The sequence below is a fragment of the Synechococcus sp. A10-1-5-1 genome (assembly GCF_023115425.1).
Lineage (GTDB): Bacteria > Cyanobacteriota > Cyanobacteriia > PCC-6307 > Cyanobiaceae > Vulcanococcus.
The window spans coordinates 2,266,851-2,320,758 of record NZ_CP096032.1 but is presented as its reverse complement, the minus strand read 5'-3'; the positions used below and the strand labels follow the sequence as shown (position 1 = coordinate 2,320,758).

Genomic DNA, 53,908 nt, shown 5'->3' with positions numbered 1-53,908 from the left:
GGAGGGCATTGCGCCCGAGGCACCCATTGCAATGCTGTATGACGATAGACGCATTATGCCTGGCCTCGTCAATGGATCAGGAGTTCTGGGATCAGCGCTTCCGCGAGAGCCACTACGCCTACGGAACCCAGCCCAACGACTTCCTCAGAGCCAAGGCGGCAGCTCTCCCCCCTGGGGATGCCCTCTGCCTGGCTGAAGGGGGTGGTCGCAACGCGGTTCATCTGGCCCAACAGGGGCATCGCGTGACCGCCCAAGACCTCAGCCCGATCGGCCTCGAGAAAGCCCAACAGCTTGCACAGAAAAAAGGGGTAACGCTCCTCTGCAGCTGCGGAGATCTGCGGGACTTCACCCCCGAAGCCGAAAGCGTCGATCTCGTTGTCGCCATCTGGATGCACCTCGAGCCGGAACTGCGCGCCCTGGTTCACAGGCGCGCCGTTGACGCCCTGAAGCCCGGCGGGCACCTGATCCTCGAGGCCTACAACCCAGGCCAGCTTCAGCACGGAACCGGCGGACCACCCAACCCGGAGCTGCTCATCACAGCGGCGCAACTCCAAGAGGAACTCCAAGGGCTGACCTGGCTCGCACTGCAGGAAACCGAACGCTGGATCGAGGAAGGCCCCCTCCACCAAGGCCAGAGCGCCGTCGTCCAAGCCTTCGGCCAGAAGAAGACAACGTGACCACAAAGGCTTTATGCGCTTATAGTCATACAAGACTGAAGAGGGGCCCATGGTCTCCACCGCGCCATCCCCGATCGTGCTCCTGGATGCAGCAGGCGGGCACCCCCTGCTGCATCGCCAACTGTTCGATGCGACGACAGGGACCTACACCTACTTACTGGCCGATGTCGCCTCCGGCCAGGGCGTGCTCATCGACTCCGTGTTTGAACAACACGACCGGGATCTCTCCTTGATTCGAGAGCTGGGCATCGAGCTGGTCGCCACCCTGGATACCCATGCCCACGCGGATCACGTCACCGGCAGCTGGCTCATGCAGCAAGCCACCGGCTGCGCCATCGGCCTGGCCAAGGCCACACGAGCCAAGAACGTCACCCTCCCCCTTCAGCACGGGGATCAGGTGAGCTTTGGCGGTCGGCACCTGCACGTGCGCAGTACCCCTGGCCACACCGATGGCTACATCACCTACGTCCTCGACGACCAGTCGGCGGCGTTCACCGGCGACGCCCTGCTGGTTCGAGGCTGCGGTCGCTGCGACTTCCAGCAGGGAGACCCCCATACCCTCTGGCGTTCGATCACCGAGCAGATCTTCAGCCTGCCCAACAGCTGCCTGCTCTACCCCGGCCACGACTACACCGGCCGCACGCTCTCCTCGGTCGCCGAGGAGAAAGCCTTCAACGCACGCCTGGGTGGGGGAGCCGATGAACGGGACTTCGTTGGCCACATGACCAACATGAAGCTCCCCCACCCGGGCCAGATCGCCATCGCCCTCCCCGGGAATATGCGCTCGGGCCAGCCGCCAGAGGAGCAGCCCGTTCAGCACTGGGCCCCGATTCAGCGCAGCTTTGCTGGGTTACCCGAGCTCCTCCCCAGCTGGCTGGCTGAACACAGCAGCGACGTCACCGTTCTCGATGTCCGCTCTGAGGACGAGGTGGACGGGCCGGATGGCCGGATCGAAACCAGCCTCAACATCCCGCTGCCGGAGCTGGAGCAGCGCCAGGGGGAACTGCCCGGCGAGCGCCCCCTCGTCGTGGTCTGCCATGCGGGGAGTCGCTCAGCCCTGGCGACCCAACAGCTCCTGAAGGCCGGCTTTGAGCGGGTCGCCAATCTCCGCGGCGGCCTCCTGCGCTGGAGCGACGAGGGCTACCCGCTCATTGGCTCCGTAAACCACTGAATCGCCATTCGCACCACAGCACCCGATCCCATGACCCACGCCCAAGCCATCAACGCCCAGGACCTGGCCGATCAACTCACCGCCAAACGCGTCAGCGTGATTGATGTCCGCGAACCAATGGAGTACGCCAGCGGTCACATCAGCGGCAGCCTGAACGTCCCACTCCATCGACTCCTGCAGGCGGATCTTCCCCAGGGCCCTCTGGTGCTCGTCTGCCAAAGCGGCAAACGCAGCAATCGCGGCCTGAGCCAATTGATGGCCCAAGGCCATCCCCACCCCCTGAGCGAATTGCAGGGGGGACTGCCCAGCTGGCAAGGGGCCGGCTTCCCCGTACGCAAACTCAAAAATGCACCCCTGCCGCTGATGCGTCAGGTGCAAATCGCCGCTGGATCGCTGATCCTGCTGGGCCTGATCCTCAGCAACACCGTTGCCCCCGGCTGGATTGCCCTCACCTGGTTCGTGGGTGCAGGCCTGACCTTCGCCGGTGTCAGCGGCTTCTGCGGCATGGCCAGGCTGCTGGCCGTGATGCCCTGGAACCGGGTGTCCCTGTGATCAGCCTGAGCGCCGCTGTCCTACTGGGACTAGGGGGAGGTCTGATTGGCTTTTTGCTCTCCGTCCTGGGGGCCGGGGGCTCAATCCTGCTGTTGCCTCTGTTGGTCACTGGGGCCGCCCTGCCCACCCGGGAGGCCGTTCCGCTCTCCTTAATCGTCGTGATGATCCTGGCCCTCGCGAATCTGGGGCCTTACCTGCGCCGCGGCCAGTTCGCCCCCAGGCAGGCCCTACTCCTGGGGCTCCCGGCCCTCGCCGGGAGCTGGATCGGTGGGAGCTGGGTCAAAGCTGGCCTGATCCCAGAAGCCGTTCAACTCAGCGTTTTTGCCATTGCGGCGGTCCTGGCCTCATGGCTTCTCCTCCGGAGCCAAGCCCAACCCCATCGAGGCCGAGGTCCAGCGGCCGAACCACTTCTGTTGCTGCAGGGTCTCTTAATCGGCCTTCTCACGGGCATCGCCGGCGTCGGCGGGGGCTTCGCGATCGTTCCAGCGCTCGTTCTGCTGGCGGGCCTACCGATGGCACTGGCCAGCGGCACCAGCTTGTTGCTGATCGCCGTCAACGCGCTGGTAGCCCTGGCCGCTCTCGGCCATTGGCCACAGGCCAGCCTGCCTCTACTGATCCCTCTACTGCTGGGGGGGGCAGCGGGGGCTGTGGTCGGTCAACGGCTTGCCCCCCATCTGAGCGATCGCCATCTGCGGCGCGGCTTCTCTTTTTTGCTGATGGCCTCAGCCCTTCTCAGCGGGGTCGAAGCCTGGAAACGCCAGTCCCCTGAGGCACTCGCCAGGGAAGAACTGATCAGCCCCCAGCGCAAGAGGCACCTAACGGCCTAGTCCCTTCCGCAGCGGCACTTGCCGCCCTTCCATTTCGAGCACTTCTTTTGCTTGCAGCCTTTTTTCTTGGCGCAGGCCTCAACCCTGCGCTGGGGCTGAGGAGGCAGATCCGAAGAAGGGCCAATGGATTGGGCCATCAGGTCGAAACGAGCTGGATCTCAATGGACCCATCTTATTGCAATCGATTCTCTTTTGCGCAAGCAGTGGCCATTGTCAGGGCCGATTTGCATGACCCCAATGGAGCCCGTAGCTTGCAGCTAGCTCCGCCCGTTAAGGCATGACCCAATCCATCGTTCGCGGAGATAGCAATCAAGCGATTGCTCGTGGGCCAGCTGGGCGGGCCATGGCTCAGCCGATGGCCGCCGATCTTCTCGGCGCCCTCCAAGAGCACCTCACCATGGAGCGCCAAGCCAGCACCGCCTACTGGGCGCTCTCGATCTGGTTTGCTGAGCGCGGCCTACGGGGCTTCAGCGCCTTCTTGAAACAAGAATCCACCGAAGAACAGCACCACGCCGGCCTGTTTGCGGACTATCTCATTGCCCGCGGCCAGTCAGTCGCCCTTGAACCCCTCAGCGCTCCACGCCAGAGCTGGAGCTGCGTCGAAGAGGTCTTCTGCGGCATCTTCCAAATGGAAGCCGAGGTCACCACCTCCTTGCATCAGCTTTACGCCATGGCTGAGCGGAGTGGCGATGTCCGCACCACCGTCTTCCTCGATCCCATGGTTCAGGGGCAAATCGATGCGGAAAATCGCGCGGCCCACCTGCTGGATCGCATTGCCTTCACGCACTCCGACGCCGCGGCGCTCCTGGTCATCGATGGAGAACTGGCCGCCGGCCAGAGCACACCAGCCTCGGTGGCCTAACGACGGGGCAACGGCCGCCAGCACAACTCCTGAAACAGAGCCAGGCTCAATTCATCAACAGCCACGGGCGCAGATTGCAACCAAGTGGCGATCCGGCCCAGCTCGGCCAAACGCGAGAGCAAGTGCTCGGACTCCCGCTGCAACCGAAGGCAGAGCGCCCGGGTTTGGCACCGCTCCTGGTCCTCGTCGATCCGGACCAAACGCAACCTCAAGCCCTGTGCTTCGCGGCACAGCGATCCCAGCGCGCTAATTGAGATCCGAGGGTCAAGGATGTGCTGCATGAGTCAGAACCCTCCTGAAAGAGGGGCAGAGTCGACCAGAGCAGGAGCCAGACGAAGGCCGCCCTCCCCCACTGGCGCCTCCAGCAGCTCGGCCTGACGAAACCTGGAGATCATCCGGGTCGTGGTGACCCGGGTGGCGCCAATCAGCTCGCCAATCCGGTCATGGGTCAAGCGGAAGGGAAGGTCGCACCAGTCGCCGCAGCGGCGACCCAGACGATGAACCAAGAGGCTCAAGAGCGCATGCAAGCGCTGCTCAGCCGTACCCAGGTGGCGAATGCGCAGCAGCTGCAGGGTCCACTCATTGACGGGATCAAAACCGCTACCACCCGCGGCCTGGGCGTCACTGCTGAAGACCAACGGGGTCAAGGCCTCCACACAGACACCCTCACTGCAGAGCCGATCGGTGCGGAGCTGATCGCCAGGCTGCAAGAAGGCCAAGGTCATCCCTTCGGTCTCCTCACAGGGGCAATAGACACGGGCCATGCCCTCCAGGACCTCAATGCAGCTCCCGCCGGCGTGAAGCGCGGGGTCCAGCAAGACGGTTTGACCCACCGGCATCCGCACGGCACTGGCAGGGGCATCAGGGAGGAAGCGGAAGGACATGACCCCCGAAAACGGGCTAGTTGCGAATGCGTCGCAAGATAAACAAGAAGCGCCCCCTTTTGCAAGCGATTCTCAATAGCAGCTACCAACTGCAAATGCTTTGTGTTCGTAGCAACAAAAAAGCCAGCCGCGGGAACGACTGGCTAATGAGATTCAGACTTTCGTGTTGCCGCTTCAGCGCCAACCGCCGGCCTGCATCAAGGCCACGGCAGCCTTGTTCTTCGCTCCCATCTGCTGCGCCGAAACGCCATCGGCCTTGAACGTCCCCAGGCGCTTCAGGACCGCGTTGTTGCCAAAGCCCCGCAGGGGGTATTCGTTGTTGGCCTCCGCGTAACCGCGACCACCGCTCGGCGACGCCAAAAACTCGATCAAGCGCAATGCCGCTTCCGGGTTTTTGGAGGTTTTGACCACCCCGGCGCCGGTGATGTTCACGTGGGCGGGATCCGGGAAGCGAACCGTCACCCGATTCGCCAACTGCTGATCGGACGACCCGTTGCCCCCAGCCAACATCCGAGCGACGTAATAGGAATTGACCAGGCCGACGCCGCACTGGCCATTAGCGACCGCTCGAATCAAGGGAGTATCCGAACTGAAGTAAGGCTGCGTCACGTTGGCGGTCATGGCCTTGACCCAGGCCGATGCAGCCTTGTCACCCCGCAGGATCATCTGATCAGCCACCAGGGACTGGTTGTAGACGCTCTTGCGATTGCGCAGGCAGAGCTGACCTTTCAAGGCCGGGTTAGCCAGGTCGGCGTAGCTGCGGATGCTGCCTGGGTTCACGGCCTTGGGGTTCACCACCACCACCCGGACCCGGCGGGTCAAACCGAACCAAAGCCCCTTGGCATCCCGCAAGTTGGCGGGGACGTCCCGATTGAGGGACACGGAACGGCTGGGACGGAACAGCCCGGCATCGGCAGCCTTATCCAGGCGGGCCGCATCGGCGAGGACCAGCACATCAGCAGGACTGTTGCCACCTTCCCGCTTGATCCGCTCAATCAAGGCGTCATCCTTCGCCTCCAGCAACTTCACCTTGATCCCCGTCTTCTGGGTGAACTGCTTGTAGAGCGCCTTATCGGTGTTGTAGTGCCGGCCGGAGTAGACCCCGATTTCCTGGCTGTTGGCCTTCGCCAGGGAGGTGAGCACCGCAGCCCCTGCCGTGGCCCCAAGCAAGGTGGCCAAAGCCAGGCGCTCAGGCGAGATGGAGGAACGAAGACGCTGAAACGCCAAGGCCAGAAGGGGTAGCAATTCTGGAACTATGCCCAGCCTCAACGCCCTCTGGAGAGGGGCCCATCATTCGCCACCTCGTGCTGTGACATTGGTTACATCCCTGCCCCGTAGGCTTTGCCCCGCAGCCTCAGGCAAAGCATTGGCACGGGGACAACTGCCGCAGCGGAGCCTGCTCAGCGTGGGGGTCCTGCTGGTTTGTGCAGCGGCGCTGGCCCCTGTGGTCGGACTGACTTGGTTTGCCCTCAGCGGCGCTGGCATCGAGAGCTTGGGCCTTGGGGAGGAAGGTCCGCTTCAGGTGAGCAACACCCTGGGATTGGTGGTCCTGGTGGGGGCGCTGGCCGCTGGACTGGGAACAGGGACGGGCTGGCTGACCGCCCGATGCGAGTTTCCCGGACGCCGCCTGCTGCGGGTGGCGCAGCTGCTGCCCCTGGCCACTCCTAGCTATTTGCTGGCGGCCACCTTGATTGACCTGGGCAGTCGCTTCGGCTACCGCATCTATGGCTTCAGCCCAACGCTGGCGGTGATGGTGCTGAGCACCTACAGCTATGTCTTCCTGCTCTCCACCGAAAGCTTTTCTGTCAGTGGCAAACGGCAGCTGGAGGCCTGCCGAAGTCTCGGGGTGGGCCCCTGGGGAAGCTTCTGGCGGGTCGCCCTGCCGATGGCCTTGCCCTCCATCGGAGCGGGAGTTTCCCTGACCGGGATGGAAGTGGTGAACGAACTCGGAGCAGTGCAGCTGCTCGGGGTACCGACTCTCTCCTCCGGGATCTTGATGCGCTGGCAGCAAGAGGGGGATCCCCAAGCAGCGGTCGCCCTGGCCCTGATGGCCCTGGTGATCGTCGGCCTGCTGGTGGGTGCAGAGCGGACCCTGAGACGCCGCAGCCGCTGCTGGACCATCAGCGCAGGCCGTGAACCGGAACAGCGCTGGACTCTTCAAGGGCATCAGCGCTGGCTGAGCCAACTCTTTTGCCTGACTCCACCACTCTTGAGCCTGGGGCTTCCCTTGGTCTGGGCGGCCTTCAGTTGGGACCAACTCCAAGGCGAGGACAGCGCCGAACTGCTGGAGCTCGGGCTGCGCTCCTTTGGCCTGGCCCTGGTCGCGGCCGTCTTGACGGTGATCGTCAGCCTGGTGCTGTCCATTGCCAAACGTTGGATTCCAAACGCCGGCATCCGCCGACTGAGCTTCGCAGCGGGGCTGGGTTACGCCATCCCCGGAACTGTTCTGGCCCTGGCTCTGATGCTGATTGGTGGTCCCTTGGCCCTGGCGCCTCTGCTGCTGCTGGCCTGGGGCTACGTCGATCGCTTCCTCGCGGTCTCCAAAGGCGGCCTCGACGCTGCCCTCGAGCGGATCCCGCCCAGCGTCGATGAAGCCGCCACCTCCCTCGGCCAGGGTTGGGGGGGCGTGCTTCAGCGCATCCATCTGCCGCTGTTGCGGGGCCCCTTGCTGATGGGCAGCCTGCTGGTCTTTGTCGACACGGTGAAGGAGCTCCCCCTCACCTTTGCCCTACGGCCGTTTGACTTCGACACCCTGGCGGTGCGGGTCTACCAGTACGCCAGTGATGAACGGGTGGGCGCCGCCCTGATCCCGGCCCTGCTGATCTTGAGCCTGGGGCTCATCGCTGCTGCCGCATTGATCCCCAGCCTGGAGCGACTGGAGCAGCGTTAACGCCGGGCAATCACGCCCTGGTCGATCAGCTTGCCGTCGCGGTCCCAGCCCCGGATGGTCAAGCTGTCGGGCCCCGCCTCCAACTCCGCGAAGCTGTAGACACTGACCGCCTTGGCAGATTGGGGTGTGGCAATCACCGGGCGGAGATAAGCGCCGCCACCGCCGACGATCAAATAGGTGATGCCCTCGATCGGCTTGCTGCGCTCGTAGTGGTGTTCATGGCCATTGATGTAGAGCTGCACCCCATGGCGCTGCATCAAGGAGCTCAACTTGCCCCGCAGTCCCGGGTTGTTGCCGTAGAGACCCGAGGAGTAAATCGGGTGATGCCCCACCACCACTTTCCAGGGGGCGTTGCTCTTGGCTAGGGCCGAACGCAGCCAGGACAACTGGGACGTCCAGGGGGCATTGCCGTTGGTGTCCAGCATGAAAAATTCGACCTCGCCGCGGCGGACGCTGTAGAAGCGCCCCTTCATGCCGTAGGGCTTGTAGGCCACCTGGGGATTGCCGTTAGCAGTGCGGATGTCGTGGTTCCCCAAGACCGCATGGAAGGGCACCTGGGCCTCCAGCAACGCGGCGTACGGGCGCAAGAAGGTGGACTGAACCTTGCGAATGTCTCCTGAGGGGTAGATGTTGTCCCCCGCCAGCAGCACCAGGTCGACGGGCTTGCGGCGATGAACCGCAGCCATCTGAGTGCCCACGGCCCGCTGGTGGACATTGCCACTGCCGACATCACCCACCGCTAAGAAGCGGGTCGTACTCAGGGGGGGCGGGGTCGCCACCTGGGCCCAACTGTGTCCAACCGCAACGGTGGTCGTGGCCGCTCCAGCCAAGAGCAGCAGCAGCGCGCGACGGTGCATCGCTTCGATCGGGCAAGGTCCACCCAGGTTGACGCAATCAGGCCGCCGGCCGCTACCGCTACCGCTAGCTGTGCTTTTTGGCGCACCCGGTCGCATCCTTTGCCGCAGCGCCTTCCTCAGCTGGGCCCAGCCTTGGCGGAGCGACGCAACGAACATGCTCCGGATCTTTGGAGATCGCCAAAGCCTCTTGGCCGCCCTCAGTTGTCATTGGTCCTATGAATTGATCCAGCTGGATCAACCCCTCCACCAGCGCTCCACCACCTCTGGAGTGCCGTACCACCGCGGTCCAAAGGCTCCGCCATGGGCCACTCCCGGCAAGACCAGCTGTTGAGATCCGTCCAAGCAAGCTGAACCGACCGGAACCAAGCCGTCCCCAGGGGCCTCCGGTTTGCCACTGATGGCGGTGTACGAGCGCTTGGCCACCCGACGGCTCAAGTCGAAGCCCTCCTCCAAGGCCAACTCCCCCGCCACGGCGACGTAGTCAACGGCCGGAGCAAAGAAGGCTCCCGGCCAGCGCTGATCCACAAAGGCGCGCATCGCCGTGGCCCGAAGCGCCGTGTGGGGACTGCCCAAGGTGTAAAGGCGATCGACCCAACGCTGGGCGCCATAGCAGCGTCCCATCCAGGGATCTGAGCTAAGCAGCAGGCGCAACATCACCCCGCCCGAGCTATGGCCAATCAAAGTCACCTTGCCCGTGGTGGATTGCCCAGCCGCGGTCTCCACCAGGGCAGCCGTGCGATCCAGCAGACGACGCCAACCCCAGCTTGTTGCCGTCAACAACCAATCCAGCCGCGTCGCAGGAACGACAACAACAGGCTGCTGTAGGGAATCCTCAAGCCAACAGCGCATCGGCTCATAGGCCTCAACACCAATCAAAAATCCGCCCAGGATGACGACAGGCTGGGTTGTCATCAGCAGCTGGTCCAGTCAAACAATCCGAACTATCTTGCGGCCACAGCAACTGCTGCGTGAATTGATATCCCATTCCGGTTTGATTCCATGCCCCAACTCAAAGAACAAACAACCGCACCTAAACAGGCCAACCAACCACACCAAAACGGCGAGCGCGCTCTTCATCAGAAGAGACCCCTCTCACCTCCATCCAGCAGCAGTGCACCCAGTTGGGATGACTTATTGGGACGACGTTGAGCACTAATCCTTCAGAGCGCGCTTGACTGACGCGATGGACAAGCGTTTGTTGGATCTGCGTTGGCCTGTCACCGTGCTCCTGCTTGGAGCCATGGTTTTTGTCCTGCTCGCTCGGAGCAGCAAGCATCCGATTCAGCTGCGGCTGCAGGTGAACTTTGACAATCCCTTAGCGGTGGGCGGGACGATGCAACACGAGCTGCTGATGCAGCAACCGGTGCAGGTTCGGATGACAGAAGCCGCACCGATTCAGCTGAAGATGAGCCACCCCAAACCCATCCGGGTTGAGGTCAGTGAGAAGAAACCCATGCAGGTCAGGGTGGGCGAAGACCAACCGATGGAGGTTCAGGTCAAACCGGAAGGCTCCGTGAAAGTGCGGCTGGGGCTCTAGGCCAGCTTTGAAAACCGTGGATAGCTTGAAATCAGCACCCGCTGGCCGATGGCTCCCGAACGTTTCTTTCTCGAGCTAACCCCACCGTCTGAACTGCTGCGAACAGCACCCCATGTGGTGATCGTCGGAGGCGGATTCGCCGGTCTACGGGCGGCCCACGTGCTGGCGGGAAAGACCGTTCGCGTCACCCTGATCGACAGGCGCAACTTCAACCTCTTCCAGCCGCTGCTCTATCAAGTGGCCTCCGGGTTGGTCTCCCAGACCGATGTCGCCTCCCCCCTGCGCGTGATGTTGGGCGAGTCCGAAAACATCCAAATCCTGATGGGGGAAGTGGAGGACATCAATACCGATGAGAAGGAGGTGGTCTTCAACAACCGCCGCTACAGGTACGACCACCTCGTGCTCGCGGCCGGGGCCACCAGCAGCTACTTCGGCCATGACGAATGGCGCAGTGAAGCCATTCCCATGAAGACCCTGGAGGATGCCTACGCCATCCGGCGCCAGGTCCTCAAGTCCCTGGAGGAAGCCGAGCAAACCCCTGACCTGGAACGGCGCAAGTGGCTGCAGTCCGTCGTCGTCATCGGCGGTGGGCCGACCGGCTGTGAGCTGGCGGCATCCCTCAACGATCTGATGCGGCACACCCTCGAGCGGGACTTCATGCAGATCGATCCCACCCACTGCAAGGTGACCCTGGTGGATCCCGGTGATCGCGTCCTGCGGGCGATGGATCCCCAGCTCTCACAATCGGCTGGAGACCACCTCAAAGCCAAAGGCGTGGAGCTCCTGCTGGGGGGCCGTGTCAAGGACATCAGCGACGGCAAGGTCGTGGTCACAACGCCCAATGGCGAAGTCAGCCTGGAGGCCAGCACGATCTGTTGGACCGCCGGTGTCGCCGCCTCCCCCCTCGGGAAGCTGCTGGCCGAACGCACTGGCTGCGAGGTGGACCGGGGCGGCCGCGTGGTGGTGGAGCCCGATTTTTCAATCAAGGGCCACGGCGAGATCCGCGTCATTGGGGACCTCTGCAGCTACAGCCACACCCGCGATGGCAAACCCCTCCCCGGCATGGCTGGTCCGGCGGTGCAGATGGGGGGCTGGGTGGCCAAGGACATCCTGGCCCAGTGCCAAAGCCAAGCCAATCCTGCCTTCCAATTCACTGACTTCGGCAGCATGGCGGTGGTCGGTCCGCTCTTTGCCGTGGCCAACCTGAGGGGCCTGAAGCTCAGCGGCACCCTGGGCTGGATCCTCTGGGGCTTCGCCCATTTGGCCTTCATGCCTGCGAACGAAAGCCGGTTGACGTTGCTGACGAAATGGCTCTGGATGATTGCCACCCGGGAGCGCTCAGCCCTGGTGATTACGGAGACGTCTTCGTAGCGTCCCCGGAGAGAGCATGCAGCGCGTGGTAGATCGGCTTGGTGACGAACTGACGGCTCACATAGGCCGCCAAGACGCAAGCCACCAGCAGACCCGGCAGCAATTGCTGATCGCCCGCCAAGCGAATACCAAAGAGGACCGACATCACCGGTAGCTGGGTCGCACCGGAAAGCCCAGCGACCATGCCCAAGGCCAAAAAGAGCTGGGGCAAACCGGCGAGATCTGCAATCACCTGGCCCATCACCGCACCAAAGGTGAATGAGGGGTCAATCAATCCGCCGGGAATCCCTGTGGAGAGGGCCAAAACCGGTCCAATCACTCGGAAGAGGAGTGTCATCAGATCGGTCCACAACCCGTGGGGCAGCTCAACGCCATTGGATGAACCAAACAGCAGGCGGCCCATCAGCAACTCCCCGTCTCCGCCGCCGGTTCCGCCACTCACCAACAGGAAGACACTGAGGCAGGCACCGACCCCAAGGCCCAGACGAATCGGATAACGGCGAGCCAACCCCACACCGCGGCGCGTACCAGCCAAGAGCAAGCGGGCAAAGGCTGCTCCCACCAGACCACCCAGCAGGCCGACGGGAAGAGCCCAAAGCACCTGGGCCAATTCCATCGGCTCCACCCCGACGGTGCCCAGGGCAAACATCGGCTGACCGGCCAGGTTGCTGAAGGAGGCGGCCATGCCACTAACGACCATGGCCGGCCAGATCAAGGTGGAGGAGAACGCACTGATGAACTCCTCGACGACAAACACCACCCCCAAGAGCGGCGTATCGAAACCACCGGCCAAACCAGCGCCACCGGCCACAGCTAAAAGCTCGGCCTGCCCCAAGCCATAGAACCAATTGGGGAAACGCTTACGCAGAAAATGAGCCGCGGAGGCGCCAACCTGCACCACCGGTCCCTCCCGGCCAATCGGCAACAAGGCCAAGCTGGCGATCCCCCAAAGCGCCAAGCGCTGCAGGCTGGGCGCCCAACCGAGCAGGGCGGACGCCTGAGCGGGATGCTCAATGCTGGTCATGGTTTGCGGAATGCCAGAGCCGGCTCCCCGCGACCAAATCCCCCGTTGCAAGAGCAGCAGCACGGGCACGACCACGAGCGGTGAGCAGGCCAATGCCAACGCCGCGGGCGTCCACTCCTCGCCGCTAAAGGCTGGCAGCAGGTTGAGCAGCTGGTCCTGCCAGCGGTCGAGCATGTTGAACGGCCAGCAGGCCACACCCACCAGCACACCCAACAGGGACAACTGCAACAGGTTGCGGATCAACTCGCGGGTGCGCAGAACCACTGCCGTGCTCTCAAACCGAGCCCATGATGCCGCTGAAATCGAATCAGATCACGGCAAGGCAATGCACCGGCTCAAAAATCAAACCAATCCAAATCGCGACATAGCGCTGAGCGTTGATGATGAACAGGTTGGCTCACACCTGAATGGTGAGATCACTTCAAAAGCAACCACCGCTTACAGACCAGGGCTGCTCTGCATGATTCCGCCATCGGCAAAAATGCTGGTGGCCGTGATGTAACTGGCGGCATCACTCGCCAAGAAGGCCACCACCTTGGCAATTTCATCGGGCTGGGCCATCCGCCCCATCGGGATCGCGGCATTGAGCTTCGCGAGCAACTCCGGGTTGTTCATCGTCGAGTCGTTGATCGGCGTCGCCACAGCGCCCGGACCCACATTCACGATCGTGACACCTTTGGAGGCCAGCTCCACGCCAGCGGTTCGGGTCAACATCCGCACACCACCCTTGGCCACGCAATAGGGGGTGTTGTTGGGCATCGGCCAGTCCTCATGCACCGAGGAGATGTTGATCACTCGCCCGCCGCTGCCCTGAGCAATCATCTGCTTGGCGGCGTACTGCGTGGCGAAGAACACCCCACGCAGATTGACATTGAGGACCTTGTCGAAATCCTCTGGAGTGGTGTCCAGGATCGATGTACGGGTCTCGATCCCAGCGTTGTTGACCATGACATCGATGCGGCCATAGCGCTCCACAGCCGCTTGGATCAAGCGCTGCAGATCCTCCAACTTGCCCACATCAGCTTGAACCCCATAGGAACAGCCACCCAGCTCGCCAATTTCCGCCTCCAACTCTTCCGTAGCCTCAGGATGGGAGCGGTAATCGATGACGACCTTGGCGCCAAGCCGGGCCACCGTTTCGACAATCGATTTACCAATTCCGCTATTTCCGCCCGTCACAATAATCACCTTTCCTTGAAGGAAATTGGAAAGGGTTTCAAGTGCCCGTGGGTTTGCGTTGGCCATGACACTCAAAGGAACTACCGGACTACGAAAAAGCTAGTGATCGAGCTTGATTCGCGCCGCAGACTGCAACAGTCCTGTGAGGTGATGACAAAGGACGCAGCGTTACTAGTTTTGAAATGAGCACAACCCGGCGGCACGGTGCAGCAACCATCCATTCCCTACTGGCATGTCTGGACTGATTCGCAGGGCATGAGCCACCAAAGCCAAGGTCTCGTTCAAGGCCTTGAGATGAATGTGATCAGCAGGGGTGCAAGTCCCCAATGGATCGGCGAACGCACCAGCGGTGCGATGACACAGCTGTTCACAGTGCTTCCTCCTGGCTGGGAGGGGGATTGGCATGAAAATCCAGCACCGCAGTGGATCGTCCCCCTTCAAGGACGCTGGGGAGTCGAGACCATGGACGGTCAAAAGGTTGAGATGGGTCCTGGGATGGTCTCCTTCGGAGCAGATCAACACACCAAGGAGCGGAATGGCCAACGGGGCCACCGCTCCTGGACTGTTGGCGACTCTCCAGCGGTGCTGCTACTCATCCAGTTAGGGCCTGGCGTCCCCTTGCCGCCGATCCCAGCGCAGTAACCCCCCAGAGGCATGCCGACCTCAAAACCCAGTCACTGGACTGAGGCCTATGACCCTCGATTTGAGGAGCTGGTGCTCTTCAACGCTGAACTGGAGCAGCTCGCGGCTGGCTTCCGCTGGGTTGAGGGCCCGGTGTGGTTTGGAGATCAGCGCTGCCTTCTGTTCAATGACATTCCCAATAACCGCACCCTGCGCTGGAGCGAAGAGCATGGGGTCAGCACGTTTTTGGAGCCTTCGGACTTCGCCAACGGCCAGACCCGCGATCTCCAGGGTCGGCTCATCCAATGCCATCACCGCAGCCGCTCGCTGACCCGACTTGAGCACAACGGCAGCACCACAACCCTGATCCAAGAAGCCCAGGGCCGTCGCCTCAATGCACCCAACGACCTTGTGGTGAAAAACGACGGCTCCATCTGGTTCAGCGATCCGCTCTATGGCTTACTCAATGACTACGAGGGGGGACGTCAAGACTCCGAGCAGCCCCCAGCCCTCTACCGCCTTGATCCAGAGAGTGGCGTTGCAGCCGTGGTGGCCACCGACTTCGATGGACCCAACGGGCTGGCCTTCTCTCCCAATGAGCAGCTGCTCTATGTCGCGGAATCAGGAGCACCTGGTGCCAGCAAGCCACGCCGATACATCCGCCGCTTCGCCGTCAATGGCGATGGCCAAACACTGCGCGGCGGAGAGGTCTTTCACAAAATCAGCTCTGGCTGGGCTGATGGGTTCCGCGTCGATGAAGCGGGGAACCTCTGGTGCGGTGCAGCTGATGGAGTACACGTCATCGCCCCCGACGGAGCACTGATCGGCAAGGTACTGGTCCCCCAGCGGGTCTCCAACCTCTGCTTTGGCGATCGCTTCGGTAGTCGCCTCTTCATCTGCGCCTCAACGGCGATCTACAGCCTGTTCACGGGAACGCGCGGTGCCACCTGGCAACGCTGAAGACCCACTGTTCCAACGCAACCAATGGCCAATCCCCAACTTGAGACCTTCCTCCAAACAGCGAAAGGCGATCCCGCCTTGCTGGAGCGCTTGAGCAGCTGCCAGAACCTCGATGCCATCGCCGAACTCGGGGCCCAGCAGGGGTTCCAATTCAGCGGCGTGGATCTGGTGAAGCACCAGGCCGAAGCCACCCTGCGTCTGAGCCGGGATGATCTCGAAGCAGCGGCAGCTGGGGTGGAACTCGAAGGACACCTCTGGCTCATGAGGATTGTCTGGAGGTAAGGAGCCATGCGTATTGTCCCCACCCTGGAGCTTGCTGACTGCCGCCGCATCGCCGCGGTAGCCGAGACGATGGCCATCCAACATCAGGCCACGGTGAGCCTGGCGATCTGCGATGCCGGCGGCCACCCTCTCCTCCTGATCCGCCTCGATGGAGCCAGTCCCTCCAGCGCCTCGGTCGCCATGGCCAAAGCACGCATGGCCGCCCTCAACGGCAAACCAACAGCCGATCAAGAAGCAGCCATCAACGGCCATCGGCCTGCACTCCTGCAGCTGGCGGGAGTCTTCAAAGAGTCAGCCGTCGCCATGGGCGGTGGTCTTCCCCTGCTGGTTCAAGGGCTCTGCATCGGTGCCATCGGGGTCTCAGGCATGACGCCCGATCTCGATGCAGCGATTGCTGCATCGGCGGCCTCGGCCCTTGGGGAGACAGCATGAGCACTCTCCCCCAGGTCGCCAACGTCGGCTTCAGCTGCAGCGATGCTGAAACCCTGGCTCACTTTTACGAACAGCATCTGGGCTGCCGCCGAGTGGAGTCGGTTGAGATCCATGGCGGTCCCTATGCAGAACTGATCGGCTTAGCCGGCAGCCGCTTGCGTCTGCATCGCCTGCAACTGGGCGAGGAGCAACTTGAATTAACTGAGGTACTGAAACTGGGACCAGAGCTACGGCCAGGACGGCCGATTCCACAGGACTCAAGAAGTTGTGACCTTTGGTTCCAACACATCTGCGTCGTGGTCGCCGACATGGCTCAAGCGGCCGCCCCGATCAGCGCCAAGGTCCAAGCCGGCGTGCTGCAGGCCATCTCCAAGGCCCCGCAAACCCTGCCCGCATGGAACCAGGCAGCGGCCGGAATTCAGGCCTACAAATTCCATGACCCGGAAGGGCACTGCCTCGAGCTGCTGCAGTTCCCCAAGGGCAAAGGGGATGCCCGCTGGCATCCAGACCACCCGGGGAGAACCTTCCTGGGCATTGATCACAGCGCCATCGCCAACGCCAATACCGACCGCAGTGCGGCGTTCTACGGGGAACTGCTCGGACTGCGCTTCGGGGGCGATGGAGTCAACCATGGTCTGGAGCAGGACCAGCTCGATGGCCTGGAGGGAACGCAGGTCCACATCAGTGCCCACCGCTGCCCAAGGGGAGCGGGCATCGAATGCCTGAACTACATCGAGCCCACCGGGGGCCGGCCCATCCCGGCGGATCAATCAGCAGCGGACATCGCCCACTGGCAAATCCGCCTGCAAGTCTCTGATCTGAATTCAATCAGCCAAGGCCTCGAAGCTTTCGGCGGGTCTCTCGTTTCCGGCGGTATCCACACCCTGAGCAGCGATCAGGCATCTGTTTTGGGGTTTCGGAGGGGCCTGCAGGTGCGTGATCCAGACGGCCACCAACTGCAACTGGTGAGTACGGACTAGACGCGGCCTGTTTCGAGAGGGATGACTAGTTTTCAGGAAGACACAGAAGTGCTGTGGACCTCACCCTGGTGAATTTGCTGGTGCCAGATGCACCCGCGGGTCTTGCCCCATCACCCATCGCGGAAGCCTCCTTGCTGGTGCTGCGGGTCTTCACGGGGATCTGCTTCATCCGCCATGGCTGGCCGAAGCTGAAGAACCTGCAGACCTGGTCGCAAATGCTGGGCACCCCAGCCTGGCTCTGCTTTCTCTCGGCCGGATCGATGTGGGCCGGCGGCATCGCACTGGTGGCGGGACTCCTGACCCCCATTGCGGCCTTTGGAATTCTGGTCTCGATGGCCTACGCCATGGTGCTGGAGATGAGAAGTGGGATCCCCTTTGTCGCGGTTGACCCCTATCTGATTCCTGAAGGTGACTATGCCGGCCCCCTGGGTGTTGGCGAGCCCCCCAGCTGGGAGAAAGCAGCGATGTACGTCGTGATGTGTGGCGTCCTGATCGGGTGCGGCGGCGGCTTTTTCTCGCTGGACCACGCCATTACCGAGCAGGTGCTCCAAACCGGCCTCACCCTCTAGGTCTTCAGGCGAGCCTGGAGGTGCTCGCCCACACGAATGGCATTGGCGATGGCGGTGAGGGAAGGATTCACTGCCCCAATGCTGGGGAAAAAGCTCGTATCGACGACATACAGGTTGTCGAGTTCATGGGCCTTGCAATGGACATCCAGAACCGAGCTGGCTGGGTCGGTGCCAAACCGGCAGGTTCCGGCTTGATGCCCAACGGCAGCAATCCCCATTCCGTTCTTGATGTAGACCTGGCGCTCCACCAGGTGCTTCTTCAAGTAGAGCTTGTCGAGGATCCCCTGCAGTCGGCCCCAAAGACGATCCGCTGAAGTCTGGTTGTTGACCTTGTAGTTCAGATGGATGTGGCCACCGGCATCGATGGTCACCCTGTTGTTGGGATCGGGAAGGTCCTCGGTTGACACCCAAAAATCCAGGGCGTGCTCGGCGATTTTGTCCATCGTCCAGCCGGGGACCAAGAAGGTTTCCAGTGGGGCATAGCCCTTCATGATCGCGCCACGGGTTTTTCCCGTCATTTGAATATTGCCCATCGGGTAGTCGTAATCAGCATCTCCGAAATACCAATCGTTGATCGAGATTGTTTTCTGGAAGACCGTGGGATTGGGCTCATGGGAGAGCGCAACAGCGGCCTTGCTGTTGTGGAACATGTAGTTGCGGCCCAGCTGATCGGAGCCATTGGCCACCCCCCGGGGATGGCGATCATTGGCCGACATCAGGAGCAACCGGGCGCTGTTGGCCGCCCCGCAACTCACCACCACCAGATCCCCGCGGTAGCTGAGCTGTTCACCATCGCGTTCCACCTCGACGGCCGTGACCGCCGTTCCCTCTGAATTGGTCACTAGGCGCTTCACCTCAGCACGGGTCAACAGCGAGACATTGCTGCTCTGCTTGAGAGCCGGCCTCACACCACAGACCTCGGCATCACCTTTGGCGTGCACCAGGCAAGGAAAACCATCGCAGTTATTGCAGCGCCTGCAACGGCTGATCTCCATGTTGGCTTCATTGAGCATCACGCCACTGGGGGCATGAAAGGGATTCAATCCAGCCGAGCGCAGATCATCGGCGAGCTGCTGAATCCGCGGTTCATGGGAGATCGGCGGATGGGGATAGGGCGCTGAGCTTGGGGGGTCGGTGGGGTCCTCTCCACGGAGGCCATGGACGTGATACATCTCCTCGGCCTTTTGGTAATAAGGCTCAAAGTCGCTGTAGCGCAGGGGCCAAGCCGGGGAGACTCCATCACGGTGCTGGAGCTGCTCAAAATCCCGCTGCCGCAGGCGGAAGTGATGGGCGCCATACATCTTGGTGGCGCCGCCCACGAAGTAATGGCTACCGGGTTGAAAGGGTTGTCCTTTGCCGTCGTACCAGATGTCTTTGGAGACATAGCGGCCCTTCTGAAAGACGGCCTCGGCATCCCAATTCTCGGGCTCCTGGGGTAGCCAATCCCCCCGCTCCAGGATCAGGATCCTCAGTCCCGTGGGCGCCAGCACGCGTGCCAGGGTGCCGCCACCTGCACCACTGCCAATAATCACCACGTCAAAGTCTTGGCGATCGGGCTTTTGCAGTTGTGCGTCGAACACCGATTTCAGCGGCCACTAACCGCAAGCTAGAAACGGGCTCAAGGGCTGTCCGCTGTTTGTGATGAAGGCGCGCCTGGTGCGGGATAACGGCTCAACTGATTAATCATCTTGCAGACCATCGCCGTCCAGCCGGTTTGGTGACTCGCTCCAACTCCACGGCCGTTGTCACCGTGGAAGTACTCGTTAAACAGCATCAAATCCCGCCAATGGGGATCGTTTTGGAACAGCTCCACATCGCCCAAGAACGGCCGCTGGCCGGAGGCATCACGGCGGAAGAGATTGACCAAACGACGCTGCAATTCCAGGGAGACATCCCAAAGGTTCAGCCAACGCCCTGAGCCCGTGGGGAACTCCACCTTCAGGTCATCCCCGTAGTAATGACCAAACTTCTGCAGGGACTCAATCAAGAGGAAGTTGATCGGAATCCACACAGGACCACGCCAATTGGAGTTGCCGCCAAACATCGCCACCGGACTGTCCGCTGGGCTGTAGCCCAGGGTTTGGGTCTCGCTCCCCTCAGTAAAGGTGTAGGGATGGTCTTCGTAGACCTTGGAGAGGGCACGAATGCCATAGGGCGAGAGGAATTCCGACTCGTCAAAGAGACGCTCACAGATCCGACGCAAGCGCTGCTCCGGCACCAGGGAAAACAGCAGACGGTCATGGCGCCATTGGCCGAATTGCTCCAGCAACCACTCAGGGCTGGTGCGTTCATGCAAGAACCATTTCAGACTCTGGGTGACATCCAGTACCGGTAGCCGCTTCACCGTCTCGACGTCAAAACTGGCTACCGCCAGCAGCGGGATCAAGCCGGAGACCGAGCGCGTCCGCAGGTATTCCGTGGAGCCATCCGGCCGTTTGATGACGTCGTAATAGAAGCCGTCCTGCTCGTCCCAATTCAGGTAACCGCGATTGCCAGGCAGGTTCAGCGTCAGCGCCAGCTGAACAAAGTCATAGACGAACCGCTCCGCGATGTCGGCGTACTCAGGCTCCGTGCGGGTCAGCTCCACGCTGATGTTGAGCAGGTTCAGGCTCAAGGAGGCCATCCAGGCTGTGCCATCGCACTGTTCAATACGGCTGCCATCGGCCAAGGGATAGCGCCGATCAAACACCGCGATGTTGTCGAGCCCGAGGAAGCCCCCCTCAAACAGGTTGTCGCCACCACGGTCATTGCGGTTGGCCCACCAGCCGTATTCCAGGATCAGCTTGCGCAGGGCTGAATGCAGAAAGCTGAGGTCACCCTCATCGTTCTGTTTGCGCTCAATCTGAAAGATCCGCATCGCCGCCCAGGCGCCAATGGGGGGATTGGGATCGGAGAGCGCCCACTCGTAGGCAGGGGTCTGGGCGTTGGGGGCCGTGTAGTGGGGGGTGCGAAGCACCATCGCCTGCTGCTTGGCCGTCGCCGGGTCAAACACCGCAAAGGCCACCGCGTGGAACATCAAGTCCCACTGGCAGAAGTAGGGGTATTCCCAGGCATCCGGCATCGAAATCACATCGTGGGCGTGGAGCCGCTGCCATTCCGCGTTGTCCGTTGCCCACCGCTCAGCAGGAGGGAGCGGCGAGGTCGGATCGCCATCGAGCCAGCGCAACACGCTCCAGCCGTAGTACTTCTTGCACCAGAGCAACCCCGCCGCGGCACTGCTGTGGATCAGGCGGTCCTCCTTGGAGAGGTTCGGGACCCGCTCCGCGAAGAACTCCTGCCATTCCCGCTCCCGCTGCACAAAGAGCGCATCGGTCTGCGGGCCAAAGGCCTCCTCGCCGCCCGCCTCGTCCTCAGCCATCAGGCGCAGGTCCACCTGCCACTCCTCACCGGGCTGCAGGGTCCGCTGCAACAGCCGAGCCGCCTTGGTCCCCCGTTGCTGGGAATTGATCGCCGACTGCTCGGAGTCGATCAGGTAGCGATGGAAACCATCTTTTTGATACGGCCGAACATTCGGCTGCTGATAGAGACGTTCCGTGTTGGTCTCGTTGTCGGTAAAAATCCAACGCCCCTCGTTGCGACAGTGGAGTCGATAGCTGCCGAGGCCGCCGCCAACCTGGGCCTGCAGCGCATCACCCTGCAGCTGCATCGGCTGCTCACGCTCATCGGGATAGCCCCAGCTCCAGGTGTTGCGCAGCCAGAGGGTGGGGAGCAGGGTCAGGGGAGCCGCCTGATCGCCGCGGTTGATCACGCGAAGGCGAATCGCCAGGTCCCGAGGTGAGCGCTTGGCGTACTCAATGAAGACATCGAAGTACCGGCTCTCGTCAAAAATGCCGGTGTCAACGAGTTCGTATTCGGGTTCATCGCGGCCGCGCCGTGCATTCTCCGCGATCAGGTCCTCGTAGGGAAAACGCTGCTGCGGGTACTTGTAGAGCCCACGCATGAAGCTGTGGGTGGGGGTATTGGCGAGGTGGAAGTAGTAATCCTTGAGATCCTCCCCGTGGTTCCCCTCCCCGTTAGCCAAGCCAAATGGCCTTTCCTTGAGGATCGGATCCAGGCCATTCCAAAGCGCTAGGGAGAAACAAAGCCGGCACTCGGAATCGCAGATCCCCAGTAGCCCGTCCTCACCCCAGCGATAGGCCCGAGAACGAGCGTGGTCATGGGGGAAGGAGCTCCAGGCATTGCCGTCGGCGGAGTAGTCCTCCCGTACCGTTCCCCATTGGCGCTCCGGCAGATAGCTACCCCAGAGGGCCCAGGGCACCTGGTCCTGATCGCGCTCCGCCATGCGGCGGGCTTCGGAGACCGGCTGGTGAGAAACGTCGGTCACAGCACGTCCATCAACCGATCGCCAATCCGCAGGGCATTGGCGATCACCGTTAGCCCCATCCCCACTGCAGGACAGCTCGGGAAGACGCTGGCATCGGCGATGTAGAGATTGGCCAGCTCATGGCTCCGGCCCTGGAGATCCACCACCGACGTCGCAGGATTGGAGCCCATGCGGCAGGTGCCGCAGACACTGCCCATCACGGTCAGCGGCGCCTCGCCTCGGGGGTGCGTGGGAGCGGGCTTGACGACCTGGCACAGGGGGTCGTTCTCCACCTTCTTGAGGGTGTCAATCCAGCGGTACACCAAACGGTCGTGGGCCTCCCGGTTATTCGGGAGATAGTGAATCTGGAGATGATTCCCCCGCAGGGTGACCCGGTTATGGGCATCGGGCAGGACAGGGCTCATCGCCCACCAGGTGACCGATCGAGCCGCCAATTGCTCTAAACCAAAGTTGGGCATCAACTTGGTCACCAAGGACAGCACCGGTGGTGATTCCGCAAAGAGCGCGTCCTGCAGCACCCCACCACCCGTGGCAATCGAGCCCAAGGGGAAGCTGACATTGCTGTCGCCCCAGAGGTAATCGGTGATACCCAGGCTTCGGCCATAGCGACCGGAGTTGGAAGCGGCCGCCAGCTGAATGATCGAGGTCAGCTGGGGCTTCATAAGGTTGCGACCCACCTGATCAGAACCGTTAGAGAGCCCGCGGCTGTGATGCTCGGTCGCAGAGCGCAGAAGGATCGCCGCGCTGTTGATCGCGCCGGCGGCCAGCACCACCACATCGCCGCTGAACAACCAGGCATGACCATCGATCTCCGCCTCCACAGCGCGCACCTCATTGCCACTGGGGTTGACGTGCAAGCGACGCACCTTGACCCGATCACGGACGCTGACCTGAGCAGCCTGCTTCGCCAGATCCACACCAAACAGCTCGGCGTCCCCGGTGGGGTCCTCGGCGGATTCCGACCAACTCAATGGCAGGGCGTAGGGATGGGTCCCCTGACGTTCCAAAGCTGCCTTGAGCTCGACCACCCAGGGTTCAAAGGAGCGGGGGGTATGCCCATAGGGCCCTGTGCGCGATGGCTCCGTTGGATCCACCCCCGCCTCGCCATGCACCCGATAGAGATCCTCGGCGCGGTCGTAATAGGGAGCGAAGTCCTCATAACTCAACTCCCAATTCGGCGCCGCTCCCTCCTGTAGGGGTAGCCCCCCAAACTCCCGTTCCCGCATCCGCTCGAGAACGCCACCCCAAATCTTGCTGTTGCCGCCCAGGGCATAGATCGTCTGGGGAGAAAAGGGATCTCCGTCGGTGCCAAACCACTGCTCACCAGGGTGGTAGCGGTCCTTGCGAAATAGATCGACGTCCGCGACGTTCTGATCTGCCAGAGGCATCACGCCACCGCGTTCCAACAGCAAGATGCGCTTGCCCGATGCAGCCAACTGACCTGCAATCGTCCCGCCAGCAGCACCGCTGCCGATCACGATGACGTCGTAGTGAATGTCGTCAATGATCATGGTTCTAGGGCTACTGCCAGACGTAGATCAGCAAAAAGAGGATGATCCAGATGACATCCACGAAGTGCCAAAACAAAGATGTGGCTTGAACGCCCTGCTCCCCAGCGGCGTAATTGCCGGGGATAAAGGACTTCACCAACATCAACCCCATCAACAGGATTCCGGTGGCGACATGGAGCCCATGAAAACCGGTGAGGAGATAGAAAGTGCCGCCAAAGGTGCCGGAGGTCAAACCAAACTTCAGACCTCCCCATTCGACGGCCTGACCAAAGAGGAAGTAGGCCCCCATGGCCATGCTCAGCAACCAGAAGCTGCGGAACAGGACCATGTTTTCCTTGGCCTTGAAGTGCTCCGCCAAGGCGATGGTGCCTGAACTGGAGACCAAGACCACGGTGTTCACCAGCGGCGTCTTCCACTCCAACCCCTCCACCCCAGGGGGGAGCCAATCGAGGGCCGATGTCTTCAGTAGGGCGTAGCCGCTAAAGAAGGCCAGAAAGATGACACTTTCAGAGCACAGGAAAATGATGAAACCGGTGAGGTTGTGCTTCGGATGAAGCTCCAGCTCAGCCCGCGGTGCCGTGGTGGTCATTGTCCGGCCTCCTGCAGCGCCAACGACCGCTCCAGTTCGGCCTGGTGCTCCACCAGAGGCTCACCGCTGCCATAACCGTAGGGACGCGCGATCACCGTGGGAACCTCTTCACCAAAGTTGTCCTCCGGTGGCGGAGAGGGCAATAACCACTCCAGTCCGATGGCATTCCAGGGGTTGTGGGTCGCCTTGGGGCCACGGATCCAGGAGCTCACCATGTTCAGGAGGAATGGAATGATCGAAACCCCCAACAGGAAGGCCCCCAAGCTGGCAATCACATTCCAGAAGGTGAATTCCGGGTCGTAGCTCGAGACCCGCCGCGGCATCCCCATCAGCCCCAGGGGATGCATGGGAAGGAAATTCAGATTCGCCCCAACGAAGGTGAGCAAGCAGTGCAATTTTCCCAGACCTTCGTAGGGCATCCGCCCCGTGAACTTCGGGAACCAGTGGTAGATCGCCGCAAAGATGCCCATCACCGCAGCCCCGTAGATCACGTAATGAAAGTGACCGACAACGAAATAGGTATTCGAGACGTGAATATCGATCGGGACCGTGGCCAACATGATCCCGGTGATACCAGCAAAGACGAAATTAAAGAGACCACCCAGGCAGAAGAGCATCGGGGTGGTTAGCCGCAACTTTCCGCCCCAAAGGGTCCCCAACCAGGCGAACACCTTCACTCCAGTCGGGACGGCGATCAGCATGGTCGTGACCATGAATAGATTGCGCATCCACTGGGCCACACCACTGGTGAAAAAGTGATGCACCCAGACGATCAGCCCGAGGCCCACGATGATGAAGGAGGCAAAGGCGACATAGAGGTAGCCAAAGAGTGGCTTCCGGGAATACACCGGAAATAGCTCTGAGAACACCCCAAAGACCGGCAGGATGATCACATAAACCGCCGGGTGAGAATAGAACCAGAAGAAGTGCTGATAGAGCACCGGGTCGCCACCACCCTCAGCCCGGTAAAAGCTGGTGCCGAAGTTCAGATCCATCAGCAACATGATCGCTCCGCCGGTCAGCGCAGGTAGGCCAATCAGTTGCAGGCACTGGGCTGCAAAGGCGGTCCAGCAAAATACCGGCATCCGGGTCAAGGTCATCCCCGGCGCCCGCATTCTCAAGATCGTGGTCACAAAGTTGATTGCGCCCATGATCGAGGAAACCCCAGAAAGGGCCACGGCCGTAATCCACAGCCCCTCGCCGTTAAAGAGGTGACCCGCGGGATTCTGAAGACTGACAGGTGGATAACTCCACCATCCGGCATAGGCCGGACCACCGGGGACAAAAAAGCTAGCGATCAGGATTGTTCCAAAGATTGGAACCAACCAGAAGGCCACCGCATTGAGCCGAGGGAAGGCCATATCCGGTGCGCCAATCATCGTGGGGATCAGCAGGTTATTGAGGCCATTGAGAACCGGAAAGATGAACAGGAACAACATGATTGTTCCGTGCATCGTATAGATGCCGTTGTAGACAGATCGATCAACCAGATCTGAAGCTGGTGTAATCAGTTCTCCACGAATCACCATGGCCAAGAGGCCACCGATCAGGAAGAAAAAGAAAGCGGTGACGATGTACTGAATGCCAATGACCTTGGCATCCGTACAGAAACTGAAGTAGCGCCTCCAGCTGCTCTCCGGTGGCGGTTCAGGGGGAAAGGTGGCGATGGTCATCGGCTCAGGGCTCAGGCGTCATGGGGCTGCTTGGGATCTCCAGGGACATTCACCTGAGGGGGTGGAGCAGGAGGGACCGTGGCCCAACCCGGGTTGGCCTTGGACTGACGGATGGCGAACTCATCTACGGCGATGCTCAAGCCCGGTTGAAGCGGTTGACGGGCGCCCTGATCAAGCCACTGCTGATGGGCCGCCGCGCTCTCCACCACCACATCGGCCTGGTTGGCGGCATGCCAGGTGCCACTGAACTGCGCATCCCGCAGGCGATAGACCCCCTCCCGGGTGGGGGTGAGGTTGAGATCAATGGCCCGGCCAGGGACCACGTCTTGCTTGATGCGGAAGGCGGGAATAAAGAGGCTGTGGAGCACGTCCTCAGAGACCAACCGCAAGCTCACGGGTTGATCCAGCTCCAGGTGGAGCTCAGTCGAGGAGACGTTGCTGCCGGGATAGCGAAACTCCCAGGACCACTGCCGGGCAATCACCTCCACCTGTTCGGCGGGCAATCGATCTCCGGGATACCCCCCCACCTCCTCGGTGGAGTCGCGCAGATGGATGTGCTCCATCGGGCCCAACATCCCCAGCTTGTCGCTGGCTCGAATGGTCCAGAAGGCAATGGCCATGACCAGGACAAAGGGGATCGCAGTCCAGACGACCTCCAACTTCGTGTTCCCTTCGATCGGGAAGGCATCGCTCTCGTCGTATTTCTCGGCGCGGTTAAAGATCACCACCCAGACCATCACCGAGACCACGCCGAAGAAGACAAAGGTGCCGATGGCGGTCTCCAAGCTGAAGAGGTCATCCACCAATGGAGCAGCGGTCGAGGCCTGAACGGGCAGCCAATGGTGGGACTGCTGCCCCATCCAGAGGCTGAACCCAAGCAGCAGAACAACCCAGACCAGCAGAGCTGCCAAAGCTGGCCGCGAGAGGGTGGGACGGGGGGCGCTATCGCTCATCGACTCTCTCCTCAAGGCAGGGCGGTGTGGAGGTCAACGCCGGCCTGAAGCAACTGGTCGGCAGCGATATGAACGCCGAACTCCGCCGCCAACTGAGCTCCCAAGGTCCCGTGCAAACCCAACAGGGCAAACATCCCGAGGCCCACCAGCAGATAGAGCCACTGCACCTGGCGCCCCATGTCCCGCCGCCAGCGATAGCGCTGGAAACCGCGCCAGACGGTCATGGCTGTGATCACCGTGAGCAGGACAACGCCGCCCACGCCGTGCCAGAGCATGGTCGTCATGCTCCCCAGCCCAAAGGTGCTGACCACCCCTGGGAGCGGCACGGCGGTGAGCATTTCGTAGAAGCCACTGGCCACGGTGAAAAACGTCACCAGGGCGCAGGCCAGCAGGTTGTACCAACCGACGTCGTGAAAACCGCCGCGGGTAATCGGCAAGGCCAAAAAGCGAAAAACCCGTTTCTCCAGCGGATACAGGGCCCCCACCACATCAAAGGCAATCGCAATCACAAACAAGCCGATGGTGAGATGCACCAAATTCGGATGAATCGGCAGGGCATAGGGCAAGCCATTGGCACCCAACTCCCCGGCGATTTGATCAATTGGAGCGGCCTCTGGGCTGTAGGCCAAAGCCATCGGCTGCGGGAGCATCAGATCAGCCCCTCACGCGTGGCCGCCACCACCTTCACGGTGTGCAAGCCATAGGTCCAAATCAACTTGTCGCCCAGGACAACCTGAACAACGATCAAGGCGCTCACCAATGCTCCCGCGCCGAGGAAAGCCAGGGGCAGCGCCTCTGGATCGCGGCTACGCAGCACGTAGCGCCAACCCGTCAGGAGCGACAACACACCGGCTAAAGACCAGCCGATCGTGGTGTGGATGTCGAGGATATTGCGCGCTGCTCCATAGGGAGAGGCCAAACCGGCCTCCACCTGGCCAAAGATGATCGCGACGAAGATCGCCCCCGTCGCGAATAACAAATTCCAGAAACTGGCTTCAAACAAAGCCGGACGGCGCCAGACCACCCCGATCAGATCGAACACAAAGCCGATCAGGGCCATGGCGATCACAAAGTGCACCACGATTGGATGAATCGTGTCCATCCAAGGGAGGTTGTGATCGTTGAGCGGCGGGAGCAGCTCAAGCATCGAAAACAGGCCAGTGCTCAACAGTGATCAGCCTGGCCACGGCCTCTCAAACTGTCAGCTGAACTGTCATGAAGCGGAGGCGAGCGGCGTCCACTCCAATGTCAGTCACTCACTGAGCAACGCATGGGACCAGAGGGACTTGAACCCTCACAACGTTGCCGTCTGCGGATTTTAAGTCCGCTGCGTCTACCAATTCCGCCATGGTCCCGGCGCCGCCCATCTTAGATTTACCGAGACGTTGCACCATCGCCGTGCCACTGCCCGGGTTCCTCAGCTCCCTCTCCAATGAGACCCTGCTGGTGCTGGCCGCCTATGGGGCCCTCGCCGGTGCCTACCTGGTGGCCGTGCCCTTGGCCCTCATGACTTGGATGACCAAGCGTTGGACCTTGATGGGCAAGATCGAGCGCACAGCTGTCTATGGACTGGTCTTCCTCTTCTTCCCTGGACTGATCCTCTTCGCACCGTTTGTGAACCTGCGCATGCAGGGCCAGGGCAACACTTAATGGGATCTGGGATTACGCGGGGCAAAGCCCTTCTGGCCGGCCTGGCCATCTTTGGCATAGGGGGCATCGGGTACTGGGCCTTCCAAGCGGCTGGCTTTGAAGGCTTCAGTGCCGGCATTGCCGCCCAGGCTCTCTTGGTGGTCATCGTCCTGGTCTGGACTGGCTCCTATCTCTTCCGGGTCGTGAGCGGAAACATGACCTACATGGAGCAGCGTCGCCGCTACCGCTCGGTCTATGACGCCGCGACCGATGAAGAGCTGCAAAAACGCTTCGATGCCCTGAGTCCTGAGGAACAGGAACGACTGATGCAGGAGCTGGCCCAAGAGGCCGAGGGCTGAGGCCATAGGCTCAGCAGCAGATCTCACGCTGCCGTGACCACCAGCACCCCGATCCAGCAGCGTTTTCAGGAGCTGAAGTCGGAACAGCGTTGTGCCTTGATGCCATTCCTCATGGCAGGCGACCCTGATCTGGCCCAAACCCGCTCCACCCTCTTGGCCCTGGAGACAGCAGGTGCCGACATGATCGAGCTGGGGATTCCCTACAGCGATCCGCTAGCGGATGGTCCAGTGATCCAGCTCGCCGCGAGCCGAGCTCTGGGTTCCGGAACAACCCCTGGTCGTGTGCTGGAGATGCTGCAGAGCCTCAAGGGCGAGCTCTCGATTCCGGTCATCCTCTTCACCTACAGCAATCCGCTGCTGAACCGCGGGATGGAGAACTTCTGCCGCGACGCCGCCGCCGCCGGCGCAGCAGGACTGGTGGTCCCTGATCTCCCCCTCGAAGAAGCCGAAAAACTCTCGGCCATTGCTGAAGCCGCAGGACTGGATCTTGTGCTGCTGGTGGCTCCCACCACTCCGATTGATCGCATGGCACGGATTGCCCAGGCCAGCCGCGGCTTCACCTACCTGGTCAGCGTCACCGGCGTGACCGGCGTGCGAACCACCCTGGAGAACCGGGTGGCCACCCTCGTGCAGCAGCTCAAAGGGATGGGTCCGACCCCCGTGGCCGTTGGCTTTGGCATCTCCGGAACCGAACAGGCGCGCCAGGTCCGCGATTGGGGAGCCGATGGCGCCATCGTCGGCAGCGCCCTGGTCAAAGTGATGGCGGAAAGCCACAGCCAACAAGGAGATGTCGCCGCTGCGGCCGCTGAATTCTGTGGTCAACTGCGCCAAGCCCTCGACCACTAACCATCCAGCACTGGATCCGCACGGCAGAATTCCTTCAGTTCGATCCAGCTGGGGACCATTCCACATGGCGCTGCGCACCCGCCTCTCCCGCGGCCTCTTGGGCGCTGCCTTGCTCCTAGCCCCCAGCGCTGCCCAAGCCGGCTGGAGTGAGTTCACCTCCAACATCTCAGAGGTCGACGCCTGCAACCAGGCCCAATACCTGATGCCCGATCAGGCCGTGCCTCAGCAATATGTCCTCAAGGTCAAGGACGGCACCTTCCGCTGCAAGGTGCGCTGGAGCGACAAGGCCGGCGCTGAACCCAGCAACCAGCCGGTCCTACTGCCCGCCAAGATCCAACAGCCGATCTTCGCCGGGGGCTGGCTGTAGCTTGCTGGGACACGCCAGCTGATCCGTGCGCTTTGTTCTCTGGGGGACCTACTGCGAGAACGCGCTGGACAAACGAACCCCCTACCGCGAGGAACATCTCGCCGGCCTGCAGCGCCAAAAGGATGACGGGCTGCTGATCACCCTCGGCCCCACCGAGACCAGTAGCCACGTCTTCGGGATTTACGAGGCGGAGTCCAAGCAGCAGGTCGAGGACTTGCTGCATAACGACGTCTACTGGCGCCAGGGAATCTGGACAGCCCTCGAGGTCCACCCCTGGATCCAGGCCTTCTAGGTCAAGCCTTCGGCCAGCCGGCCTGGCTTTGCTGCCAGACCCACTCGGCCACCTGCTGGACACCGTCCTCTCCCAGAGCCTCCGCATACCCGCTCATCTGCCCCTGGCCTTGGGCAGCGATCGCTGCAATCGCCTCCTGGGAGGCGATGCCCTGGCGCTCGAGGGTCGCCAATTTCAGGTTCTTACCGCGGCGAATGATGTTGCCGCCGTTGAGATGGCAGCCCGCGCAGTGCAGTTCAAACAGCTGAGCGCCGTCAGCCCAGGCCGGCTCTGAAACGCTCAACCCGAGAACCAAGACCAGGGCCAAGAGCAACCGGCGCAGGGCAGAGAGCGTCATGGAATTCAGCACAGAGGGGGCGCAGAGCACCAAGCGTCAGTCTGACCGGCCCACGACCCCAGGGGCCGCGCTGAAATAGCCCCACAACTCCGCACATGCATGCTGTCCTTTCTGCACAGTGCCGACTGGCAGATCGGCAAGCCCTACGCCCGGGTCGAGGACCCTGACAAACGGGCCAAACTGCGGCAAGTGCGGATCGCGGCCATCGATCGAATCGGCCAGTGCGCGCTCGATCAGGACGCTGCTTTCCTACTGGTCGCAGGGGATCTGTTCGACTCACCGACACCAAGCAGCAGCGACATCAGCACCGTCTGCCAAGCCCTCGGCCGGCTGGACTGTCCTGTCTTGGTAATCCCTGGCAACCATGATCACGGTGCCCCAGGCAGCGTCTGGCACCAGCGTTTTTTCCAGGAGGAGTGCCAGCGGCGGGCCCCCAACATCCAGGTGCTCCTGGAGCGCAGACCGGTGGTGCTCGAGCAGGCGATTGTGCTGCCCTGCCCCCTCCTCCGGCGCAGTGACAGCCAGGACCCGACGGCCTGGGTGCGATCGATCGATTGGGAATCGCTGCCCAACGACCGTCCTCGCCTCCTGCTGGCCCACGGCTCCATCCATGGCTTCAGCTCCAATGACCTGGATGCCGATGAGGAGAACACCGCCAGCGCCCTGAACCAACTGCGCCTGGATGACGGTCTGCTCGGGCAGCTCGACTACGTCGCCCTTGGGGATTGGCACGGTCTTAAACAGGTCCATGCCAAGTGCTGGTACAGCGGAACCCCTGAACCCGATCGCTTTCCTCGTCATGACGCCTACCGCGATGGAGTCGTCCTGGCGGTCCGGGCAGAACGGGGCGGCCTGCCCCAGGTCACACCAGTGGCCACCGCAGCCTTGCAGTGGCATGCCGCAGCGGTGCGGCTCAGCAGCGATGACGAGCTGGAACGCTTTGAAGTTCAGCTGCAGGGGCTCCTGGGCGACGAGCCCGGACAGCATCTGCTGCTGCTGGAGGAGAGCGGCAGCTTGAGTCTCGCGGGCCATCGCCGCTACGACGCCCTGATCGAGCGCCTGGAGGCCCAACTCCTGCGCCTGAAGCGTCGGGGGCGCTGCGCGCTGACCCCAGATCCCGCCGAACTCAAGGCCCTGAGCCAACGGCCCAGCGACCCTTTAATTGCAAACGTCGCCCATCGCCTGCAGTCCGAACTGGACGACACCGCGCTCGTGGAGGAGCGGCGCGAGCTGCTGCAGCTGGCCCTCGCCGAACTGCACCGCTGCGCGAGGGACTGAGCCATGCACCTGCTTTCCTGTCGCCTGCAACGGGTCCGTCAACACCTGGATCTGCAGCTGACCTTTGGTCGCCAACTGACCCTGATTGGCGGGGTCAATGAATCCGGCAAAAGCACCCTCGTCGAGGCGCTGCATAAAACCCTGTTCCTACGGTCCACCGCCACCGGTCGCGGGGTCGAGGAGCTCCGCTCGCGAACCCATGGCGGCCTGCCGGAGATCGAGCTCTGCTTTGCCGCCAACGGGGAGCGTTGGAGCCTGCGTAAACGCTTCGCCGGCGCCGGGGGAACCTGTCAGCTCAGCAACCAGCAGGGTCAAGCCCTCAGCGGTCCCGCGGCGGAAGAGGAGCTGGCGCGCCTGCTGGGTCTGGAGGGGCCTATCGAAGGACGGCGGATCGCCCAACTTCCAGAACGCTGGGCTCACCTCTGGGTGCGGCAGGGGGACTCGGGTTTCAACCCCTTGGAGGGAAAACCCGAGAGCTACGACTACGAGCGGCTGCTCCAACAGCTCCAGTCCAAGACCGATCTGGGGACCCTGCAGTCCTCCCTTGATCGCCAGGTCGTCGAGCAGCTCCAGCAGCGTCTGGGCCAGTTGTTCACCCCAACGGGCCGCATCAAAGCCGGCTCCCCGCTGGCCCAGGTCATCCAGAAGGAACAGGACTGCCTTGCGCAGCTGAACGAGGCCAGGCAGCAGCTACGCGAACTCGAGCAGGCCATGGAGCGGCTGGGGACCATCGCCGAACGCCTGAGGACCATTGATCAGGAGTTGCGGCCGGGCTTACTGCGGGAGCGGGAACTGGAGCAGCAACAACAACTGCTGCAGGCAGAACTGGAGCCCGTGCTGCTGCAACGGAACACCCTCGAGCAGCAGCAAAAGCAACGGCAGGAACTCGAGCGCACCCAACAGGAGCAACGCAAAGAGCAGCTCCTTCTCCAACAGCAACTGGCCGAGTCCGACGAGCACCAGAAACTCAGGACAACCCAACGGCGGCAGGACGAACAGCAGATCGCTGCAGCTCAGGAGCAGCTGCAAACGTTGCGGCTCCGGCAGGAGGCGATTCGACAACGCATTGCTCTCCAGCAACTGCGGCGGGAGCGTCAACAGCTCGAATCCCACCAGCAGGAGATGAACCGCCTGCAGTCGGAAGCCTCCCGGCTGAAGCAAACCCTGGCCGAACTGCCGCCGATCGATGCGGAACAGGTGCGTGGCTTCCGGCGGGCCGAGCAAGCCGCCGCCCAAGCGGAGGCGCGGCTGGAGGCCATGGCCACCAGCATCGAAGTTCTCCAAAGCAATCAAGTCATCCAGCTCGCCGGAGAAGCGATCCAACCCGGGGAGAGGCGTCAGCTCAACAGCATTAGCGACCTGCAGGTCGGCGACGGTGTTCGCCTCAGGGTGAGTCCCGGTGGCGGCGAATCCTTGCCCCAGGCCCAAGCCCAACTGGAGCATTGCCGCAAGGAATGCCAGCTCCTGGCGCAACGGCTTGGGGCCGCCAACAGCGAAGCGGCGGAGACGATTGAGCAACAACGACGCAGCCTCGAGCGGGATCTCATCAACCTGCGCAACGCCGCCAAGGCCATCCCCTGGTCTGGGCTGAGTGAGCGCCTCAACGCCTTGCTGCCGCGGCAGCATGAGCTCGAGCAAACCATCGCTCAGGACAGCCAGGAGGGACTGCCGGAGGACGCCACGGCGCTCGAAGGACTGGATGGGGAACTGCGCCAGGCGATTCAGCAGCAAGGCACCGCTCTTGACCGCCAGCAACAACACCAACAACAGCAGCGGCAACAGGAAGAAACCCAGGCCCGCCAACTGGAGGAACGCCGCAACCGCCTCGAGCAACTCGGAGGCTCCTTAGCCATGCTCAACGCGCGACTCCAACAGGAATCCCAAGGCGAGTCCCCCGAGGCCGTCGCCGAGCGGCTGAAGCGTCTGGAGCAACAGCTGCTAGAGCGGCGTGCCGCACTGACGGCCATCGACAGTGAGCGAAAACGACTGCAGCACCAGCGCCCCGGATCTCTGGGGGCGGCCCAGCGACTCGAGCAGCTCGACCAGGAGAAAGAGCAGCTGCTGAATGAGCGGGGACAGAACGAGCAACTCTGCGCCAGCCTCGGAGCCCAAAACCCCACCGCTCAACTGGAGCTGGCCCAGGCCCGCTGGGAAAACGCCCAACTGGACAGGCGCAACCAGGAGCGTGAAGCCCAAGCCCTGCAACTGCTGCAGGAGCACTTCCACCAGGCCCAGGCGGAACTCGCCAATCGCTACAGCGAACCGCTCTGCTCGGCCCTCAATCCCTACCTCGAGGTTCTGCTGAATACAGGGCCAGAACGGGCCCTACTGGAATTCAATCCCAAACATGGCTTCCAGCAATTGCAACTGCTGCAAGACACCCAGGCCTATGCGTTTGCGCAGCTCAGTGGAGGAATGCGCGAACAACTCTCTGGGGCCCTGCGCCTGGCCATGGCCGAAGTCCTGATGGGTGCCTATGACGGCGCTCTGCCCTTGGTTTTCGACGATGCCTTTACCAACACCGACCGGCAGCGGCTAGCGCAATTGCAAGCGATGCTGCATCGCGGCATGGAGCAAGGCATTCAACTCATCCTGCTGAGCTGCCATCCTGAGGACTATCAAGACGTCCTGAACTGGGCAAAAAAAAAACCCCTCGAATCGCTCGAGGGGGCGTCTGGAGTCGAAGTGAATCTCAGCCGTTGAGGCCGACGATCACTCCTCGTCCTCGTCGCTACCACCGGCGGGAATCAGACGAATCTGCTTACGGCCGAGCTTGATTTCGAATTCGTCGCCGGGCTGCAGATCAAGCATGGCGGTGTAGGCCTTGCCAATCAGCAGGTTGCCGTTGCCCTGAACGGTGGCGGTGTAGCTGAGCTTGCGACCGCCTTTACCAACCTTGCTGCTGACGCCCAGTTCAACGCCCTTGGCCTCCAGGAGTGCCTCGTAAAAAGCGGTGAAGTTCAGGCGCTCACCACCATCCTTCTTGGAGGAGACATAACCGCAAGCACGAACGATATCGGACTTACTTACATCGCCAAGCTCTTTAACCTTGGCCAGCAGATCGGAACCGGTGAGCATTGAAGTAAAGGGTCTTAGCCGGATACTGATGCAACATACAGCACGGTTTAGCTAGCGACCAGATCCAAGAAAATCAAATCAAGCCAGAATTCGGCAAGGTGTTGACTAACAAAGCCCTCGATGCATCGAATCCGAGAATTACGCAGGGAGGAGCACTGTGAAGCGATCAGGATTTATCAGCAGGCGGTGCTGAGTTGCGACCAGGAGCTGTACACAGAGGCACAAAGAGAAGCCTGGGCTAGTCAAGGGTCTTCCATTCGCATACAGCTTCAGCGTGGCCATGCGCTTGCAAGCGAACAGGACGATGGCCGAATCGTCGCTTTTGCCCTACGGGATCCCCGCCAGCGCCTGGCCTTGCTCTACTGCCACCCCCGGGCCCAACGCCATGGCCATGGACGCGCCCTGATTGAGGCCGTGGAAGCGCAAGCAGCGCGGGACGCGCTCTTGGAGCTGCAGACCGAAGCCAGCCTGATCTCCACTCCGCTGTTGCTGAAGCTCGGCTGGCGGATCCGCTGGAGAGAAGAGCTGTTGATCCGTGGGGTGAGCTTCGAGCGGTTCAACCTGAGCAAAGGGCTGAAACCGATACTGAGCTGATGGCCGAAGCCCAGCTCCAACAGTTCCTCAAGAAGATCGAGCAACTCAATGCCTTCGTGGCCTTGAGCGAAGCCCAGCCCGAGGTTCGGCAAGCGCTGCAGGACTGCAGCAATCACCACGATGTGGTCCAACTGGCGGCCCAGTTCGGGTTTGAGATCGGCCGGCGCTGGGGGGACAGCAGCCCCAAACAACCGAGACCCACGGATCAACCGAATCTGCTGCGGGGGGACCGCCCCACATCAGGCCAGGAGCGAACCGATGTACTGGCCAGCGGTCAGCATTGGCGCCTCGAGCGGATTCACTCCTGTCAGGCCAGCAGCCCAGCGGAAGGGTGGTACGACCAGGAGGACAGTGAATGGGTTCTGGTGCTCCAGGGGAGCGCCTCACTGCAATTTGAAGACGAAGAGTCGCCTCGGGACCTTTGCGTCGGCGATGCGCTGTTGATCGCACCGCACCGCCGGCATCGGGTTACGGCAACCGATCCGGATCCTGGGACGGTGTGGCTGGCTCTGTTCTGGTCGGCGGACGCTTGAGGTGCGATTGACGAACCAGCCAGTAGGCCGCCGCCAAGGAGACGATCGCCACCCCCAAGCCGATCAGCACAGCCGGGTCCTTCTGCATCCCCGGAGGGAAGACGATCACCTTTCGGGCGACCGCCGTCAACGCCGTCACCAGCACCAACTCGATCTGAACGACGTGTTCCCGCAGGTAGGCGGTGAGGTTCTGGAGGACCTCCACGGCAATCAAGATCACCAGGACTTGATCCAGGAGACCCACCAGGCCCTCACCGGTCCAGTTGACCTGGAGATCCAGCAGGTCGCTGCCTAGGACAATCAACAGTTGCAGGGTCGCCACCACCAGGACCACCGTGAGGGTGACCGAGAGGACCTTGGCCAGCGCGCGCTCAAACCCTGAGATCCCTCTCAGGAAGGTGCGATCACAAAACAGAGACTTCAATTGCGAAAGGGCGTGTACTGGGGCTTCGCCGGAGTATCCCCCGGAGGGTTCACCAGTTTGGTGTCGCAGGTGATACTTCCGTCCGCCGCCGTCACGCAGTTTTTGGGCTCGACCGTGGTGGCGGGGCCCACATTGCTGCCCGGCCCCCAGAGGAAGCTTTCCGACTGGGCCTGAACGGCCGCGGGGCAGGCCCCGCCCAGGGCAACGGCGGAAGCCCAGGCCAGCCAACGGGTGCGGGACATCTCAACGGTGCAACGTGCACCCACTGTGACGTGGGTCGAGGCGGCCGTCAGCCGTCTCCGACTTCCAGTCGGATTTCTTCCAGGAGGAGATCGAGTTGCCCCAAGGAGTCCTCGACAGCGGGTGAGGTCTCAGTAGGCCCAACGTCTCCTTGATCCTCGCTTTGCCAGACCGCCTCGATGTCACAGAGGCGTTCCGCCAACCCCACCAAGCCATCCCGCCGGTAGGTGCGATCCAACTCATCGAGCAAGACCGGCATCCGAATCGAACTGGCCCGCAGTGCCCGCCGCAAGTCGGACTGGGTGCGGCCGCTATGGCGAAGCCAGTCCTTGATGAAGGACTGCAGTTCATCTAACTGCTCAGAGGTGAGAGCAGCCATCAGCGCGTCGGGGGAAACCAGCGATCCAGTTTGCGCTGCGCCCGCATCCGAATGGGGTCGCTCATGTGACTTGTGCAAAGACCCAGCAGGGCGGTCAAGGCCACCAGGTCATCACTGAAGCCCGCTGCTGGGATGAAATCGGGGATCAGATCAACCGGCACAAACAGATAAGTCAGGGCCGCCAGCATGGTCAGCCGGACCTGAGGCGGTGTGCCTGGATCCAACATCAGCTCCAAGCATTCAATGGCTGGCCGGGCGATGGCACGGCCGGCACGGCGCAACAACCGCCGCAGCGCGCCCTCATCGACCTCCGTGCTGCCCAGCACCTGGGCATCAATGGGCTGGGCAGCAGGATCGACAGCCATGGACTGGTGTCACCTCAAGCGATCACACCATTCTGAAGGCAGGCCTACTGCACGACGGAATTGACATCGACCAATCCGCTTTGGATTCCAACTTTGCGTAGCTTGCGCAGAGCCCGCTGGACGACCTGACGGCAGTACTCCCGACTGCAGCCCAGCAAGCGAGCAACCTCCGCGAGGGTGCGCCATTCATGGCTGCCATCGAGACCAAAGCGCAGCATCACCACGGTGCGCTCTTTCGGGGTGAGGTTTGACTGATCCAAGAGCTTCCAGACCGCGGCATTGCGCTCAGCCAGTTCGCAACGCTCCATCGGCGGAAGGTCCTCACTCGGCAACACATCCACCAGCTCCGTGGGATCGGATTTGGATTTGACGATGCCCTGCAGGCTGACGGTGACGCTACGGAGCTCACAACCGAGCAAATCTTCAATTTCATCAAGAGGCAGGCCCATTGCTATCGCCAACTGTTGAGAGTTGGGCGCCATTCCATTGCGCTGCATCAAGCGAGCCTTCGCCGCCCGCAAACGTGTCAACTTTTCATTGACATTGACAGGAATGCGAATCGTGCGACTTTGGGTCGAGAGAGCACGGTTCAGGCCCTGACGAATCCACCAGTAGGCATAAGTACTGAACCGGTGGCCACGGGTGGGGTCGTACTTTTCAACCGCCCGAGTCAACCCAAGGGTTCCCTCTTGGATGAGGTCCAACAGGTCAAGTCCCTTGCCCTGGTAGCGCTTTGCCAGGTTAACCACCAAGCGCAGGTTGGCCGTAATCATCTGATCTTTCGCCCGCTCGCCGACGCGCATCGTGCGCTTTTCGATGTCGTTGTAGGCGCAGGCCTCGCCAACACCACCAGCCATGGTGCAGCGCTCATGCAACTGCACCATCGCTTGTACCTTGCGGCCAAGCATCAGCTCTTGCTCTGGCGTCAACAACTGGTGACGACCAATTTCACCCAAAAAAGCACTCAGCGAGCTGGCCATGATTGCGGGTTCTGCTGATTTGAACCTAAGGGCTTTTTTACTCAATAAAAAAAGCCACTAAAAAGCTTCCAAGTTTCCAAGTTCCTTCCCAAATTCAGATTTACTTCGCAACTACAGATTGGATTCCAAAGCATGAGCAGAACCAGCTCAGGAGCTCAGTCGCTACGGTCTAAAGCCACGTACAGCCCAAAAGGCCATGCCCGCCCCGGCTCTGATCGCCGACATCGCACCGACCGTTCTCACCCGAGCGGGCGTGGCCTACGTCCACTACCTGAGCTTCATGCTCTGCTTTGGCGCCCTGGTGCTGGAGCGTCGCTTGATCCAGCCCAACCCGAACCGCAAGGACGCCACCTTGATGGTGATCACTGATGTGGTCTACGGAATGGCCGCGCTTGCCCTGCTGGTGAGCGGCATCCTTCGGGTGATGTACTTCGGTCAGGGCTCGGAGTTCTACACGGAGAATCCGCTGTTCTGGTGGAAGGTCGGCCTCTATCTCTCCGTTGGTGGCCTCTCCCTCTACCCAACCGTCACCTACATCCTCTGGGCCATCCCCCTACGCAAAGGGGAGCTGCCTCAGGTCAGCGAAGCCCTGGCCAAACGCCTGTCCTGGATCCTCAACATTGAATTGGTGGGCTTCGCCCTGATCCCCTTCCTCGCCACCTTGATGGCCCGGGGCGTCGGGCTGCCGGGTTAATTCCAGCGATGGAGCTTCCGCCTCCAGCCTGCTCCCTGGCCTCCGAAGTGCGCCCCTGGTCCAGCCAGGGGCCGCTCCTGATCAAGGCGAGAGCCGTCAGCGACAACGGCGTTGGCTACAGCCGCCGCCTCAAGACCACCCCCGCAGGCTGGCCAAGCCGCCCGCACTGGTGCGTCTGGGTTGAGCCCGTGAGCGCCAAGGGGCCTGGGGCCATCTGGGAGCAGCGCTGGCACCAAGCCGTGCAGGCCGCCCTGAGCACCTGGCAGGACCAGCTACCGATCCAAGTGGTCTCCGATCCACTGCGGGCCCAGGTCCTCGTGGAGCGGCGCCGACCTCCACGGCTGAACAACCGCGCCAGCAATGGCAGGGCGCTGCTCCAACTGCGGGAGGTGCAGCGGGAACAGCGCTGGCAGCGGGAGCCCCTGGTGACGGTGCTGATCAGCCCCGGGCAAGCCCAAACGGCGATTCAAGCCACCAGCCTCCATGAGCTAGGCCACGCCTTCGGGCTCTGGGGCCACAGCGACCAAGCCGGCGATGCCCTGGCCGTCAAAGCCGGGCCAATCCCCGTCCTGGAACTGAGCCCCAGAGATCGGGCCACCCTGAGATGGTTGCAAGAACAGCCGGGGCTGAACCAGGCTGATCTGCCCTCTACCCAGCCATGACTCCGCCGAGGCGGACCCTCTCAGATCTGTTCCTGAGACGGCCCGTATTCAGCTTGGTGCTGAGCTTGCTCCTGCTGCTGATGGGGGCCCTCAGCTTGAGCGGCTTACAGGTGGAAAACCTGCCGGGCATTGCCCCTGGTCGCGTCAGTGTTCGGAGCTCTTACCCCGGGGGAAGCCCGGAGGTGGTCGAGCAGGGGGTCACGGCTCTGATCGAGCAGCAACTCAATGGGCTTGAGCGACTGGAGAGCATCCGCTCAAGCAGTAGTGGCAGCGGCAGCAGCATTCAGCTGAACTTCCGCGGCGGCTCCCCCGAGCTCAACCAGGTCAACACCCAAAACGAAATCGCCCAGGTCCTTCGACGACTGCCGGCCCAGGTCGCCCGCCTCGGCGTTCAGGTCAGACGCAGCTCCGATGACCTCTTGATGATCCTGAGCTTCAGCGCTGATCCCCAGCGCTACACGCCGCAGTTTCTGAACGGCTGGGTGAGTCAAGTCGTGCAGCAACGGCTGCAGCGGGTCGAGGGGGTCGGCGATGTCCGCCTCTTTGGCGGCAGCCCTCTGGCCTTCCGGCTCTGGCTGAATCCCGCGGCGCTGCTCGAGCGGCAACTGACGATCAACGATGTGGAACGGGCCCTTCAGGCCCAAAACGTCTTGGCTGCCCTGGGGCAAACCGGTGAAGCGCCCATGCCTCCCGGACAGGCCACCACCCTCCCACTGGAGATGGAGGGACGGCTCCGCAGCAGAGCGGAACTCGAGCAACTGGTCGTTGGGGAGGGGCCCGAGGGCGGGGTCGTTCTCCTGAGTGACATCGGGCGGGTGAGCCTGGGCAGCGAGAGCTATGACGCCGTCGCCACGAACCTCCAGGGCCGCAGCGCAGTCGCCATTGGGGTCTACCAACGCGATGGCACCAATGCCCTCGCCGTCAGCGAATCCGTGGAGCAGGCCCTGGAGGAGCTCCAGCCAGATATCCCCCCGGGCATTGATCTACAGCTGATCGTCAACGAAGCGGAGACGATTCGCACCAGCATTGGCGAAACCGCGGGCAGCCTCAGGGATGCGGTCCTGCTGGTCTTCCTTGCCCTACTGCTGGGGCTCGGCAACAGTCGCCTGGCCCTGATCAGCGCCCTGGCCGTCCCGGTCTCCCTGCTCGGATCGATCACCTTGATCAAGCTGGCCGGTGGCTCGATCAACACCCTCAGCCTGTTTGGAATGGTGCTGGCCTCGGGCCTGGTGGTGGACGACGCCATCGTCGTCAGCGAGGACATCGGACGCCGCTTGGAAGCGGGGGCCTCCCCCTTGGCCGCTGCCCGTGAGTCCATGGCCGAACTCGGCGGAGCGGTGGTCGCAACCTCTCTGGTGCTGGTGGTGGTCTTCCTCCCGGTGATCGGTCTGGAGGGAAGCGTGGGCCGCCTTTATGCCCCGATCGCCATCAGCATCAGTGCGGCCATCGCCGTGTCGACGTTCAACGCCATCAGCTTTACCCCGGTGGCAGCGAGCCGCTTGCTCCATGCCGAGCAGCGCGAGCCCGCCTGGCTGCTGCGTTGGATTGATCCGCCCCGGCGCTGGCTTGAATCCTTGGAGGAGCCCTACAGCCGTTGGTTGGAGGGTTCCCTGAAGCTCCGCCGTCGCGTCATGGCCAGCGTCTTGGTGGGCCTACTCGTCACAGCCCTGGGCTTGAGCTGGAGGCCCACGGCCTTTATTCCCCAGGAGGACAACGGGCAGTTGAGGGGGGTGGTGGTCCTGCCGGAGGGGCTCTCGCTGCAGCGCACCGAGGCCGTGATGACCCAGGTCCAACAACTGGCTTCGGCGGACCCGGCGATTCGAACCGGCAATTTCTATGCCGGACGGTCCTTCGGCGACAGCACCCCCAACAAGGGCCTGCTCTTTCTGCGGCTCAAACCGATCGGTGAGCGAGGGCCTGGCCGTCCCAGCACCGAAGCGGTGGCCAAACGGCTCAACCGTTTACTGCGACAACAGATCTCAGGGGCGACGGTGATCGTGAGCCAAGCGCCCAGCGTGCGCGGATTCAGCAGCGAAGGGGGCCTGGAGCTGGAGCTACTGGATACCAGCAATGGGCAGTTGTCCCTGCAGCAATTTGCTGGGGAGGCCCAACGGCTGATCCAAGCCGCGAATGCCACTGGTCTGTTTGAGCGGGTCTCAACCCGCTTCAGCGCCGATTCACCGCTGTTGCGCCTGGAGCCCGATCGACTGCAGATGGCCTCCCTCGGGGTGGAACTGAGCCAATTGGTGAGCACCTTGCAGGCCAGTTTGGGCAGCAGCTATGTCAACGACAGCTTTGAGGGCGACCAGGTCCGCCGGGTGATTGTTCAACTCGATGGCTCAGGACGGCGCAATCTCGATGACGTCCTGGCTCTGCAGGTGCGCTCCAAAACAGGAGCGCTGATTCCCGTCGGCCAGCTTGTTCAGGTGGAGGCCTCGAGCGGAGCGAGCACGATCAACCACAGCCGCTTGGTGCGCTCCATCAGCATCCGCGCCCTGCCGGCCTCTGGGGTGAGCACCGGGCAAGCCATGGCGGCATTGGAGCGGCTGCAACAGCAGCTCGGCGGCCGCAGCACCGACCTGGCCTGGAGGGGACTGGCCGAGGAAGAGAGACGCTCAGGCGGCAGCACCTTCCGGGTCTTTGCCCTGGCGGTGTTCGTGATGGGGCTGGTGCTCGCCGGCCTCTACGAGAACCTGCTGGACCCCTTCATCATCTTGATCACCGTCCCGCTGGCCCTGCTGGGGGCGCTGGGGGGCCTGGTGCTGCGGGGGCTGCCGCTCGACGTCTATGGCCAGATGGGGCTGCTGGTCCTGGTGGCCCTGGCAGCCAAAAACGGAATCTTGATCGTGGAATTCGCTAATCAACGGTTGCGGGAGGGGCTGAACCTGGACCAGGCCATCCGCGAGTCCGCCCGCTCCAGGCTGCGGCCGATTCTGCTGACGGCCATCTCCTCCCTCGCGGGATTCCTACCGTTGTTGTTGGCCAGCGGCAGCAGCGCCAGCAGCCGCATCAGCATCGGCACCGTGGTTTTCTTTGGCCTGCTGGTGGCCACTGTTTTAAGCCTGTTTGTCGTCCCCAGTAGCTACAGGTTGATCAAGGGCTGGGAGCTCCAACTCAAGGCCCGGAGGACGCATGCCTAAATCGCTCTGGCCGGGTCTAGCCGCCCTTGGACTTCTCGCTCTCTGGGGCTGCGGATCCCCTGCAGGGCGGCCGTCGCAAAAGGTCAAGGCGGCGCCGCTGGAGCGGGAAGTGTTCGTGCAAAGCATCGACACCGTCAGCACCCTGGAGGCCACCGATGAGATCGAACTCGCGGCCCAGGCCGGCGGGCGCATCCAACGGGTGCTCGTCCAGTCAGGGCAATCCGTGCAGGCGGGACAACTGCTGCTGGTGCTCGATCAAACCCAACTGAAGGCGGATGTCTCCGCCCTCCAAGCCCAAAGCAAGAGCGATCAACTGGCCTACGAACGTTTTGCAGGCCTGGTGAAAGAGGGTGCGGCAACCGCCCTGCAGCGCGATGAATTCGAAGCCAAGGCGATCGGCTCCAGCCAAGCCCTTCGGGCGAAGTTGGCGGATCTCTCCTACAAAGATGTGCGTGCTCCCATCGCAGGGGTCATCAGCGATCTGAGTGTCAAAGCGGGGGATGTCCTGCAGGCGGGTAGCCCCTTTAGCCGGATCATCCGCAACGAGGCCCTACAGGCCCGCATCGACGTGCCGGCGGCCCAGGCGAACCGTCTGGCGAGCGGCCAACTGGTGCAATTGCTGGATGGACAGGGTCAACGCCCCGTTGCCAAGGGGCGATTGACGATGATTGACCCCAACATCAACCCCACCAGTCAGACCCTTCTGGCCAAGGCCAAGATCAACAACCCCAAGGGGACGCTTCGAGACGGCCAGCGGCTCAGAACCCGCTTGATCATTGGCGCCGAGCGCCACCTCGCCGTTCCGTTTGAGGCGATCACGCGTCAGTTCGGCCAGACCTTCGTCTTTGTGGTGGGGACCCCGGCCCAATGGAAGAAGGATCCCGGCAAAACGCCGCTGACCAGCATCGAGCGCCTACCGGCGGGCAGCAAAGTCGCGCTTCAGCGCAGCGTCAGCCTGGGACCCTTGCAGGGCGATCGCTATCCCGTCCTGAGCGGTCTCTCGGCGGCGGATCGTGTGATTCTGAGCAACCGCTCTGGGCTCCGCCACGGGAGCCCCGTTCAACTGAAGTAGCCCTACTCGCGGCGGGGTGCTCCGCGGCGCGCCGCCAGCACCTCCTGCACCCGGCGCCAGCTGACGCCGTGGTGGGCCAATGCGACCTGGAGGTGGAAGACGATGTCGGCCGCCTCGCCCGCCATCTCCTCAGGACTGTTGTCCTTGCAGGCCATCACGAATTCGGCGCTCTCCTCGCCGATCTTTTTGAGGATCCGGTTGTCACCGCCCTCGAGCAGCTTGTTGGTGTAGCTGCCGGGCTCGGGCTGATCGCGGCGGCCTTCGATCACCCGCATCAACTCCGTGCAGGCATCGGCGGGCGGGGGAGCGGCGCTGGTGCCACCGCCCGTCGGGCTCGGGCCGTCGTCGTAAAAGCAACTACGGGCCCCGGTGTGGCAAGCCACATCGCCCTTCTGCTCGATCGTGAGCAGCAACACATCGGCGTCGCAGTCGTAGCGGAGTCCCCGCAAGGCCTGGGTGTGGCCGCTGGTCGCCCCCTTGTGCCAGAGCTCCTGCCTGGAGCGGCTCCAGTAATGCACCTCACCGCTGACCAGGGTGCGCTCAATCGCCTCTTGGTTCATCCAGGCGACCATCAACACCGCCCCATCGAGCCAGTCCTGCGCCACCGCCGGGATCAAGCCTGCCTCGTTAAAACGAAGGGAGCTGATGAAGGCCGGATCTGGGGCCTGAAATGATGCCTGCAAGGGCTGCCGATCCATCTCACCCGATCCTCCCTCAAGACCCACATCCAGCACCCACTGGCGATGACCGCCGCCTACACCTGCAGCAAAACCTTTAGCGGCTACCCCTGTTGCCACCGGCAGTGGAGGCACAGCGGTCATTGCCGTTTTGTGCACGGTTACAGCCGCAGTTTCTGCTTTTGGTTCCAGGCCAAGGATCTGGACGAGAACGGCTTTGTGGTGGATTTCTCCAGCCTGAGCGAACTGGAGCAACGCCTCAGGCAGCAGTTTGACCACACCTTTTTGGTCAACGCCGACGACCCGCTCTTGGAGCAATGGCAGGGCCTCCACGAGCAGGGGGCCCTGGATCTGCGGGTGATGGACAACGTCGGCATGGAAGCCAGTGCCGCCCTGGTCTGGGACTGGGCCAACACGCTGTTGAAGGCCCGCGATGGCGGCCGCAGCTGCTGCTGGAAAGTCGAAGCGCGTGAGAACGAAAAGAACGCCGCCTGCTATGCGGACGTCCCCACATGGTTTAACGACGAAACCCGGGAGGACTGATCAAAACCCAGCAGGATGGCGCCACCGCTCGAGCGCCCCATGGTCAGCAGTCCTGAACGTCCGACCAAGACCCGCGCGTTCAGCCCTGCAAGCTGCTCGGAGCCACCAAAACGCGTGGCCATTGGCATTGCGCCTCTGGGAATCGTGTCCATCGGCATCGTGCCCATGGGAGTGGTGAGCATTGGTGTTGTTCCCATGGGCGTTGTGAGCCTGGGAGTCGTGGGCATGGGCGTGCTCAATGCCTGCCTCGTCGGCATGGGGGTGGCCGTCGCGGGGCTGAACACCATGGGCCTTTGGACCCTGAGCCCAAGCCCAGAGCATGCACATCAGCCCGCGTCCAAGGAACTGACCATCTACCCCAGCCAGCAGCAGGCCCTGAAGAAGGCCCAGGACTTCGGCTGCTCCGGCGCCCACCCCATGGGCTCTGGCTGGATGCCCTGCAACGAACACCCGCATTGAAACGCGATCCTGTCGCATAGGCGACATTCAAGTCTCAGGGGTCGTAATTTAAGATCCGCTTTCGATTTCGCGAAAGCTTTTTCTTGCCCGTTGCACTCCTGGTTCCAGCACTGCAGTTGCTCAATCCCATGCCAGGGGTTGTGACCCAAGACGCCCACGCGGAACATCCAGCCCTGGACATCGCCTGCGCCGTTGGCACTCCGGTGCGCGCGGCCCATGACGGTGTGGCCACGGTGGTCCGCAGCCACACCCATGGCAACACTGTGGTGCTGGTGGGCAACAACGGCCTCGAAACCAGCTACAGCCACCTGCACAGCACCCAGGCGCCAGGGACCTACAAACGGGGTGACCTGATCGGGCTTTGCGGCAACACCGGTATCTGGACCACAGGCCCCCACCTGCACTTCGAGACCAACCGACCGGCACTGCTGAGCAACCTGGACACGAGCTTCTACAGCGACATCGCCCAACAACCCAGCACGCCCAGCGCCGAGTTGACTGGAATTGGAGGTTCCCCAGCGGCCTTGGCTGGGCAAAACTAAGGACTCCAGCCGCTGCTCTCGCCCTTGGCTCGAATCGCGACGATTTGGGCGATCTTCCAGGGCCTCTTGATTGAAGCCCTGCCCTTTCTCTTGATCGGGGTGCTCATCGCAGGCCTGGCGCGCTGGGTCGCACCAGGCGGACGCTGGCTGCAGCGCCTGCCCAAGCAGGCCGTCTTGGCTCCACTCAGCGGAGCCGCCCTGGGCTTTGCCTTACCTGCTTGCGAATGCGGCAATGTCCCGGTGGCCCGGCGACTGCTGGCCGGGGGGGCCTCCATGGGGTCGGCACTGGGGTTTTTGTTTGCAGCCCCTGTTCTCAACCCGATTGTGTTGGCCAGCACCTGGGCGGCATTCCCCGATCAGCCCTGGTTGATCGCAGCGCGCCCCTTGGGAGCGCTGCTGGTCGCGGTGGTCCTCTCTGGATTGCTCCAGAAACTGCCCGAGGGACAACTTCTTGAATCCAGCCTGCTCGCCGAGCGCCGGCTCAGCCAACCCTTAGCGGAGGCCAGCCTGCTCGAGAGAAAAAGTGGTGTGCTCGGCACACCCACTCAACCCCCTCAAGCAAGACCGAATCGTCCGAGCCTGACCACGGTGCTCGAGCACAGCACGCGGGAGTTTCTCAACCTGGCTGTCTTGCTGATCATCGGCAGCCTGATCGCCGCCACCGTGCAAACCCTGCTGCCTCGCAGCTGGCTGCTGGCGGTGGGGGGATCGCCAACGCTCTCCATTCTCAGCTTGATGCTGATGGCCGTTGTGATTTCGGTCTGCTCCAGCGTTGACGCCTTTTTAGCCCTGGGATTTGCTGCGCAAATCACACCCGGTGCGCTCTTGGCTTTTCTGGTTTTAGGTCCAGTTGTCGACCTGAAATTACTGGGACTATTTGGAGTGATCATGCGACCCAAGGCGATCGCCGTCACGGCGATCGGAGCCAGTGTTGTTGTGTTGTTAATTGGGCAATGGGTCAACCTGTGGCTGCTCTGATCCGCCCAATCACCTTGGCCCTCTGGGGGGCCGTGCTGGTGCTGAGCACCCTGAGCGGACGTTTAGATCTGTTGTTGCGAGGAGTGTTCCACCCACTCGTGGGACTCTGCGGTTTCGCCCTGCTCGCTCTGGCCATTCAGCAACTCCTCAGGCCGGGTCAGGCGCTGGAGTCGCACAAGACCAACCAGGCGTGGATATTCAGCAGCGCCATGGCCATCGCTGTTTTGATCGCCCCACCCAACCCCTCCTTTAGCGATCTGGCGGCAAACCGCAGTGAAGCCTTGGCCTCACCTGCAGAACTGGAATTTGTCCTACCCCCATCCCAGCGAACGCTGACGGATTGGGTCAGGCTTCTGCGCAGCCAACCGGATCCCCAGCTGTATGTCGGCGATCCCGTCAACATCAGCGGCTTTGTTTACGAACCAACCAGAGGAATGCCACAACTCGGTCGCCTCACTGTTCGCTGCTGCTTAGCCGATGCGACCCCGATCGGCATTCCGATTCGTTGGCCTGAGACCTACAGACCAAAACGCGACGAATGGCTCCTCATCCGCGGGCAGATGGGCATGGAGTTCACCAGCAATGGATCCAGCCAAAGCGTTGTGATCCCTGAGCAAATCCGATCCATTCCAAGGCCTGAGCAACCCTTAGAGCCATGAAGCAGCTGAGCTGGTTACTCGGAGCTGGTCTTGCTCTAGCCGCCGTTCAGCAGCAGCTCCTGCTGAAGCGTCCTCCCCATGTGCGCCAGCTGGACTCGAGCACCCTGAGCTCTGGACCTGCAGCTCTCAATGTTGAGTTCAGCCGTCCCATGCAACGCAACAGCGTTGCGTCGGCAAGCGAACTCAGCCCCAGGATGAGGCGCCAATGGCTTGGGGCGGGCAACCTCTTGCGTCTGCTTCTTGAGCCCGGCCAAACCATTGCAGGTCCCCTACAAGTCGTCCTTCGGGGAGAGGATCAACGTGGGATTGCCATTTCCCCAGAACGCTTCTGGTGGGATCCAAGGCCCAGGCTGCTTGTGGTCGCACCCGGACCAGAGGGGGATCGCCTGGACATTCTTCAGCGCGATGGACGCTGGAGGACCTTGAGCCGAGCGAACGCGCCCATCTCCTCGGTCACCCCCCTCGGCAATGGTTCAGGAATTGCCTTCAGCACCAGTGGCGAGCGAACTGAACAGACCTGGCTCCTCGAATTAGAACAACAAGCCGTCTATCGATCAAAGACTCCAAAACTTGTAGTCAAAGGACTCAAGCAACTTCTCGACGCTCAACTGACCTTCACCCACTTCAGCACCAACAGCACAGGGGATCTGTTAGTGCAGTGGGGTGCTCCTGGCTTTGCACGCTCTTTCACAACGTTGGTGGAAGCCAATGGGCAGCGAAGACGCCTCGACCTTGAAGCATCAGGGACAGCTCAGCTTCTTCCAGGAGGAGGCGCACTGATTGCACCAGAAGCCGATGGGCTGGTTTTGAGCAACCTTCCTGGACGACCTCAACGTCGGCAGTTCCTCCCAGGGAGTCGGGACCTCAGCAGTTTTTGTCCAACAGGAGGGCGAGCTCTGCTGGTGCGTCGATGGCCGGACTACCGTCAATCCATCGAGCTCCTAGAGCCTGGACAAGCACCCAAGCAGCTTTGGATTGGCCTGGATGCCGTGATGGGAACAGCCTGCGAACGCAGCGGGGAAAGGATCTGGCTGTTATTGACCCATTGGGATCCAGTCAAGAACACACAGACCCCAAGGGTGATTGCAATGAGCCGTTCTGGGGTCATCCAAAACCAGCGAGAACTCAAAGGCTGGGAGCTTGAAACTCGGAGCCATTTTGAATTGGATTCAACACGGGATGTCCTCCTTCTAACCCTGAGAGATCCAAAGCAGAAGTGGGGACGTGCAGCAGAACTTCAAGCGTCAGACTTAGAGCTAAACATTATCGATAAGCCCATCAAGCAAGCATTCTGGTTACCTGCGCAATAACTGAAATGGCAGGGTTGCCATGCATACGACACCAATCACAGGCCCCGGCGGGAGATTGATCGATTCCTGCACCGCCAGTACAAACCCTCCGCCAGACAAAACCAATCCCCAAAGGGCCGATCGAAGCAGGGCTTGCCGCAAACTCCTGGCCTTGGGCAGAGCCAGTAATGCAGGAGCTGCCATCAAGCTGACAACCAAGACGATGCCCACTGCGCTAACGGCACTCACCACCGCTGCGGCCGCAACCAACGTCAGCAAAAAGCGCAGGGCTGTGACCTGGAGCCCTGCGGCTTGGGCTCCAACAGGATCGACGCCGAGATAGACGTACTGGCGATAACGCCCCGCCAACAGAATCACAATCAAAGCCAAGGCCATGAGGCTTTGGATGAGCTCACGGGGGCCAGCGGCCAGAAGATCCCCGAACAAGACAGCCTCAAGATCGACGCGGATCCCCAGTAAAGGAATCAGGAGAACACCGAGACCAAGCGATCCGGCCAACACGGAGTTGAGGACTGCTTCCCTGTAGCGATCTTCCTGGGGCAAAGCACTGGTCATGCGCTCCGCCACCAGTGCAAATAACACCCCACTGATCAGGCCGCCGATGCCGGGTTCAATTCCCCAGAAAAGGGCAATGGCCAGTCCGGGCAGCACAGCATGGGAAATCAGGTTGACCTGAAACAGCCGTCGTTGCACCAAGAGTGCTGTTCCTGCCAGAGGGCAGAGCATGCCCACCACAAGAGCGATGGTGAAGGGAAAGAGCCACCAAGAGTCAGCCATAGGATCAGGAACACCTCCGAAGTGGAAGCGCATGCCCTCCCAGGCTGCCGGGACTAACGAGCGGCAGCAGCTGATCATTCAGCACCTGGAGGATGCCGATCAAGAGCTGTCGGGACAGGACCTGCACGCCCGTCTGCGGGCCAGCAACAGTCCGATGGGACTGGCCACGGTTTACAGACACCTGCGCCAACTGCAGCAACGCGGACAGATTCGCTGCAGGCATCTGCCCAGCGGGGAAGCCCTCTTTGCGCCGCTGGGACGGGACGAACATCACATCACCTGTGTGGACTGCGGTGAAACGGCTGTCCTCAACAGCTGCCCCGTTCATCATGTCGACCTCGGCACAGCTGACAGACATGGCTTCGAATTGCTGTTTCATACCCTCGAGTTTTTTGGGCTGTGCGAACAGTGCAAGTCCCGCCAACGGGACTAACCGCAGCACTGATGCCCCACTCTCAAATCACCCAATGAGCTCCTGACAGTCTCGGGGGCACCCTGGGCAAGAAGCGCTCGATCCAAAACGAGAACTTGGTCGTAGCAATCCAAATCACTGCCCCAGTCATGACTACTCACAAGCAGCGTCAACCCTGAATCACACAGCTGACGCATCACCTGCAGCAAATTTGTACGTGATGGGGGGTCAATTGCCGCGCAGGGTTCATCCAGAAGCAAGAGCTGGGCGGGCTGCAACAGCGTTCGGGCGAGAAGCGCCCGCTGCTGCTGTCCGCCTGACAGCTCATCCAATCGACGGGTCCCTAATCCTGCAAGGCCAACCCGCTGCAAAACCGCATCCACATCGCAACAGCCCGGACGACGACCCAACAAGCGGCCAAGGGCCACCAATTCATGGACCGTGATCGGAAAGGTCCAATCAATGACTCCCCGTTGCGGCATGAGGGCGATCTGACGTCGAGCCAAGGCGGGCGTCAGTGGACAGCCAGCCAACTCCATGACGCCAGACGATGCCGGCAACTGCCCCTCAAGGGCATGCAAAAGAGTGCTTTTACCAGCCCCATTCGGCCCAACCAAGGCCGTCAATGACCCAGGCTTGATGTTGAACGAGACATCCTCCAGGACAAGCTGCGGACCGCGATGGACGCAGAGATTTTGAACGCGAAGCAAGCCGGTCAAGCGTCTCTAACTCAAGCTAGTCGGATCTCTGCGCAATCCCCTAAAAGCGAAGGGTCACTCCAGTACCGATGTGATGCTGGAATCCAATTCCCCAACCTTCGCCGCCCTCGGAGCTATAGACCGCCTCCCAGTGAGCGAAAGCAACAACATTGTCCGTGATGGGGTATTCAAACTCAATCTCACCACCCCAGTCCGTGCGCTGGGGAAGGTTGGCGTAGCGACCAGGGGTGTAGAAGCGGGGGCCTCCCGAGAGGGTCACATTGAGCTGGTCATAGTTAAACCCAAAGCCTGCCCAAGCGTCGGTGTAATTACCGAGGTACGTACCATTACTGTCCCAGCCCGTGTTGTTGTAGGCAGAAACAAATACGCCGTCGACAACGCTTTCAAGGCCATCGCCCAAAGCGAAATTGACATCACCATCACCAAAGGCATAGAGAGCACCAACCTGGACCTCATTCCTTAAACCCAACTCATCTTCGAGACCATCCTGCGTCTGAGTTCGGGTGATGTAATAGGGCTTCCAGGTTGCCTGAAACGAAAGATTCCCAGTTGGTTGATACCGGGCGGAGAGATAACCCTTGATATCAGTCCGGCGCCAGGGGCTAGCCGACGAAAATGATTCCGCCTCATCCTCACCATGATCATCATCATGGCCTTCATCCTCATGGGAACCATGGGCATGAACTTGGCCATAGAAGTGTTCAGCCTCACCCCACACGAAAGCAGGACCAATGGCGGCTTCAATCGCAAAACTGCCTTTGTTCTCAAGCCCCCACTCGAGAACCGTTCCGTAGAGCCCATCGATGGCGTAGTGCCTCGGTGGTCCCTGCACATTGTTCTCAAGCCCACCATGTCCTTCGATGGTGATGATTGGAGAAGCCTTGAACTCACCAGGCTTTAGATCCTGACCACCAGGACCGCCATGGGCAACAGCGGGCGCCGAAAGGGTCAGGATGCAGCTCGCCGTCCAGGGAAGGCGCTTAAGAAGAGAGATGAACGAGCAGGGATGCATCATGCCCATGGCAAAAGTTTCAACGAAAGGACAAAAGATTCAGCAAGACGACTAAATTGCGCTCCAGCGAGATGCAATTTGATCACCAGATGCACGGTCGCAACGCCCCCCTTGCGCACTCACCAGGGCACAGACATTGGAAACAAACGTACCGACATAGGTCTTCCGCTTTGCAACTCCATCCACGACAAGATGCTTCTGATAGACAGGGACACCCGAGGTCTTACTAATGCGACGCAGCGTTTTCGACGTTGCACTTGATTCTGAAAACAGATACTTCGTTCCTGATGCCTTCACAGCCTTAGAGATCTCGCGAAGACTGCTGGGACGAAGCGGCCCACCGGATGCGAATGATTCCATCAAAGGCACATAACGAACCTGGTAGCGCCTGGCCAGAGAAGAGAGCGCATCATGCTCCGTTAGAACAACTCGGTGGGCCTTGGGAACGGTGGCGAACTGAGCTGCAGTCCAGCGATCCAATTGCTGCAGCACAGAGGCAACTCGCGTGAGCCGGCCATCAACCGAGGCACGGGCCGCTCCAGACACGCTGCCCCTGAGCTGGACGGCAACCACCTTCGCCATCGCTACCGCCTGAAGAGGGTTATGCCAAACATGTGGATCCCGAGATGGGCTGGACGGCACGGCGACTTCAGCAACCTTGACCGTCCGCTTCAGCTGCCCAATGCGCTCCAGCGCAGGGCTTAATCGGTATCCATTGAGGAACACAACCGAAGCCGACTGAATCTTCGAGCGATCCCTGGCACTCAAGCGGTAGTCGTGGGGATCCGCTCCATCCGGGACCAAGCAAGCGACAGAGACCGTGGATCCAGCCACGACGCGAACGAGGTCGCAAAGAATTCCGTTGGCCGCCACCACAGAAGGGATCTGCTGAGCAGCAGCGACGGGTCGAACGGCCAGAGCAGTCACACCGGCGGCAAGACCCATTCCGGCAACAAGCGCAGAGCAGCGCACCAAGACCAATACACGTTTTCAAGAATGATAACAGTTCTCAATCTCGGCGATTTGACCTCTCGTTGCCATGCCGTTGCGCCGTCATCAGGCTGTGGACAAGGCCTGTCATTCCGCTGCTGATGCAATCCCTCAGACGTTCTGGAGCCCATGCCGGATTCATCGCCGCAGGCCTCTTGGCCCTGACGGCCTGCCAATCACCCAGCGCTGACTCCACGGCGATGAGCCTCCAACAGAAAGAACTCCTCGCCTACAACGAAGGCGCCATCACAGCCCTCGAAGGCCACCTGTTGAAGGGCATTGCGTTAGCTCCGGAACGCTTTGATCCCGAAGACGACCACGACCATGAGGCCCTGATCCAGCAGATCCGAGCCACCGCAACGCGTTACACCGACGCCCTACAAAGCATTCAGGCCAGCCTCCAGGACGGCCCCTGCAAAAGCGCCCAAGCGCGCTATCTCGTACTCGAGCAACAGGAACTGGGTGTGATCAACGCCATGCTCGATGCCTTCTCCGATGGGGATGGGACTGGAGCCAAAGCCGCGGCCCAGTCCTACAAGGACCTCACCAGCTCAGCCGAGAACCAAGCGATCGCGCAGACCTATCGGGAGACCTGCGGCTTGAGCGGCTTCTAAAGCTGCAGGCCACGTCCCAGACTGAGGGGACCGATCGAAGCCGCAGCAAGCAGCCTTCACCATGAGCAGCAGCCTGATGGATCAGGCCCCCAGCGGGCTCCCCGTAACCATCCTCACGGGCTTCCTTGGAGCGGGAAAAACCACGCTGCTCAACCACATTCTCAGCAACCAGCAGGGCGTCAAAACGGCGGTGCTGGTCAATGAGTTCGGGGAGATTGGCAT

Annotated in this window: 64 protein-coding genes and 1 tRNA gene (2 of these 65 only partly in view); 36 read left to right on the top strand and 29 right to left on the bottom strand. The window is 61.7% G+C overall.

Annotated features, from left to right (window positions below; all coding sequences use genetic code 11):
• On the bottom strand, window positions 1-27 hold the 5' end (the start) of the coding sequence (locus MY494_RS12570) for an ArsR/SmtB family transcription factor (RefSeq protein ID WP_371820613.1). 312 nt of this gene lie to the left of the window's left edge; only the first 27 of its 339 coding nucleotides appear in the window; its start codon is at window positions 25-27; its stop codon lies off the left edge, out of view.
• A 44-nt stretch (window positions 28-71) separates the two neighbouring features.
• Here MY494_RS12570 and MY494_RS12565 point away from each other — a divergent pair, with 44 nt between their 5' ends.
• The 5 genes from MY494_RS12565 (at window position 72) to MY494_RS12545 (ending at window position 4,089) form a co-directional block, all read left to right on the top strand.
• Window positions 72-677 carry a bifunctional 2-polyprenyl-6-hydroxyphenol methylase/3-demethylubiquinol 3-O-methyltransferase UbiG gene (locus tag MY494_RS12565; protein WP_247910581.1) on the top strand — a complete coding sequence of 202 codons (606 nt, stop codon included), beginning with the start codon at window positions 72-74 and terminating at the stop codon, window positions 675-677.
• Window positions 678-726: 49 nt separating this feature from the next.
• Window positions 727-1,848, top strand: coding sequence for a rhodanese-like domain-containing protein (locus tag MY494_RS12560; RefSeq protein WP_247910580.1), 1,122 nt, complete (start codon window positions 727-729; stop codon window positions 1,846-1,848).
• A 30-nt stretch (window positions 1,849-1,878) separates the two neighbouring features.
• On the top strand, window positions 1,879-2,400 hold the full coding sequence (locus MY494_RS12555; RefSeq protein ID WP_247910579.1) for a rhodanese-like domain-containing protein: 522 nt from the start codon (window positions 1,879-1,881) through the stop codon (window positions 2,398-2,400).
• Window positions 2,401-2,405: 5 nt separating this feature from the next.
• Window positions 2,406-3,227 (top strand): sulfite exporter TauE/SafE family protein, encoded by an 822-nt coding sequence (locus MY494_RS12550; protein ID WP_247912063.1) that lies wholly within the window; start codon window positions 2,406-2,408, stop codon window positions 3,225-3,227.
• 277 nt (window positions 3,228-3,504) lie between these two features.
• Window positions 3,505-4,089 carry a ferritin gene (locus MY494_RS12545; RefSeq protein WP_247910578.1) on the top strand — a complete coding sequence of 195 codons (585 nt, stop codon included), beginning with the start codon at window positions 3,505-3,507 and terminating at the stop codon, window positions 4,087-4,089.
• Here the strand turns inward: MY494_RS12545 and MY494_RS12540 are convergent.
• From MY494_RS12540 to MY494_RS12530, 3 genes are all read right to left on the bottom strand, one after another.
• Entirely contained in the window at window positions 4,086-4,370 is a 285-nt protein-coding gene (locus tag MY494_RS12540; RefSeq protein WP_247910577.1) for a hypothetical protein, read from the bottom strand. The two genes, MY494_RS12545 and MY494_RS12540, sit on opposite strands and share 4 nt — an antisense overlap.
• A gap of 3 nt (window positions 4,371-4,373) precedes the next feature.
• A complete protein-coding gene (locus MY494_RS12535; RefSeq protein WP_247910576.1) occupies window positions 4,374-4,973 on the bottom strand; it encodes a Crp/Fnr family transcriptional regulator in 600 nt (199 codons plus the stop codon).
• Window positions 4,974-5,147: 174 nt separating this feature from the next.
• Window positions 5,148-6,200, bottom strand: coding sequence for an extracellular solute-binding protein (locus MY494_RS12530; RefSeq protein WP_247910575.1), 1,053 nt, complete (start codon window positions 6,198-6,200; stop codon window positions 5,148-5,150).
• A gap of 28 nt (window positions 6,201-6,228) precedes the next feature.
• Between MY494_RS12530 and MY494_RS12525 the strand changes: the two genes are divergently transcribed.
• Window positions 6,229-7,863: an ABC transporter permease gene (locus MY494_RS12525; RefSeq protein ID WP_371820612.1), complete on the top strand. Its 1,635-nt coding sequence runs from the start codon at window positions 6,229-6,231 to the stop codon at window positions 7,861-7,863.
• Here MY494_RS12525 and MY494_RS12520 read toward each other — a convergent pair.
• Entirely contained in the window at window positions 7,860-8,720 is an 861-nt protein-coding gene (locus tag MY494_RS12520) for a metallophosphoesterase (RefSeq protein WP_247910573.1), read from the bottom strand. The genes MY494_RS12525 and MY494_RS12520 overlap by 4 nt on opposite strands.
• Window positions 8,721-8,954: 234 nt before the next feature.
• Window positions 8,955-9,632, bottom strand: coding sequence for a triacylglycerol lipase (locus MY494_RS12515; RefSeq protein WP_247910572.1), 678 nt, complete (start codon window positions 9,630-9,632; stop codon window positions 8,955-8,957).
• A gap of 259 nt (window positions 9,633-9,891) precedes the next feature.
• Between MY494_RS12515 and MY494_RS12510 the strand changes: the two genes are divergently transcribed.
• Window positions 9,892-10,257, top strand: a complete 366-nt coding sequence (locus tag MY494_RS12510; RefSeq protein WP_247910571.1) for a hypothetical protein — start codon at window positions 9,892-9,894, stop codon at window positions 10,255-10,257.
• A gap of 48 nt (window positions 10,258-10,305) precedes the next feature.
• The gene (locus MY494_RS12505) at window positions 10,306-11,628 is read left to right on the top strand and encodes an NAD(P)/FAD-dependent oxidoreductase (RefSeq protein WP_247910570.1); all 1,323 of its coding nucleotides are present in this window, start codon (window positions 10,306-10,308) and stop codon (window positions 11,626-11,628) included.
• On the opposite strand, the gene MY494_RS12500 is transcribed toward MY494_RS12505, so the two are convergent.
• A complete protein-coding gene (locus MY494_RS12500) occupies window positions 11,609-12,916 on the bottom strand; it encodes a chloride channel protein (protein WP_247910569.1) in 1,308 nt (435 codons plus the stop codon). The genes MY494_RS12505 and MY494_RS12500 overlap by 20 nt on opposite strands.
• Window positions 12,917-13,090: 174 nt before the next feature.
• Window positions 13,091-13,897 carry an SDR family NAD(P)-dependent oxidoreductase gene (locus tag MY494_RS12495; protein ID WP_247910568.1) on the bottom strand — a complete coding sequence of 269 codons (807 nt, stop codon included), beginning with the start codon at window positions 13,895-13,897 and terminating at the stop codon, window positions 13,091-13,093.
• A 138-nt stretch (window positions 13,898-14,035) separates the two neighbouring features.
• Here MY494_RS12495 and MY494_RS12490 point away from each other — a divergent pair, with 138 nt between their 5' ends.
• The 6 genes from MY494_RS12490 to MY494_RS12465 are packed head-to-tail and all read left to right on the top strand — an operon-like array spanning window position 14,036 to window position 17,675.
• Window positions 14,036-14,473 carry a cupin domain-containing protein gene (locus MY494_RS12490; protein ID WP_247910567.1) on the top strand — a complete coding sequence of 146 codons (438 nt, stop codon included), beginning with the start codon at window positions 14,036-14,038 and terminating at the stop codon, window positions 14,471-14,473.
• 12 nt (window positions 14,474-14,485) lie between these two features.
• Window positions 14,486-15,412: an SMP-30/gluconolactonase/LRE family protein gene (locus MY494_RS12485; protein ID WP_247910566.1), complete on the top strand. Its 927-nt coding sequence runs from the start codon at window positions 14,486-14,488 to the stop codon at window positions 15,410-15,412.
• A gap of 24 nt (window positions 15,413-15,436) precedes the next feature.
• Complete coding sequence (locus MY494_RS12480; RefSeq protein ID WP_247910565.1) at window positions 15,437-15,694, top strand: Nif11-like leader peptide family RiPP precursor; 258 nt, start codon at window positions 15,437-15,439, stop codon at window positions 15,692-15,694.
• Window positions 15,695-15,700: 6 nt separating this feature from the next.
• A complete protein-coding gene (locus MY494_RS12475; protein WP_247910564.1) occupies window positions 15,701-16,126 on the top strand; it encodes a heme-binding protein in 426 nt (141 codons plus the stop codon).
• A complete protein-coding gene (locus MY494_RS12470) occupies window positions 16,123-17,106 on the top strand; it encodes a VOC family protein (RefSeq protein WP_247910563.1) in 984 nt (327 codons plus the stop codon). The genes MY494_RS12475 and MY494_RS12470 overlap by 4 nt, the downstream gene beginning before the upstream one ends.
• Before the next feature lie 53 nt (window positions 17,107-17,159).
• Complete coding sequence (locus MY494_RS12465) at window positions 17,160-17,675, top strand: DoxX family protein (protein WP_247910562.1); 516 nt, start codon at window positions 17,160-17,162, stop codon at window positions 17,673-17,675.
• Here the strand turns inward: MY494_RS12465 and MY494_RS12460 are convergent.
• The 9 genes from MY494_RS12460 to MY494_RS12420 all read right to left on the bottom strand — a co-directional run bounded on the left by MY494_RS12460 (window position 17,672) and on the right by MY494_RS12420 (window position 28,080).
• The gene (locus tag MY494_RS12460; RefSeq protein WP_247910561.1) at window positions 17,672-19,255 is read right to left on the bottom strand and encodes a GMC family oxidoreductase; all 1,584 of its coding nucleotides are present in this window, start codon (window positions 19,253-19,255) and stop codon (window positions 17,672-17,674) included. The genes MY494_RS12465 and MY494_RS12460 overlap by 4 nt on opposite strands.
• 38 nt (window positions 19,256-19,293) lie before the next feature.
• Entirely contained in the window at window positions 19,294-21,957 is a 2,664-nt protein-coding gene (locus MY494_RS12455) for a glucosidase (RefSeq protein ID WP_247912061.1), read from the bottom strand.
• 38 nt (window positions 21,958-21,995) lie between these two features.
• Entirely contained in the window at window positions 21,996-23,510 is a 1,515-nt protein-coding gene (locus MY494_RS12450) for a GMC oxidoreductase (RefSeq protein WP_247910560.1), read from the bottom strand.
• Window positions 23,511-23,520: 10 nt separating this feature from the next.
• The gene (locus tag MY494_RS12445; protein ID WP_247910559.1) at window positions 23,521-24,099 is read right to left on the bottom strand and encodes a heme-copper oxidase subunit III; all 579 of its coding nucleotides are present in this window, start codon (window positions 24,097-24,099) and stop codon (window positions 23,521-23,523) included.
• The gene (locus MY494_RS12440; RefSeq protein WP_247910558.1) at window positions 24,096-25,772 is read right to left on the bottom strand and encodes a cbb3-type cytochrome c oxidase subunit I; all 1,677 of its coding nucleotides are present in this window, start codon (window positions 25,770-25,772) and stop codon (window positions 24,096-24,098) included. The genes MY494_RS12445 and MY494_RS12440 overlap by 4 nt, the downstream gene beginning before the upstream one ends.
• Before the next feature lie 11 nt (window positions 25,773-25,783).
• Window positions 25,784-26,725, bottom strand: coding sequence for a cytochrome c oxidase subunit II (locus MY494_RS12435; protein ID WP_247910557.1), 942 nt, complete (start codon window positions 26,723-26,725; stop codon window positions 25,784-25,786).
• An 11-nt stretch (window positions 26,726-26,736) separates the two neighbouring features.
• Window positions 26,737-27,375 (bottom strand): DUF2231 domain-containing protein, encoded by a 639-nt coding sequence (locus tag MY494_RS12430; protein ID WP_247910556.1) that lies wholly within the window; start codon window positions 27,373-27,375, stop codon window positions 26,737-26,739.
• A complete protein-coding gene (locus MY494_RS12425) occupies window positions 27,375-27,872 on the bottom strand; it encodes a DUF2231 domain-containing protein (RefSeq protein WP_247910555.1) in 498 nt (165 codons plus the stop codon). The genes MY494_RS12430 and MY494_RS12425 overlap by 1 nt, the downstream gene beginning before the upstream one ends.
• A 124-nt stretch (window positions 27,873-27,996) precedes the next feature.
• Window positions 27,997-28,080 (bottom strand) — tRNA-Leu (locus MY494_RS12420).
• Window positions 28,081-28,123: 43 nt separating this feature from the next.
• Here MY494_RS12420 and MY494_RS12415 point away from each other — a divergent pair.
• The 5 genes from MY494_RS12415 to MY494_RS12395 all read left to right on the top strand — a co-directional run bounded on the left by MY494_RS12415 (window position 28,124) and on the right by MY494_RS12395 (window position 30,218).
• On the top strand, window positions 28,124-28,375 hold the full coding sequence (locus MY494_RS12415) for an NAD(P)H-quinone oxidoreductase subunit L (protein ID WP_247910554.1): 252 nt from the start codon (window positions 28,124-28,126) through the stop codon (window positions 28,373-28,375).
• Window positions 28,375-28,713, top strand: coding sequence for a DUF3007 family protein (locus tag MY494_RS12410; RefSeq protein WP_247910553.1), 339 nt, complete (start codon window positions 28,375-28,377; stop codon window positions 28,711-28,713). The genes MY494_RS12415 and MY494_RS12410 overlap by 1 nt, the downstream gene beginning before the upstream one ends.
• A 33-nt stretch (window positions 28,714-28,746) precedes the next feature.
• Window positions 28,747-29,559, top strand: coding sequence for a tryptophan synthase subunit alpha (trpA, locus tag MY494_RS12405; RefSeq protein ID WP_247910552.1), 813 nt, complete (start codon window positions 28,747-28,749; stop codon window positions 29,557-29,559).
• A gap of 64 nt (window positions 29,560-29,623) precedes the next feature.
• Window positions 29,624-29,926 carry a hypothetical protein gene (locus MY494_RS12400; protein WP_247910551.1) on the top strand — a complete coding sequence of 101 codons (303 nt, stop codon included), beginning with the start codon at window positions 29,624-29,626 and terminating at the stop codon, window positions 29,924-29,926.
• Window positions 29,927-29,951: 25 nt separating this feature from the next.
• Window positions 29,952-30,218 carry a YciI family protein gene (locus MY494_RS12395; RefSeq protein WP_247910550.1) on the top strand — a complete coding sequence of 89 codons (267 nt, stop codon included), beginning with the start codon at window positions 29,952-29,954 and terminating at the stop codon, window positions 30,216-30,218.
• Between the two features lies 1 nt (window position 30,219).
• Here MY494_RS12395 and MY494_RS12390 read toward each other — a convergent pair whose 3' ends face one another.
• Window positions 30,220-30,555 carry a c-type cytochrome gene (locus tag MY494_RS12390; RefSeq protein ID WP_247910549.1) on the bottom strand — a complete coding sequence of 112 codons (336 nt, stop codon included), beginning with the start codon at window positions 30,553-30,555 and terminating at the stop codon, window positions 30,220-30,222.
• Window positions 30,556-30,654: 99 nt separating this feature from the next.
• Here MY494_RS12390 and MY494_RS12385 point away from each other — a divergent pair, with 99 nt between their 5' ends.
• A complete protein-coding gene (locus tag MY494_RS12385; protein ID WP_247910548.1) occupies window positions 30,655-31,833 on the top strand; it encodes a DNA repair exonuclease in 1,179 nt (392 codons plus the stop codon).
• A gap of 3 nt (window positions 31,834-31,836) precedes the next feature.
• Window positions 31,837-34,536 (top strand): AAA family ATPase, encoded by a 2,700-nt coding sequence (locus MY494_RS12380; RefSeq protein ID WP_247910547.1) that lies wholly within the window; start codon window positions 31,837-31,839, stop codon window positions 34,534-34,536.
• A 9-nt stretch (window positions 34,537-34,545) separates the two neighbouring features.
• On the opposite strand, the gene MY494_RS12375 is transcribed toward MY494_RS12380, so the two are convergent.
• Window positions 34,546-34,911, bottom strand: coding sequence for an AbrB family transcriptional regulator (locus MY494_RS12375; protein ID WP_247910546.1), 366 nt, complete (start codon window positions 34,909-34,911; stop codon window positions 34,546-34,548).
• 120 nt (window positions 34,912-35,031) lie between these two features.
• Between MY494_RS12375 and MY494_RS12370 the strand changes: the two genes are divergently transcribed.
• Together MY494_RS12370 and MY494_RS12365 are read left to right on the top strand one after the other, a co-directional pair.
• On the top strand, window positions 35,032-35,505 hold the full coding sequence (locus tag MY494_RS12370) for a GNAT family N-acetyltransferase (protein WP_247910545.1): 474 nt from the start codon (window positions 35,032-35,034) through the stop codon (window positions 35,503-35,505).
• Window positions 35,505-36,038 (top strand): Nif11 domain/cupin domain-containing protein, encoded by a 534-nt coding sequence (locus tag MY494_RS12365; protein ID WP_247910544.1) that lies wholly within the window; start codon window positions 35,505-35,507, stop codon window positions 36,036-36,038. Before MY494_RS12370 ends, MY494_RS12365 begins: the two co-directional genes overlap by 1 nt.
• Here the strand turns inward: MY494_RS12365 and MY494_RS12360 are convergent.
• The 5 genes from MY494_RS12360 to MY494_RS12340 are packed head-to-tail and all read right to left on the bottom strand — an operon-like array spanning window position 35,974 to window position 38,426.
• The gene (locus tag MY494_RS12360) at window positions 35,974-36,462 is read right to left on the bottom strand and encodes a phosphate-starvation-inducible PsiE family protein (RefSeq protein WP_247910543.1); all 489 of its coding nucleotides are present in this window, start codon (window positions 36,460-36,462) and stop codon (window positions 35,974-35,976) included. The genes MY494_RS12365 and MY494_RS12360 overlap by 65 nt on opposite strands.
• Complete coding sequence (locus MY494_RS12355; RefSeq protein ID WP_247910542.1) at window positions 36,459-36,704, bottom strand: hypothetical protein; 246 nt, start codon at window positions 36,702-36,704, stop codon at window positions 36,459-36,461. Before MY494_RS12355 ends, MY494_RS12360 begins: the two co-directional genes overlap by 4 nt.
• A gap of 47 nt (window positions 36,705-36,751) precedes the next feature.
• A complete protein-coding gene (locus MY494_RS12350) occupies window positions 36,752-37,081 on the bottom strand; it encodes a hypothetical protein (RefSeq protein ID WP_247910541.1) in 330 nt (109 codons plus the stop codon).
• Entirely contained in the window at window positions 37,081-37,446 is a 366-nt protein-coding gene (locus tag MY494_RS12345; RefSeq protein ID WP_247910540.1) for a YkvA family protein, read from the bottom strand. Before MY494_RS12345 ends, MY494_RS12350 begins: the two co-directional genes overlap by 1 nt.
• A 44-nt stretch (window positions 37,447-37,490) precedes the next feature.
• The gene (locus MY494_RS12340) at window positions 37,491-38,426 is read right to left on the bottom strand and encodes a sigma-70 family RNA polymerase sigma factor (protein ID WP_247910539.1); all 936 of its coding nucleotides are present in this window, start codon (window positions 38,424-38,426) and stop codon (window positions 37,491-37,493) included.
• A gap of 196 nt (window positions 38,427-38,622) precedes the next feature.
• Here MY494_RS12340 and MY494_RS12335 point away from each other — a divergent pair, with 196 nt between their 5' ends.
• From MY494_RS12335 to MY494_RS12320, 4 genes are read left to right on the top strand one after another with little or no spacing between them, the layout of a single operon-like run.
• A complete protein-coding gene (locus tag MY494_RS12335; RefSeq protein WP_247910538.1) occupies window positions 38,623-39,120 on the top strand; it encodes a DUF2214 family protein in 498 nt (165 codons plus the stop codon).
• A gap of 8 nt (window positions 39,121-39,128) precedes the next feature.
• Window positions 39,129-39,782 (top strand): peptidase, encoded by a 654-nt coding sequence (locus MY494_RS12330; protein ID WP_247910537.1) that lies wholly within the window; start codon window positions 39,129-39,131, stop codon window positions 39,780-39,782.
• A complete protein-coding gene (locus MY494_RS12325; RefSeq protein ID WP_247910536.1) occupies window positions 39,779-42,922 on the top strand; it encodes an efflux RND transporter permease subunit in 3,144 nt (1,047 codons plus the stop codon). Before MY494_RS12330 ends, MY494_RS12325 begins: the two co-directional genes overlap by 4 nt.
• On the top strand, window positions 42,915-43,994 hold the full coding sequence (locus MY494_RS12320) for an efflux RND transporter periplasmic adaptor subunit (RefSeq protein WP_247910535.1): 1,080 nt from the start codon (window positions 42,915-42,917) through the stop codon (window positions 43,992-43,994). The genes MY494_RS12325 and MY494_RS12320 overlap by 8 nt, the downstream gene beginning before the upstream one ends.
• 2 nt (window positions 43,995-43,996) lie before the next feature.
• On the opposite strand, the gene hisIE is transcribed toward MY494_RS12320, so the two are convergent.
• Window positions 43,997-44,692, bottom strand: coding sequence for a bifunctional phosphoribosyl-AMP cyclohydrolase/phosphoribosyl-ATP diphosphatase HisIE (gene hisIE / locus MY494_RS12315; RefSeq protein ID WP_247910534.1), 696 nt, complete (start codon window positions 44,690-44,692; stop codon window positions 43,997-43,999).
• A gap of 45 nt (window positions 44,693-44,737) precedes the next feature.
• Here hisIE and MY494_RS12310 point away from each other — a divergent pair, with 45 nt between their 5' ends.
• From MY494_RS12310 to MY494_RS12285, 6 genes are all read left to right on the top strand, one after another.
• Window positions 44,738-45,214 carry a 6-carboxytetrahydropterin synthase gene (locus MY494_RS12310; RefSeq protein ID WP_247910533.1) on the top strand — a complete coding sequence of 159 codons (477 nt, stop codon included), beginning with the start codon at window positions 44,738-44,740 and terminating at the stop codon, window positions 45,212-45,214.
• 39 nt (window positions 45,215-45,253) lie between these two features.
• The gene (locus tag MY494_RS12305) at window positions 45,254-45,673 is read left to right on the top strand and encodes a hypothetical protein (protein WP_247910532.1); all 420 of its coding nucleotides are present in this window, start codon (window positions 45,254-45,256) and stop codon (window positions 45,671-45,673) included.
• 83 nt (window positions 45,674-45,756) lie between these two features.
• Window positions 45,757-46,215 (top strand): M23 family metallopeptidase, encoded by a 459-nt coding sequence (locus tag MY494_RS12300; RefSeq protein WP_247910531.1) that lies wholly within the window; start codon window positions 45,757-45,759, stop codon window positions 46,213-46,215.
• Between the two features lie 24 nt (window positions 46,216-46,239).
• Complete coding sequence (locus MY494_RS12295) at window positions 46,240-47,193, top strand: permease (protein WP_247910530.1); 954 nt, start codon at window positions 46,240-46,242, stop codon at window positions 47,191-47,193.
• Window positions 47,169-47,852, top strand: coding sequence for a TIGR03943 family protein (locus tag MY494_RS12290; RefSeq protein WP_247910529.1), 684 nt, complete (start codon window positions 47,169-47,171; stop codon window positions 47,850-47,852). Before MY494_RS12295 ends, MY494_RS12290 begins: the two co-directional genes overlap by 25 nt.
• A 422-nt stretch (window positions 47,853-48,274) precedes the next feature.
• Window positions 48,275-49,162 carry a hypothetical protein gene (locus tag MY494_RS12285; protein ID WP_247910528.1) on the top strand — a complete coding sequence of 296 codons (888 nt, stop codon included), beginning with the start codon at window positions 48,275-48,277 and terminating at the stop codon, window positions 49,160-49,162.
• Here the strand turns inward: MY494_RS12285 and MY494_RS12280 are convergent.
• Window positions 49,148-49,939, bottom strand: a complete 792-nt coding sequence (locus MY494_RS12280) for a metal ABC transporter permease (RefSeq protein ID WP_247910527.1) — start codon at window positions 49,937-49,939, stop codon at window positions 49,148-49,150. The two genes, MY494_RS12285 and MY494_RS12280, sit on opposite strands and share 15 nt — an antisense overlap.
• Window positions 49,940-49,970: 31 nt before the next feature.
• On the opposite strand from MY494_RS12280, the gene MY494_RS12275 reads away from it, so the two are divergent.
• Entirely contained in the window at window positions 49,971-50,372 is a 402-nt protein-coding gene (locus MY494_RS12275) for a transcriptional repressor (protein ID WP_247910526.1), read from the top strand.
• Here the strand turns inward: MY494_RS12275 and MY494_RS12270 are convergent.
• The 3 genes from MY494_RS12270 to MY494_RS12260 are packed head-to-tail and all read right to left on the bottom strand — an operon-like array spanning window position 50,369 to window position 53,027.
• Window positions 50,369-51,061, bottom strand: a complete 693-nt coding sequence (locus MY494_RS12270; RefSeq protein ID WP_247910525.1) for a metal ABC transporter ATP-binding protein — start codon at window positions 51,059-51,061, stop codon at window positions 50,369-50,371. The genes MY494_RS12275 and MY494_RS12270 overlap by 4 nt on opposite strands.
• Window positions 51,062-51,110: 49 nt before the next feature.
• Window positions 51,111-52,082: a hypothetical protein gene (locus tag MY494_RS12265; protein ID WP_247912060.1), complete on the bottom strand. Its 972-nt coding sequence runs from the start codon at window positions 52,080-52,082 to the stop codon at window positions 51,111-51,113.
• Between the two features lie 51 nt (window positions 52,083-52,133).
• Window positions 52,134-53,027, bottom strand: a complete 894-nt coding sequence (locus tag MY494_RS12260) for a metal ABC transporter substrate-binding protein (RefSeq protein WP_247910524.1) — start codon at window positions 53,025-53,027, stop codon at window positions 52,134-52,136.
• Between the two features lie 146 nt (window positions 53,028-53,173).
• Here MY494_RS12260 and MY494_RS12255 point away from each other — a divergent pair, with 146 nt between their 5' ends.
• Both MY494_RS12255 and MY494_RS12250 read left to right on the top strand, forming a co-directional pair.
• Window positions 53,174-53,686 carry a hypothetical protein gene (locus MY494_RS12255; RefSeq protein ID WP_247910523.1) on the top strand — a complete coding sequence of 171 codons (513 nt, stop codon included), beginning with the start codon at window positions 53,174-53,176 and terminating at the stop codon, window positions 53,684-53,686.
• A gap of 61 nt (window positions 53,687-53,747) precedes the next feature.
• On the top strand, window positions 53,748-53,908 hold the start of the coding sequence (locus MY494_RS12250; protein WP_247910522.1) for a GTP-binding protein. 970 nt of this gene lie beyond the right edge of the window; the window shows 161 of its 1,131 coding nt (coding positions 1-161); its start codon is at window positions 53,748-53,750; the stop codon falls past the right edge of the window.

Bases quoted from the DNA above. Each gene is read 5' to 3' on its own strand.
- MY494_RS12565 (WP_247910581.1), top strand. From the start codon at position 72: ATGGATCAGGAGTTCTGGGATCAGCGCTTCCGCGAGAGCCACTACGCC.
- MY494_RS12560 (WP_247910580.1), top strand. From the start codon at position 727: ATGGTCTCCACCGCGCCATCCCCGATCGTGCTCCTGGATGCAGCAGGC.
- MY494_RS12555 (WP_247910579.1), top strand. From the start codon at position 1,879: ATGACCCACGCCCAAGCCATCAACGCCCAGGACCTGGCCGATCAACTC.
- MY494_RS12545 (WP_247910578.1), top strand. From the start codon at position 3,505: ATGACCCAATCCATCGTTCGCGGAGATAGCAATCAAGCGATTGCTCGT.
- MY494_RS12540 (WP_247910577.1), bottom strand. From the start codon at position 4,370: ATGCAGCACATCCTTGACCCTCGGATCTCAATTAGCGCGCTGGGATCG.
- MY494_RS12535 (WP_247910576.1), bottom strand. From the start codon at position 4,973: ATGTCCTTCCGCTTCCTCCCTGATGCCCCTGCCAGTGCCGTGCGGATG.
- MY494_RS12525 (WP_371820612.1), top strand. From the start codon at position 6,229: ATGCCCAGCCTCAACGCCCTCTGGAGAGGGGCCCATCATTCGCCACCT.
- MY494_RS12520 (WP_247910573.1), bottom strand. From the start codon at position 8,720: ATGCACCGTCGCGCGCTGCTGCTGCTCTTGGCTGGAGCGGCCACGACC.
- MY494_RS12515 (WP_247910572.1), bottom strand. From the start codon at position 9,632: ATGACAACCCAGCCTGTCGTCATCCTGGGCGGATTTTTGATTGGTGTT.
- MY494_RS12505 (WP_247910570.1), top strand. From the start codon at position 10,306: ATGGCTCCCGAACGTTTCTTTCTCGAGCTAACCCCACCGTCTGAACTG.
- MY494_RS12495 (WP_247910568.1), bottom strand. From the start codon at position 13,897: ATGGCCAACGCAAACCCACGGGCACTTGAAACCCTTTCCAATTTCCTT.
- MY494_RS12485 (WP_247910566.1), top strand. From the start codon at position 14,486: ATGCCGACCTCAAAACCCAGTCACTGGACTGAGGCCTATGACCCTCGA.
- MY494_RS12480 (WP_247910565.1), top strand. From the start codon at position 15,437: ATGGCCAATCCCCAACTTGAGACCTTCCTCCAAACAGCGAAAGGCGAT.
- MY494_RS12475 (WP_247910564.1), top strand. From the start codon at position 15,701: ATGCGTATTGTCCCCACCCTGGAGCTTGCTGACTGCCGCCGCATCGCC.
- MY494_RS12470 (WP_247910563.1), top strand. From the start codon at position 16,123: ATGAGCACTCTCCCCCAGGTCGCCAACGTCGGCTTCAGCTGCAGCGAT.
- MY494_RS12455 (WP_247912061.1), bottom strand. From the start codon at position 21,957: ATGGCGGAGCGCGATCAGGACCAGGTGCCCTGGGCCCTCTGGGGTAGC.
- MY494_RS12450 (WP_247910560.1), bottom strand. From the start codon at position 23,510: ATGATCATTGACGACATTCACTACGACGTCATCGTGATCGGCAGCGGT.
- MY494_RS12445 (WP_247910559.1), bottom strand. From the start codon at position 24,099: ATGACCACCACGGCACCGCGGGCTGAGCTGGAGCTTCATCCGAAGCAC.
- MY494_RS12440 (WP_247910558.1), bottom strand. From the start codon at position 25,772: ATGACCATCGCCACCTTTCCCCCTGAACCGCCACCGGAGAGCAGCTGG.
- MY494_RS12435 (WP_247910557.1), bottom strand. From the start codon at position 26,725: ATGAGCGATAGCGCCCCCCGTCCCACCCTCTCGCGGCCAGCTTTGGCA.
- MY494_RS12430 (WP_247910556.1), bottom strand. From the start codon at position 27,375: ATGCTCCCGCAGCCGATGGCTTTGGCCTACAGCCCAGAGGCCGCTCCA.
- MY494_RS12425 (WP_247910555.1), bottom strand. From the start codon at position 27,872: ATGCTTGAGCTGCTCCCGCCGCTCAACGATCACAACCTCCCTTGGATG.
- MY494_RS12410 (WP_247910553.1), top strand. From the start codon at position 28,375: ATGGGATCTGGGATTACGCGGGGCAAAGCCCTTCTGGCCGGCCTGGCC.
- MY494_RS12400 (WP_247910551.1), top strand. From the start codon at position 29,624: ATGGCGCTGCGCACCCGCCTCTCCCGCGGCCTCTTGGGCGCTGCCTTG.
- MY494_RS12390 (WP_247910549.1), bottom strand. From the start codon at position 30,555: ATGACGCTCTCTGCCCTGCGCCGGTTGCTCTTGGCCCTGGTCTTGGTT.
- MY494_RS12385 (WP_247910548.1), top strand. From the start codon at position 30,655: ATGCTGTCCTTTCTGCACAGTGCCGACTGGCAGATCGGCAAGCCCTAC.
- MY494_RS12380 (WP_247910547.1), top strand. From the start codon at position 31,837: ATGCACCTGCTTTCCTGTCGCCTGCAACGGGTCCGTCAACACCTGGAT.
- MY494_RS12375 (WP_247910546.1), bottom strand. From the start codon at position 34,911: ATGCTCACCGGTTCCGATCTGCTGGCCAAGGTTAAAGAGCTTGGCGAT.
- MY494_RS12370 (WP_247910545.1), top strand. From the start codon at position 35,032: ATGCATCGAATCCGAGAATTACGCAGGGAGGAGCACTGTGAAGCGATC.
- MY494_RS12365 (WP_247910544.1), top strand. From the start codon at position 35,505: ATGGCCGAAGCCCAGCTCCAACAGTTCCTCAAGAAGATCGAGCAACTC.
- MY494_RS12355 (WP_247910542.1), bottom strand. From the start codon at position 36,704: ATGTCCCGCACCCGTTGGCTGGCCTGGGCTTCCGCCGTTGCCCTGGGC.
- MY494_RS12350 (WP_247910541.1), bottom strand. From the start codon at position 37,081: ATGGCTGCTCTCACCTCTGAGCAGTTAGATGAACTGCAGTCCTTCATC.
- MY494_RS12345 (WP_247910540.1), bottom strand. From the start codon at position 37,446: ATGGCTGTCGATCCTGCTGCCCAGCCCATTGATGCCCAGGTGCTGGGC.
- MY494_RS12340 (WP_247910539.1), bottom strand. From the start codon at position 38,426: ATGGCCAGCTCGCTGAGTGCTTTTTTGGGTGAAATTGGTCGTCACCAG.
- MY494_RS12335 (WP_247910538.1), top strand. From the start codon at position 38,623: ATGCCCGCCCCGGCTCTGATCGCCGACATCGCACCGACCGTTCTCACC.
- MY494_RS12330 (WP_247910537.1), top strand. From the start codon at position 39,129: ATGGAGCTTCCGCCTCCAGCCTGCTCCCTGGCCTCCGAAGTGCGCCCC.
- MY494_RS12325 (WP_247910536.1), top strand. From the start codon at position 39,779: ATGACTCCGCCGAGGCGGACCCTCTCAGATCTGTTCCTGAGACGGCCC.
- MY494_RS12320 (WP_247910535.1), top strand. From the start codon at position 42,915: ATGCCTAAATCGCTCTGGCCGGGTCTAGCCGCCCTTGGACTTCTCGCT.
- hisIE (WP_247910534.1), bottom strand. From the start codon at position 44,692: ATGGATCGGCAGCCCTTGCAGGCATCATTTCAGGCCCCAGATCCGGCC.
- MY494_RS12310 (WP_247910533.1), top strand. From the start codon at position 44,738: ATGACCGCCGCCTACACCTGCAGCAAAACCTTTAGCGGCTACCCCTGT.
- MY494_RS12305 (WP_247910532.1), top strand. From the start codon at position 45,254: ATGGTCAGCAGTCCTGAACGTCCGACCAAGACCCGCGCGTTCAGCCCT.
- MY494_RS12290 (WP_247910529.1), top strand. From the start codon at position 47,169: ATGGGTCAACCTGTGGCTGCTCTGATCCGCCCAATCACCTTGGCCCTC.
- MY494_RS12280 (WP_247910527.1), bottom strand. From the start codon at position 49,939: ATGGCTGACTCTTGGTGGCTCTTTCCCTTCACCATCGCTCTTGTGGTG.
- MY494_RS12275 (WP_247910526.1), top strand. From the start codon at position 49,971: ATGCCCTCCCAGGCTGCCGGGACTAACGAGCGGCAGCAGCTGATCATT.
- MY494_RS12265 (WP_247912060.1), bottom strand. From the start codon at position 52,082: ATGCATCCCTGCTCGTTCATCTCTCTTCTTAAGCGCCTTCCCTGGACG.
- MY494_RS12260 (WP_247910524.1), bottom strand. From the start codon at position 53,027: ATGGGTCTTGCCGCCGGTGTGACTGCTCTGGCCGTTCGACCCGTCGCT.
- MY494_RS12255 (WP_247910523.1), top strand. From the start codon at position 53,174: ATGCAATCCCTCAGACGTTCTGGAGCCCATGCCGGATTCATCGCCGCA.